The organism is Ruegeria sp. YTSA135, from assembly GCF_059610165.1.
In genome coordinates this window covers 1-57,462 of record NZ_JBXWNC010000019.1, presented here as the reverse complement: position 1 = coordinate 57,462, position 57,462 = coordinate 1, and the positions used below count along the sequence as shown (strand labels likewise).

Annotated in this window: 49 protein-coding genes and 1 pseudogene (1 of these 50 only partly in view); 31 read left to right on the top strand and 19 right to left on the bottom strand. The window is 55.9% G+C overall.

Annotated elements, in window-relative coordinates; all coding sequences use genetic code 11:
* Both AC2FIT_RS19735 and AC2FIT_RS19730 read left to right on the top strand, forming a co-directional pair.
* Positions 1–739 carry the 3' portion of a dihydrolipoamide acetyltransferase family protein gene (locus tag AC2FIT_RS19735; protein WP_496831765.1) on the top strand. 428 nt of this gene lie to the left of the window's left edge, so 739 of the gene's 1,167 nt are visible here — the last part of the coding sequence; the start codon falls outside the window, past its left edge; its stop codon occupies positions 737–739.
* Positions 736–981 carry an acyl carrier protein gene (locus AC2FIT_RS19730; protein ID WP_496831764.1) on the top strand — a complete coding sequence of 82 codons (246 nt, stop codon included), beginning with the start codon at positions 736–738 and terminating at the stop codon, positions 979–981. Before AC2FIT_RS19735 ends, AC2FIT_RS19730 begins: the two co-directional genes overlap by 4 nt.
* A 160-nt stretch (positions 982–1,141) precedes the next feature.
* On the opposite strand, the gene AC2FIT_RS19725 is transcribed toward AC2FIT_RS19730, so the two are convergent.
* Positions 1,142–2,395, bottom strand: a complete 1,254-nt coding sequence (locus AC2FIT_RS19725) for a hypothetical protein (protein ID WP_496831762.1) — start codon at positions 2,393–2,395, stop codon at positions 1,142–1,144.
* A 296-nt stretch (positions 2,396–2,691) separates the two neighbouring features.
* Here AC2FIT_RS19725 and AC2FIT_RS19720 point away from each other — a divergent pair, with 296 nt between their 5' ends.
* The 4 genes from AC2FIT_RS19720 (at position 2,692) to AC2FIT_RS19705 (ending at position 7,090) form a co-directional block, all read left to right on the top strand.
* The gene (locus tag AC2FIT_RS19720) at positions 2,692–3,720 is read left to right on the top strand and encodes an AraC family transcriptional regulator (protein WP_496831761.1); all 1,029 of its coding nucleotides are present in this window, start codon (positions 2,692–2,694) and stop codon (positions 3,718–3,720) included.
* A 184-nt stretch (positions 3,721–3,904) separates the two neighbouring features.
* Positions 3,905–5,119 carry an acyl-CoA dehydrogenase family protein gene (locus AC2FIT_RS19715; protein ID WP_496831760.1) on the top strand — a complete coding sequence of 405 codons (1,215 nt, stop codon included), beginning with the start codon at positions 3,905–3,907 and terminating at the stop codon, positions 5,117–5,119.
* A 564-nt stretch (positions 5,120–5,683) separates the two neighbouring features.
* Positions 5,684–6,055 (top strand): hypothetical protein, encoded by a 372-nt coding sequence (locus tag AC2FIT_RS19710; protein ID WP_496831759.1) that lies wholly within the window; start codon positions 5,684–5,686, stop codon positions 6,053–6,055.
* 81 nt (positions 6,056–6,136) lie between these two features.
* Positions 6,137–7,090, top strand: a complete 954-nt coding sequence (locus AC2FIT_RS19705) for a 1-phosphofructokinase family hexose kinase (RefSeq protein WP_496831757.1) — start codon at positions 6,137–6,139, stop codon at positions 7,088–7,090.
* A 1-nt stretch (position 7,091) separates the two neighbouring features.
* On the opposite strand, the gene ppsA is transcribed toward AC2FIT_RS19705, so the two are convergent.
* Positions 7,092–9,470: a phosphoenolpyruvate synthase gene (ppsA, locus tag AC2FIT_RS19700; RefSeq protein WP_496831755.1), complete on the bottom strand. Its 2,379-nt coding sequence runs from the start codon at positions 9,468–9,470 to the stop codon at positions 7,092–7,094.
* 211 nt (positions 9,471–9,681) lie between these two features.
* On the opposite strand from ppsA, the gene AC2FIT_RS19695 reads away from it, so the two are divergent.
* Positions 9,682–10,152: a baeRF12 domain-containing protein gene (locus tag AC2FIT_RS19695; RefSeq protein WP_496831753.1), complete on the top strand. Its 471-nt coding sequence runs from the start codon at positions 9,682–9,684 to the stop codon at positions 10,150–10,152.
* 262 nt (positions 10,153–10,414) lie between these two features.
* Here the strand turns inward: AC2FIT_RS19695 and AC2FIT_RS19690 are convergent, their stop codons facing one another.
* Positions 10,415–11,608: a pyridoxal phosphate-dependent aminotransferase gene (locus AC2FIT_RS19690; RefSeq protein ID WP_496831751.1), complete on the bottom strand. Its 1,194-nt coding sequence runs from the start codon at positions 11,606–11,608 to the stop codon at positions 10,415–10,417.
* Between the two features lie 462 nt (positions 11,609–12,070).
* Here AC2FIT_RS19690 and AC2FIT_RS19685 point away from each other — a divergent pair, with 462 nt between their 5' ends.
* Positions 12,071–14,731: a cation-translocating P-type ATPase gene (locus AC2FIT_RS19685; RefSeq protein WP_496831749.1), complete on the top strand. Its 2,661-nt coding sequence runs from the start codon at positions 12,071–12,073 to the stop codon at positions 14,729–14,731.
* Here AC2FIT_RS19685 and AC2FIT_RS19680 read toward each other — a convergent pair.
* The 4 genes from AC2FIT_RS19680 to pdhA are packed head-to-tail and all read right to left on the bottom strand — an operon-like array spanning position 14,728 to position 18,964.
* The gene (locus AC2FIT_RS19680) at positions 14,728–15,840 is read right to left on the bottom strand and encodes a Glu/Leu/Phe/Val family dehydrogenase (RefSeq protein ID WP_496831748.1); all 1,113 of its coding nucleotides are present in this window, start codon (positions 15,838–15,840) and stop codon (positions 14,728–14,730) included. The two genes, AC2FIT_RS19685 and AC2FIT_RS19680, sit on opposite strands and share 4 nt — an antisense overlap.
* A gap of 4 nt (positions 15,841–15,844) precedes the next feature.
* Positions 15,845–16,930: a dihydrolipoamide acetyltransferase family protein gene (locus tag AC2FIT_RS19675; protein ID WP_496831746.1), complete on the bottom strand. Its 1,086-nt coding sequence runs from the start codon at positions 16,928–16,930 to the stop codon at positions 15,845–15,847.
* Entirely contained in the window at positions 16,927–17,907 is a 981-nt protein-coding gene (locus tag AC2FIT_RS19670) for an alpha-ketoacid dehydrogenase subunit beta (protein ID WP_496831744.1), read from the bottom strand. Before AC2FIT_RS19670 ends, AC2FIT_RS19675 begins: the two co-directional genes overlap by 4 nt.
* The gene (gene pdhA / locus AC2FIT_RS19665) at positions 17,900–18,964 is read right to left on the bottom strand and encodes a pyruvate dehydrogenase (acetyl-transferring) E1 component subunit alpha (RefSeq protein WP_496831743.1); all 1,065 of its coding nucleotides are present in this window, start codon (positions 18,962–18,964) and stop codon (positions 17,900–17,902) included. Before pdhA ends, AC2FIT_RS19670 begins: the two co-directional genes overlap by 8 nt.
* A gap of 824 nt (positions 18,965–19,788) precedes the next feature.
* On the opposite strand from pdhA, the gene AC2FIT_RS19660 reads away from it, so the two are divergent.
* Positions 19,789–22,446, top strand: coding sequence for an erythromycin esterase family protein (locus AC2FIT_RS19660; protein ID WP_496831741.1), 2,658 nt, complete (start codon positions 19,789–19,791; stop codon positions 22,444–22,446).
* A gap of 589 nt (positions 22,447–23,035) precedes the next feature.
* Here AC2FIT_RS19660 and AC2FIT_RS19655 read toward each other — a convergent pair.
* The 6 genes from AC2FIT_RS19655 to AC2FIT_RS19630 all read right to left on the bottom strand — a co-directional run bounded on the left by AC2FIT_RS19655 (position 23,036) and on the right by AC2FIT_RS19630 (position 29,637).
* Positions 23,036–24,184, bottom strand: a complete 1,149-nt coding sequence (locus AC2FIT_RS19655; RefSeq protein WP_496831739.1) for an alpha-hydroxy acid oxidase — start codon at positions 24,182–24,184, stop codon at positions 23,036–23,038.
* Complete coding sequence (locus AC2FIT_RS19650; protein ID WP_496831737.1) at positions 24,184–24,921, bottom strand: SDR family oxidoreductase; 738 nt, start codon at positions 24,919–24,921, stop codon at positions 24,184–24,186. Before AC2FIT_RS19650 ends, AC2FIT_RS19655 begins: the two co-directional genes overlap by 1 nt.
* Before the next feature lie 10 nt (positions 24,922–24,931).
* Positions 24,932–25,696, bottom strand: a complete 765-nt coding sequence (locus tag AC2FIT_RS19645; RefSeq protein WP_496831735.1) for an SDR family oxidoreductase — start codon at positions 25,694–25,696, stop codon at positions 24,932–24,934.
* Positions 25,697–25,699: 3 nt separating this feature from the next.
* A complete protein-coding gene (locus AC2FIT_RS19640) occupies positions 25,700–26,998 on the bottom strand; it encodes a M24 family metallopeptidase (RefSeq protein WP_224889784.1) in 1,299 nt (432 codons plus the stop codon).
* Between the two features lie 62 nt (positions 26,999–27,060).
* On the bottom strand, positions 27,061–27,870 hold the full coding sequence (locus AC2FIT_RS19635) for an SDR family NAD(P)-dependent oxidoreductase (RefSeq protein ID WP_496831733.1): 810 nt from the start codon (positions 27,868–27,870) through the stop codon (positions 27,061–27,063).
* An 18-nt stretch (positions 27,871–27,888) separates the two neighbouring features.
* Positions 27,889–29,637: an extracellular solute-binding protein gene (locus AC2FIT_RS19630; protein ID WP_496831731.1), complete on the bottom strand. Its 1,749-nt coding sequence runs from the start codon at positions 29,635–29,637 to the stop codon at positions 27,889–27,891.
* A 305-nt stretch (positions 29,638–29,942) separates the two neighbouring features.
* On the opposite strand from AC2FIT_RS19630, the gene AC2FIT_RS19625 reads away from it, so the two are divergent.
* The 7 genes from AC2FIT_RS19625 (at position 29,943) to AC2FIT_RS19595 (ending at position 37,874) form a co-directional block, all read left to right on the top strand.
* Positions 29,943–30,893 carry a sugar ABC transporter substrate-binding protein gene (locus tag AC2FIT_RS19625; protein ID WP_224889787.1) on the top strand — a complete coding sequence of 317 codons (951 nt, stop codon included), beginning with the start codon at positions 29,943–29,945 and terminating at the stop codon, positions 30,891–30,893.
* 79 nt (positions 30,894–30,972) lie between these two features.
* Positions 30,973–31,770: an SDR family NAD(P)-dependent oxidoreductase gene (locus AC2FIT_RS19620; RefSeq protein ID WP_496831729.1), complete on the top strand. Its 798-nt coding sequence runs from the start codon at positions 30,973–30,975 to the stop codon at positions 31,768–31,770.
* 65 nt (positions 31,771–31,835) lie between these two features.
* Entirely contained in the window at positions 31,836–32,810 is a 975-nt protein-coding gene (locus AC2FIT_RS19615; protein ID WP_224889789.1) for an ABC transporter permease, read from the top strand.
* Positions 32,811–32,823: 13 nt separating this feature from the next.
* On the top strand, positions 32,824–33,825 hold the full coding sequence (locus tag AC2FIT_RS19610) for an ABC transporter permease (protein ID WP_224889790.1): 1,002 nt from the start codon (positions 32,824–32,826) through the stop codon (positions 33,823–33,825).
* Positions 33,822–35,333 (top strand): sugar ABC transporter ATP-binding protein, encoded by a 1,512-nt coding sequence (locus AC2FIT_RS19605; protein WP_496831727.1) that lies wholly within the window; start codon positions 33,822–33,824, stop codon positions 35,331–35,333. The genes AC2FIT_RS19610 and AC2FIT_RS19605 overlap by 4 nt, the downstream gene beginning before the upstream one ends.
* Positions 35,334–35,376: 43 nt before the next feature.
* Positions 35,377–36,237, top strand: a complete 861-nt coding sequence (locus AC2FIT_RS19600) for a fumarylacetoacetate hydrolase family protein (protein WP_496831725.1) — start codon at positions 35,377–35,379, stop codon at positions 36,235–36,237.
* A 710-nt stretch (positions 36,238–36,947) separates the two neighbouring features.
* Complete coding sequence (locus AC2FIT_RS19595) at positions 36,948–37,874, top strand: DMT family transporter (RefSeq protein WP_496831724.1); 927 nt, start codon at positions 36,948–36,950, stop codon at positions 37,872–37,874.
* Positions 37,875–37,934: 60 nt separating this feature from the next.
* Here AC2FIT_RS19595 and AC2FIT_RS19590 read toward each other — a convergent pair whose 3' ends face one another.
* On the bottom strand, positions 37,935–39,167 hold the full coding sequence (locus AC2FIT_RS19590; RefSeq protein WP_496831722.1) for a Tm-1-like ATP-binding domain-containing protein: 1,233 nt from the start codon (positions 39,165–39,167) through the stop codon (positions 37,935–37,937).
* A 197-nt stretch (positions 39,168–39,364) separates the two neighbouring features.
* On the bottom strand, positions 39,365–40,882 hold the full coding sequence (locus AC2FIT_RS19585; protein ID WP_496831720.1) for an aldehyde dehydrogenase: 1,518 nt from the start codon (positions 40,880–40,882) through the stop codon (positions 39,365–39,367).
* 143 nt (positions 40,883–41,025) lie between these two features.
* Between AC2FIT_RS19585 and AC2FIT_RS19580 the strand changes: the two genes are divergently transcribed.
* Genes AC2FIT_RS19580 through AC2FIT_RS19545 form a run of 8 tightly spaced genes read left to right on the top strand, consistent with a single transcriptional unit; the run spans position 41,026 to position 48,375 of the window.
* A complete protein-coding gene (locus AC2FIT_RS19580) occupies positions 41,026–41,964 on the top strand; it encodes a tripartite tricarboxylate transporter substrate-binding protein (protein ID WP_496831718.1) in 939 nt (312 codons plus the stop codon).
* Positions 41,965–42,023: 59 nt separating this feature from the next.
* Positions 42,024–42,557, top strand: coding sequence for a tripartite tricarboxylate transporter TctB family protein (locus AC2FIT_RS19575; RefSeq protein WP_496831717.1), 534 nt, complete (start codon positions 42,024–42,026; stop codon positions 42,555–42,557).
* Positions 42,557–44,161, top strand: coding sequence for a tripartite tricarboxylate transporter permease (locus tag AC2FIT_RS19570; protein ID WP_496831716.1), 1,605 nt, complete (start codon positions 42,557–42,559; stop codon positions 44,159–44,161). Before AC2FIT_RS19575 ends, AC2FIT_RS19570 begins: the two co-directional genes overlap by 1 nt.
* The gene (locus tag AC2FIT_RS19565) at positions 44,142–44,369 is read left to right on the top strand and encodes a hypothetical protein (protein WP_496831714.1); all 228 of its coding nucleotides are present in this window, start codon (positions 44,142–44,144) and stop codon (positions 44,367–44,369) included. Before AC2FIT_RS19570 ends, AC2FIT_RS19565 begins: the two co-directional genes overlap by 20 nt.
* A 7-nt stretch (positions 44,370–44,376) precedes the next feature.
* Positions 44,377–45,669, top strand: a complete 1,293-nt coding sequence (locus tag AC2FIT_RS19560) for a type I glutamate--ammonia ligase (RefSeq protein WP_496831713.1) — start codon at positions 44,377–44,379, stop codon at positions 45,667–45,669.
* A gap of 1 nt (position 45,670) precedes the next feature.
* Positions 45,671–46,210: a type 1 glutamine amidotransferase gene (locus tag AC2FIT_RS19555; protein ID WP_496831711.1), complete on the top strand. Its 540-nt coding sequence runs from the start codon at positions 45,671–45,673 to the stop codon at positions 46,208–46,210.
* Positions 46,211–47,011 carry an IclR family transcriptional regulator gene (locus AC2FIT_RS19550; protein ID WP_496831709.1) on the top strand — a complete coding sequence of 267 codons (801 nt, stop codon included), beginning with the start codon at positions 46,211–46,213 and terminating at the stop codon, positions 47,009–47,011.
* Positions 47,012–47,022: 11 nt separating this feature from the next.
* Positions 47,023–48,375: an aminotransferase class III-fold pyridoxal phosphate-dependent enzyme gene (locus AC2FIT_RS19545; RefSeq protein ID WP_496831707.1), complete on the top strand. Its 1,353-nt coding sequence runs from the start codon at positions 47,023–47,025 to the stop codon at positions 48,373–48,375.
* A gap of 4 nt (positions 48,376–48,379) precedes the next feature.
* On the opposite strand, the gene hpaR is transcribed toward AC2FIT_RS19545, so the two are convergent.
* On the bottom strand, positions 48,380–48,832 hold the full coding sequence (gene hpaR / locus AC2FIT_RS19540) for a homoprotocatechuate degradation operon regulator HpaR (protein ID WP_496831705.1): 453 nt from the start codon (positions 48,830–48,832) through the stop codon (positions 48,380–48,382).
* A 130-nt stretch (positions 48,833–48,962) separates the two neighbouring features.
* Here hpaR and AC2FIT_RS19535 point away from each other — a divergent pair, with 130 nt between their 5' ends.
* From AC2FIT_RS19535 to hpaH, 6 genes are all read left to right on the top strand, one after another.
* On the top strand, positions 48,963–49,352 hold the full coding sequence (locus tag AC2FIT_RS19535) for a 5-carboxymethyl-2-hydroxymuconate Delta-isomerase (RefSeq protein WP_496831703.1): 390 nt from the start codon (positions 48,963–48,965) through the stop codon (positions 49,350–49,352).
* Positions 49,349–50,857 carry a 5-carboxymethyl-2-hydroxymuconate semialdehyde dehydrogenase gene (gene hpaE, locus AC2FIT_RS19530; RefSeq protein WP_496831701.1) on the top strand — a complete coding sequence of 503 codons (1,509 nt, stop codon included), beginning with the start codon at positions 49,349–49,351 and terminating at the stop codon, positions 50,855–50,857. Before AC2FIT_RS19535 ends, hpaE begins: the two co-directional genes overlap by 4 nt.
* Positions 50,858–51,018: 161 nt before the next feature.
* Positions 51,019–51,861, top strand: coding sequence for a 3,4-dihydroxyphenylacetate 2,3-dioxygenase (gene hpaD / locus AC2FIT_RS19525; RefSeq protein ID WP_496831699.1), 843 nt, complete (start codon positions 51,019–51,021; stop codon positions 51,859–51,861).
* 87 nt (positions 51,862–51,948) lie between these two features.
* Complete coding sequence (locus AC2FIT_RS19520) at positions 51,949–53,346, top strand: pyridoxal phosphate-dependent decarboxylase family protein (protein ID WP_496831697.1); 1,398 nt, start codon at positions 51,949–51,951, stop codon at positions 53,344–53,346.
* Positions 53,343–54,197, top strand: a complete 855-nt coding sequence (locus tag AC2FIT_RS19515; protein ID WP_496831695.1) for a fumarylacetoacetate hydrolase family protein — start codon at positions 53,343–53,345, stop codon at positions 54,195–54,197. The genes AC2FIT_RS19520 and AC2FIT_RS19515 overlap by 4 nt, the downstream gene beginning before the upstream one ends.
* A complete protein-coding gene (gene hpaH, locus AC2FIT_RS19510; RefSeq protein ID WP_496831693.1) occupies positions 54,194–54,994 on the top strand; it encodes a 2-oxo-hept-4-ene-1,7-dioate hydratase in 801 nt (266 codons plus the stop codon). The genes AC2FIT_RS19515 and hpaH overlap by 4 nt, the downstream gene beginning before the upstream one ends.
* 97 nt (positions 54,995–55,091) lie before the next feature.
* Here hpaH and AC2FIT_RS19505 read toward each other — a convergent pair whose 3' ends face one another.
* Complete coding sequence (locus AC2FIT_RS19505; RefSeq protein WP_496831691.1) at positions 55,092–55,532, bottom strand: MarR family winged helix-turn-helix transcriptional regulator; 441 nt, start codon at positions 55,530–55,532, stop codon at positions 55,092–55,094.
* 66 nt (positions 55,533–55,598) lie between these two features.
* Between AC2FIT_RS19505 and AC2FIT_RS19500 the strand changes: the two genes are divergently transcribed.
* Positions 55,599–56,339 (top strand): glutathione S-transferase family protein, encoded by a 741-nt coding sequence (locus tag AC2FIT_RS19500; protein WP_496831689.1) that lies wholly within the window; start codon positions 55,599–55,601, stop codon positions 56,337–56,339.
* Positions 56,340–56,528: 189 nt separating this feature from the next.
* On the opposite strand, the gene AC2FIT_RS19495 is transcribed toward AC2FIT_RS19500, so the two are convergent.
* Positions 56,529–56,831, bottom strand: coding sequence for a TFIIB-type zinc ribbon-containing protein (locus tag AC2FIT_RS19495; protein ID WP_496831688.1), 303 nt, complete (start codon positions 56,829–56,831; stop codon positions 56,529–56,531).
* 408 nt (positions 56,832–57,239) lie between these two features.
* Positions 57,240–57,462: pseudogene (locus AC2FIT_RS19490) on the bottom strand (hypothetical protein); the annotation flags it as partial.

Sequence of the window (57,462 nt, the reverse complement as noted above, 5' to 3'; positions counted from 1 at the left end):
GGGTGGCGGCATCGTTCTGGCCGATGTCGAGGCGGTATCGGCAAGTGGGTCCGCGATATCCTCCAAGCCCTCGCCAATGGCGGAAATGCGCAAGGCGATTGGTGCCTCAATGGCGCGATCCAAACAAACGATCCCGCATTTCTATTTGTCGCACATGGTCGACGTTCAACCCGCGATGGACTGGCTAGCGGAACACAACAAAGCAGTTTCGCCAGCAGAGCGGCTTCTCAGTGGTGCGCTGTTTGTGCGCTGTGCTGTTCTGGCGGTAGAAAAGGTGCAGGAATTGAACGGTCACTATGTGAGTGGTGCATTTCAGCCTTCTGAAAGCGTTAACGCGGCCATTGCCGTTGCCTTGCGCGGAGGTGGCCTTGTTGCACCTGCTCTGATGGACGCAAACCGCCTGAACCTCAGCGAAACGATGGACGGAATGCGAGACCTGGTTAACCGCGCGCGTGCCGGGCGGTTACGCAATTCCGAGATCACAGAAGGAACGATAACTATTTCAAGCTTGGGCGAGACGGGCGCCGAAGCGATGGCTGGTGTCATCTTCCCTCCGCAGGTGGCACTCCTGTGTATTGGCGCGCCGCAAATCCGGCCATGGGTAGTGGATGGCGACATCGTGCCCCGCCGCGTGGTCACTTTGACACTGTCAGTTGACCATAGAGTGAGCGATGGCCGTCAGGCGGCGCGGTTTATCACCGAATTTGAGACCCGGATTAAGGATCCAGATAGCCTATGACCGAAGAAGACATCCGCGCGGTTTTCATTAATGAGTTGGTGAAAATCGCACCTGATCTCGATGCCGAAGATATTGGCGAAGATGAGCGCCTGCAGGACGATCTTGGGCTGGATTCGATGGATATTCTGAACCTCGTGGCTGCGCTCCACAAAGCTTTTGGTGTCAGTATCCCCGAACCGGATTACCCCAAAATTGCGACCACGCGTTTGGCCGTGTCGTATCTGCGGGACATGCAGGCCTAGCGTAATAGGCGGACTGCATGATCCTATACGGGGCATTCCGATGGCGGAGGCAGAGGACAATTTCTAAGCTGCTCTGGAAACTGAGGATGCTGCCGCGTAAGTGACTGAAATCAGCCTCCGGCAAACCCAGTGCCGTTCAATCTGGCTTGGCGCTTTGGAACTAGCCGAGCAAGTCCGGCCTGAGCACCATGACCGCACCCAGAACAAGTAGTACGACGCCACCGATTAGGTGCGAGATTCGTGAAAAACGCCCTGTTGCCGCAACCGAGCGCAGTGTTACCATCGCGATCACGAAGATGAGTATGTCGTCCAACAGGAAGACCGAAATATAAATGAGCAGATATCCGTAATGGGTTAGTGACGGGAGTTCGTGCATGGCCAAAACCTGGGTGTAAACAGCTGGTACGCCCGCCGAGCAAACCAGCTCAATCAAATTCACGCTGATCGCCAGTAAACCGATGGAAAGCGACGCTATGAGAAGGCTGGGCTCCTGTACAACCCGACGAAATGATGCCGTTACCGACCGCTTTCGGTCGAGACTGGTTACTTTGCAGATCCCCTCTGGGTTCGTCCAATACTCGCGCAGGTAATACAGGCCTGCCGTTATAGCCAGCACACCGATGACCAGCCGCAACCAAGACACTGCACCAATCCAAAGCATGACGTTCAGCCAGGCCGAGAGTACGGCAAAATACATCAGGGCAGTCGCCGCCAAAAACACGAGGCCCAGAGTCCACATGCGCCGGCTGTCTTCGACGCCCAACAACATTCCTATCAGAAGTGCCAACACCCACATTGCACAAGGATTGAAGCCGTCGATGGCTGCCAGTACCAAAGTCAGAACAGGAAGTGACAGATTGGAAAGACTTGTCTCACCAAGAAAGGGAAGAGCGACTGTTTCCGCATCATTCTCTGGCGTCGCATCCATTTGGACCTTACCGCTGGTCTCTTCGCCTAACCGCAGTTTTGCGACAATGTCTGGACAGCGTTCAGACCGACAGGCTTCAATCATTCTTAGGTAGCCATTTTCGCTGCGCCCAGCAGCATAGCCCAGCTGATACCTTGAGCCGACGACCACCAATGGTACTGCTGGGCGCTCGACTCCAAGTGTATCTATAACCGTCTGAAAAAGTGTATTGCCTTCGGTGGACGCCCCGAGCTCGATACGTTCCACTACCAGTTCCGGGTCCGTCTCGGCCATCTCAGTGATCGCGGTGATTGCCTTGCTGCAGTACGGGCAACCCTCCTGCCAGAAAACATAAACCGTCACCTCTTGCGCTGCTGCGGACGACCCTAGAAGAACGACCCAAAGCAACACCAGAAATTTGCAAAAATACGGCCTAATCACATTTGACACTCTACCCTGCACCGTATGCTCCTTGTCGGCGGCAGATAAAAAAGCACGCGAGGCCAACGGGCGTCAATGATCTGGCGCAAGCGCTTTTTGCAAACATTGTATGTCGGGTTCAGCACCCGTAATTTGGCAGGGTGTCTATCCGCCGGGGTTAGGGTCTTGTCGAAAAACCCTTTTTGTTTCGGGCAGGGGGCTTTCGTAGTTAAAATCCGTGAACCGACCTGGTTGTGGAAGGACTGATCGCCGAATGAAGCGCAGCGCATTCGACGAAGTCGAGCACTCTTCGATGTCAGTGCCAGAAAGCATTATTCAGCTTCTTTTTTGCAGCCTAATTCGGTGCTACCCACTAAAACAGCATGACCAATACCTCACCGACGATCCTTTCTACTGTTTCACGCCAGTTTATCGATGACTGGTTAAGTGCGCTGGAGGCTCTTTGTTCGGAAGCGCAAATGTCGTCGCTTATCAGCAGATCCGGTTTGGTTGCAGATCAAGCTCAACCTCATGCTCGGGTGACGCTGGATCAAATCGTCTGCCTTTATCAACTTGCTGCCGTGGAAACCGGTGATGAAATGATGGGACTCTGGAGCCGGCCCATCCGTCCCAGGGCCTTGCAACACCTTTTGACGTGCGTACGAGAAGCCACGTCTCTTCCCTCCGCGCTCTATCGGTTTTCGACATTCTGGAATTTACTATTGGATGATTATCAGTTTGAGCTGGATGATTCCGCAGGCACCTTGAAGCTGACCCTGAAGCCGCAAGGCGATGTCCCGGTTCAACGATTCGGGCACATGTTGATCCTCAAACTCGCGCACGGTCTCATGTCATGGCTGGCGGGTCACGAGGTGCCGGTCAAAGGTGTTGGTTTCGTGTTTGAACGACCGGAATTCAATCAAGACTACGCAACTATCTTTCCTGCGCCTGTGCAGTTTGGCATGGCGGAGACTTCAATCTCCTTCGATGAGGCGCGGCTCTCTCCAGTGAAGCCGCGCAGCCCTTCAGATCTTGATGAGTTTCTTCAAAACGCACCACGAGATTGGATTTTCACAAGCTCCCGTGAACACACGCAATCGCTGCGCGTGCGAACCTATTTGACCCAGACACCATGGGAAACGGCTAATTTGACCGAAGCAGCGCGAGCGATGCACATGACGCCGCGTACGCTGATAAGGAGGCTGGAGGCCGATGGGACTTCTTTTCAGGCCATCAAGGATGCGCTGAGGCGCGACATTGCTATTCGTGATCTACATGCCGGGCGCAAGAGCGTCGAAGCAATCGCGCTTGATGTCGGTTTTTCCTCCGCTGCGAATTTTCACCGCGCCTTCCAGCGCTGGACCGGCAGCACGCCTAGCACTTACCGACGACATCATTCGAAATATCCTTAGTTTTGTCACTTTCGGACAATGCATTGTCACCCAATGAGATAGAGCTCGGAGGGCAGTTTCGCTAATCCTCCGTTAATACAGTCGTTCTCAACTGCATTCAGTATACAGTCCAATCTTGTTCGCCATCGTTGCTAAGCTTGGAATGGCGTTATTCGAGAATGCGCTGCCGTGAAAGGATTCTCAGATGACAGATAAACTCGCCACAATACTGCATGCTGCCCGCGATCACGCAGAACAGGTCATTTTGCCCAATGTTGATACATGGAACGCCACAAAAAGATGGCCCCGCGATGCGTCAGACAAGGCCGGTGAAGTAGGCCTGACCGGTCTCTACGCACCAGAAGAGTTCGGCGGCCAAGGCTTGGCACTATCTGATGGCATTCAGGTTTATGAACAACTCGGACTCGGCGACGGTGCCTACGCCTTTGCCTTGTCGATGCACAACATCTGTACGTTTGCTGGGTGTGGTTATGGCACGGAGGCGTTCAAGGAAAAATGGGCACGTGACCTGACTTCTGGTCGCAAACTGGCGAACTTCGCACTGACCGAACCACAGTCGGGTTCTGATCCGATGAAGATGTACACTCGCGCTACAATAAATGGAGATGGCACATGGACCATCAACGGGTCCAAGGCCTGGGTCAGCCTGGCGACTGAGGCGGATATCTATTTTACCGTGGTTAAAACCAGTGACACACCTGGGCACCAGGACATGGCAATGATCGCTATTCCGGCCGATGCACCGGGGATCAGCTTTGGGCCACTGTACGATACACCCTCTTATAATTTCCTACCTATGTCCGAAATGTATCTGAACCAGGTAGTCGTCAGTGAAGACAATATCATCCTGCCAGTAGGTCAGGGCCTGCAAGGTTCGCTCATGGCCATTGATATAGCACGCGTGTCGATCGCCTCTGGTTGCTGCGGATTGATGCAATCCGCGCTAGACACCGCGTTGTCCTATTCTAAGAACCGCAAGATGTTTGGCGGCAAGAATCTGGAGTTGGATGGCATTCAGTGGATGCTGGGCGAAGTCGCGACAGAGCTTGAAGCATCTCGACTGTTGTATCGCAAAGCGGCAGAGGCGCTTGGAACTCCCGAAGGGCCGCTGATGGCAGCGCATGCGAAGCGCTTTGTCCCTGACGCTGCGGTCAAAGCTGCGAACACTTGCACCCAAGTGCTGGGCGGTATGGGATTGTTGCAATCATATGGTCTGGACCGTTTGTCCCGCCTTGCGCAGATGCTTCGGATTGTTGACGGGACAACGGAGATCAGCCGCGTTGTCATTGGGCGGGCTTTGCTAAAGCGTGCAGCGACTTTACCCGATCTGCCTGTTCCAAAAGGTTTTGGTGAAGAAGATGCAACATCTGAACTCCGGACTGCACACGAGATGGCCTGAGTTAACCTTATCTAGCAAACCGGCCGCGAAAGTGCGGCCGGTAGAGACTACCCGATCTTCGATCCGAATGTTTTTTTCGGGTTTTGAGCGGTTACCATTGGTTGGGAAGGTTTTTCAACCTGTGTCCCCCCGTGTCGAGATCGTCCAGCATGGCGGCAATCCGGGGACGATTTGAGCGATCGCAGGGCAGGGCGCGGAATGATCCGTCCTGCACTTCGATCTTGATTTCAAGGCTAAAGTCGTCGGTCTCGATGGTTGTGCCGATCCCGATGACCCGTGCGCCACATTCGGCCAGTACCCAGTTGATTGCCCCACCAACTCCACGGCCGGAGCCGGTGACAAACCCCGTCTTGCCGCTCAGATCAATGGTGCGCTGTTCCGGAAGCTATTCCTCTAATAATCTCCTCTGAGACATCGGCCAATGATCCGTATCATTTGCGTTTGATCAAAGAGCTGCTAGCCGCGTCCTGCTAAAAGGAACCATACTTTGCCGCTGAGTTTCTAGTGAGAGGGACCTTCTTAACAGGTATTTGAAACGACTGCCCAAGAAAAGGAGCGACACACATGAAAGATCCGGAGCTTACGATCCTGATCGAAGAGCTTGAGACCAGATCAGATTTGTCTGTAGGTGACCTTGATGGCGTTGCCCACGGTTTGACCTTCTTATTTTCGGACCGAGAAAGTCTTGCAGACCTTTCCGCGCAGGACGTCTCTGGCGCAGAGCAGGCATTGCATATTGCGGATGTGGCATTTCCCAACTGGTCTGTGAATATCCACGGCCGAGCCAACGAAAAAGATGGACATTGGAGGTGTTCGTTGCGCGAAAGCGATGTCAGGGATAATGACGCGGTGATCGGTATAGGTAGTTCCCCCGTCTTGTCCCAAGCCATACTTGCCGCGACCATGCGGCTTGCAATGTCACTACAGCCAGATTGACCGCCTTTGTGCGTCGGCCGGGCTTGAGCAAGGAGATGAGTGCGCGGGTTAAAAACTGGCTAATATCGCGTTATTTCGTGTGTGCATTTGGATGAAATTCTTACCATAACTCTAAACCCGGCGGTGGACTATGCCACCTCTATTGAGGCTGTTGTTCCGGGTCCGAAGTTGTACTGTAAATCACCCCGAGTCGATCCGGGGGGTGGTGGCGTCAATGTTGCCAGAGCCATCTGCATGCTCGGCGGACGGGCAAAGGCGCTTGTTGCGACAGGCGGCGCGAGCGGTCAGAAGCTGTGCGCGATGCTTGAAGCCGAGAGGGTTCCCATTCATGCCGTGGACGTCGGCGGCGAAACCCGACTGAGTTTTGCCGTGACGGACGAGAGTAGCGGTGATCAATACCGGTTCAGCCTTCCCGGAGACACGCTGACGAAAGATATCGGCGAGCTTCTGATAGAGGGAATCGTTTCGCAAGCCCCGCGCAATGGGCTGGTGGTATTGAGCGGTGGCGTCGCGCCCGGTCTCAGCGATCGTTTTCCCGAGAAAATCCGGACCGCCCTTGAAGGAATTACGGACAGGCTTGTCGTGGATACCTCCAAGGGCGCGCTGCATCGGTTGATTTCCGAACCTGTTGCTCCTCTCCATGTTCTGCGGTTCGACCATGGAGAGGCTGAACGCGCCGCAGGGCGGCCGCTTGCAGAATTGCAGGAAAGTATCAGTTTTCTGACCAGTATGATTTCGCGGGGCGTGGCGGAAACGATGGTGATGGGCCTTGGTGCCGAGGGATCGCTGCTGGTGACATCAGCGGCGCGATACTTATGCCGGACCCCAAAGGTTCCGGTTGTCAGTAAAATCGGGGCAGGCGACGCCTTCATCGGGGGGTTCACCCTGTCATTGCAGCGAGGAGAGGGTTTGCAAGATGCGTTGCGGTGGGGGGTTTCTGCCTCTTCTGCAACAATGGCGACAGAGGGTACGGGCCTTTGCAGGGAAAAAGATGTTCTAGCGCTTCTTCCAATGTGCGAAGTCGAAGTCCTTTGACTCAACTATTCTCGGCATTTGCGACATTGTGGAGTACCTTTGTGAAACTATCCGGTGTCACTGAGATACTGTCGATTCCCAACTTCACCAAAAGACGCGCGTAGGCTGGGTCATTGCTGGGCGCTTGCCCGCAAAAGCCTACCTTCACACCTGCATCATGTGCTTTGCGAATAACGGTTTCGATCATCCAGAGGACCGCAGGGTCATCTTCACGGAAGAGCTCGGACAAGTCTTCGGAGTCTCTGTCGATGCCGAGGGTAAGCTGTGTCAGATCGTTCGACCCGATCGAAAACCCATCGAAGCGCTCTGCGAATTCTGCAGCGCACACAACGTTTGAGGGGATTTCGCACATCACGTAGATTTCCAGACCGTCAATGCCGCGTTTCAGTCCGTTGTCAGCCATGACCTCAAGAACCCGGTCGGCTTCGGTCGGAGTTCGGCAGAAGGGGATCATGACAATCACGTTTTGAAACCCGATCTTGCGCCGCAAACGGTCGATTGCCCGGCATTCTAGCGCAAACCCCTCCCTGTAGTGATCAGAGTAGTACCGCGACGCGCCCCGAAAGCCGATCATTGGATTAGCCTCGCTGGGCTCGAAGGAGCGCCCACCTAATAGATCTGCGTATTCATTCGTCTTGAAATCGCTCATACGCACTATGACCGGTTTCGGATGGCAGAAGGCGGCGATCCGAGACAATCCGCGTGAGAGCCGTTCGACAAAGAATTCCTCTTTGCTGTCATATGCGTGTGTAAGCCGTTCAATCTCGTCCAGCGCGTCGCTGTCCGCCACCCGTTCCGGATGGACAAGCGCCATCGGGTGTACATGGACGATTGAGTTTATCACGAACTCCATGCGCGCAAGTCCAACACCCCGCACGGGCAAGCGCCACCACCTGAATGCAGCAGACGGGTTTGCCAAGTTCATCATCACATCGGTCCGCGTGTCCGGCAGATTGTCCAAGGGTTCCTCGGTCACGGTGATCTTCGACAGCCCTTCTGTGATTGTGCCGGTCTCTCCGCCTGCACATGAAACAGTCACTTCCTGTGCATTGTGCAACACGTGGGTTGCGTTGCCGCATCCGACCACGGCGGGTAGTCCAAGTTCGCGGCTGATAATCGCGGCATGTGACGTCCTACCCCCATGATCGGTGACGATCGCTGCCGCGCGTTTCATAATCGGCACCCAGTCCGGATCTGTCGTTGATGTCACAAGTATGGAACCATCGACAAAGTTCGCGATGTCACTGGCGCTTTGGATGATATTGATCCGTCCGCTTACTGCGGCATCGCCAACGCTCAGCCCAGTCGTCAGCGTCTTGCCGGGGGCTTGGACCTCATAGGTGCGAAGTGCAGGCAATTTGCGGCGGGATTGGACTGTCTCCGGTCTGGCCTGCACGATGTACAACTCGCCGGTATCGCCGTCGCGGGCCCATTCCATGTCCATCGGCTGGCCGTAATGTTCTTCGATAATGCATGCCTGGCGGGCCAGTGTTAGAATTTCGCTGTCGCTGAGAACGTATTGTTCCCGTTCTGCGGCGGATGTGTTTACTGTCCGCGCATCCCCGCTGGCGTCGAGGATCATCTTGATTTCTTTTCGCCCGTATTTTTTTTCAAGAATTGGGCAAAGCGCCGGATCGGTCAGAAACGGCTTGAATACCTGGTATTCATCCGGGTCGACCGCGCCCTGAACGACGGTTTCGCCAAGACCCCACGCCGCATTAATCAGCACAGCATTTGGGAAACCTGTTTCTGTGTCGATGGAAAACATCACCCCCGATCCGCCTTGTCCGGCGTTGACCATGAGTTGGACGCCAACAGACAGAGCCACTTTCTGATGCTCGAAACCTTTGGCCTGCCTGTAAGAGATTGCGCGGTCCGTATACAGCGAAGCGTAACAATTGCGACAGGCTTCAAGCAAAGCGTTTTCTCCGCAAACGTTTAGGAACGTTTCCTGCTGACCGGCAAAGCTTGCGTCGGGCAAGTCTTCTGCAGTGGCGCTGGAACGCACGGCAACTGCGACGTTTTTTTGCCCAAGTACATTTCCGAGACGTCGATAGTGCGAGCGGATTTCCTGTGCAATTTCGTCCGGCCAGTCGCCGTTTCTTATCGCATTCCGAATGGATTTTCCGGCGTCGCTTAACGAGATTTTACCTGTCGCAAGTCGTTGCAGGTCGCTTGCGATTTGGACCTCCAGTTCATTGCGTTCTATGAAGTCCCGGAACGCGTCTGCCGTCGTCGCAAAGCCGGGCGGTACTTGTATACCCTTCTGGCCCAAGCTGCGAACCATTTCCCCTAATGAGGCATTCTTTCCCCCGACGATATCGGTGTCAGTGTGCGTCACGTCTTCAAAGCCGATAACGTACCGTTCCCGGTTGGGCATGACCTCCTCCTTCTCGAAACGAAAGTAACTGTAACATCTCAGTCCAAACGTTTTTTGATCCATGTCAGCGTCCGAGAAATGCAATCGGATACCTGGAAGGTGGCCTTGTGTACGAACCTGACCTGACGTGGATCAATGCAACGTCTTGCAGATGGTTTAAACAATACTTCGTCTGATGCGGTCGGAAGGCCCAAGATGATGGAGGTTTGCCTTGTCGAGAATTGTCCGAGTACCCGAAGACGTCGTTGTTCTGGTTTGCGATTCAAAGAAAGCACTGCTTCTCAGAAATATTGGGGCGGTCGCGCACCCGGAATTCCATATCGAAGAAAGCATTGAGCGACCCCAAGACGAAGATGAGGCTGGCAACTCCGCCCGTCCTGGCCGAAGGTTCGATGGTGGCGCTGCAGCAGCCTCCGGCAGCTCCCGCAGTGCTATGGAAGCAACCGACGCCGAAGCAAAGCATGCAGAAGCATTCGCAGTAGATGTCGTTTCGGCTTTGGGTGAACGACACCAGAAAAAGCCGATGGGAGGGCTGATAATTGCTGCACCTCCGTCATTTCTTGGAATTCTGCGACAGAAGATGGATCACAATCTACAGAAACTTATCCGCGATGAAGTGGCTAAAGAACTTGCCGAAATGCCAATGTCAGAAATTCAGAAGGTCTTACTGAATAGCCTGTGAAAATGCGCTTTAACTGCTCGTCTGCTGGCAAATCCCCTGCAAAAACGGGTTATTGGGACGTTTTTGTTGGATTAAACCGTTCCGCAACGGTTTATGGGGTGGGATTTTCGGTTTGCAACAACAAGGTACGATCCAGCTAGATGGAACATGATGGGTATTAAGGGTAGTTTGCGCTCAGACATCTGTCAGGCAATCCGAATTGTGCGTTCCGAAATGGCAGAGCCATAAACTGGAACATCTGCCACCAATTCGATCAGTATTTTCAAGAATGGCCATAACGTTTCTCGATACGATCAAAGGCGAGGTTGATAACATCCTCGGCTACGCAATACGCCATCCTCACATGACCTGAACCCGAAGGACCAAATGCACTGCCTGGCGTCACGGTGACCTTCGCGTCACGCAGCAGCTCATGTGCAAACCTTACATCTTCCACTTGCGACCCGCGAAGACGAGGGAAGACGTAGTACGCCCCTTCAGGCCGCGCGTATTCGAATATGTGGGACACCGCATCCAGCCTATCACAGATCAGTTCCCGACGACGATTTAGCCGTGCCTCAAAGTCTTGCAGGTGGGTTGGCTCCGATGACAAGGCCGCCAACGCGCCAACCTGAGAAATCCGTGGTGTACAAATCATCGTAAGATCATGCACCTTGGCGACCTCACCGCAGATCACTTCGGGGGCGATCATGTAGCCCACTCTCCATCCGCTCATCGCATAGGCTTTGGAAAAAGTGAAGAGATACACAAGGTTGTCAGCATGTTCTGGTGCCGAGGCAAGGTTGAAGAAAATCGTTTTGTTTTCGTAAGTGAATAGGCTGTAAGGATCGTCGAGAATAATCAATACACCGTGCTGGGCGGCAATCTTTGCAGTGCGGCGCAAAGTGTCTTCACTGAAGATACGGCCCGTTGGATTAGAAGGGGATACCAGTACTATGGCTTTGGTTCGGGGGCCAATAAGTGTTTCAAGCGCATCGACGTCCAGTTCCCAGCCTTTATCCTCATTCATAGACCAGAACACAGGCGTTCCGCCGCAAAACTCAACCTGGCTTATGTGAGATACAAAACCCGGGTCTGTCACAATCACTTCGTCTCCGGCTTCGACAAGAACATGTAGAATGCTATTCAACGCCTCCATATTGCCAGAGGTGATCGTCACATTTCGCTCTGGATCGACGCGTATGCCGGTTCGACGCTCGTGTTCTTGCGCAACGGCGGTGCGCAGTTCCGGTAAACCGGCAGGCAAACTGTACATTCCGATCGTGGCATCCCGTTCCAGTTCCCGCGCTACGCTCTCGCGAATGTAGGAAGGTGTGCGAAACGAGGGCAATCCCCAAGCAAGCGATGCTGCCCCAGAGACTTTGGCGCTCAGGATGGACATTTCCTTGATCGCCGACATCGCGAGGCGGCGCGATCTGCTTGAGATCAGTTCAATCTGTTTGTTTTGTGTATTCATGAACTTTTACCGTAGATCATAAAAAGGATCTCTGTCTTGATTGCAGCATTGAACTCAAGCGTCAGTCTTCGGGTTCAATGGCATGGCTGAGCCTGGTTCGGCTTCGTTTGTGAGCCGTTATTGAACGCCGGAACGTCCGCTCAGCATACGCCAAAGACTAAGGCATGCTTGCCGGATCAGCATTGAAAAACGTATCCGTCTGCAGCACCCGTCAATGGGCGCCGAAGGCTTAATTACGTGGCACTGATTTGAGAGAAGCATGACGTCAGGTGATCTCTGGCGCAACCCTTTTACCAGCTCCTGAGGTAGGCGCTCTTTTCGGGTTGCGTGGAAGTCCCAGCAGTGGGAACCTGAAGATGCCGGTCTTTTTATGTGTGCAGCGAAATTGCGTTGCATCCTCCTCTGGCCGGATCGGGCCCGAACCCAGCTAGCCAAACGGTCGCTTTCAGTAAGGAGCCGCTGATGCATGTAGACCCGCGGACACGGGGACAGGTTCACGCTCAAGACAGTGCGAGCGCGTTGGCGTTGCTGGACGTGGATGCGAAGCTCGGGCTGAGTGCGGAAGAGGCAGCGCGCCGCCAGAAGGTCTATGGCGTAAACCAACTGGAACGAGCGAAACGTACTTCGGTCCTGACGTTGCTACTTGATCAGTTCCGCAGCGTGATTGTCTGGCTTCTGACTGCTGCCGCGGTGCTGTCTCTGATGGTGTCCGATTACCCTGAAGCGATTGCGATTTTCTGCGTATTGGCTATCAACACCGCAATCGGCTTTTTCACTAGCTGGAATGCGCTGCGGTCTATGGAGGCGCTGTTTCGCCTGACTGCAGTCACCACCCGGGTGCGTCGGGACGGAAGTTCGGTTTTGCTGCCGGTAGCCGAGATTACCCCGGGCGACGTAGTGATCCTCGAAGCTGGAGACGTGGTGCCAGCCGACTTGCGGCTGATCCAGGTCGAGAGTTTGCAATGCGATGAAAGCGCTTTAACTGGAGAGTCAGCGCCCGTTACCAAAACGTCGCAGCTGCTGGCCGCCGATACCTTGGTGGCAGATCGCACGAACATCGCCTTTAAAGGCACGGCGGTGACCCGTGGAGCCGGCATAGGGATTGTCGCCCTTGTCGGTGCCGAGACGGAAATTGGCCGTATCGCCACCCTTGCACAAACCGCAGAAGCAGCGGCCAACCCGCTGGAGAAACGTCTGGACAAGCTGGGTCAGGCGCTGGTCCTGATTACCATCGCACTATCAGGGCTGATTGGCATAATTGGATTCATGCGCGGCCTCGGGATAGTCGAAATGGCTGAGACCGCGATCGCGCTGGCTGTTGCGGCAGTGCCTGAGGGTCTGCCTGTTGTCGCCACTCTGGCGCTGGCGCGCGGCATGCTGCGAATGGCCCGGCGCAACACATTGATAGAACGGCTTTCTGCGGTCGAGACCTTAGGCGCGACCACACTGATCCTGACAGACAAGACCGGTACCTTGACCGAAAACCGGATGACCGTCGCGGGCTTTGTCTTGGAAGATCGCGATCTCTCTAGCGAGAGCTTGGTACAAAACGCAGCCGATGCGGCGGACTTGCGGATGGCGCTGGAGATCGGTGCGCTTTGCAACACTGCGGAACTTAGCCATAGCGGCGAGAAGGGTATCGGAGATCCACTGGAACTGGCGCTGTTGGAAATCGCTACGTTGTTGGATGTGCGCCCGGATCTTGACCCCGACGACCGGCCCGAGGTCGGCAAGCATCCATACGACCCGGCCTTTAAAATGATGGCGACGCAGCACAGCGCTGAAGGTCGCTATTTCGTCGCGGTCAAGGGGGCACCAGAAGCAGTGCTTGAAAGCGCGATTGAGGTGCTGGGCGCAACCGGTCCTCAGCCTTTAACCGAGGCCCAGCGGCAGCAATGGCTGGACCGGATCGAGGCGGCGGCTGGGTCGGGCTATCGCCTCATCGGCCTTGCGTACAAATATACCGACAGCACAGAGGAGCCGCTGCTTGAGCGCTTGACGCTTGTTGGCCTTGTTAAACTGCTGGACCCTTTGCGCTCGGATGTGCCGGAGGCGATTGCGGAGTGCCTGAGCGCCGGAGTGCGAGTTGTCATGATGACTGGCGACCATATAGCCACTGCAACCGAGATCGCAGCCCAAGCAGGGCTGGGTGTGGGTGGAGGCATCGTCGCAATGTCCGAGGCCTCGCTGCAAGAACTGAAATCCGGCCGCGTCGACAGCGAGTTGGGTAGGCAACTGGCTGAGACGAATGTATTCGCAAGGGTGGCACCTGAAACCAAGCTGCGGCTTGTCGAATATTACCAGGATCAGGGCCATGTGGTCGCTATGACTGGTGATGGAGTGAACGATGCTCCGGCGCTTAAGAAATCCGATATCGGCATCGCCATGGGTCAACGTGGAACCCAGGTGGCACGCGATGCAGCGGATGTGGTGCTGAAGGACGACGCATTCACCTCGATTGTCGCAGCGATGTGGCAGGGACGTGTGATCTTTGGCAATATTCGCCGCTTTGTCGTCTATCTGATGTCCTGCAACTTCAGTGAAATCCTGATAGTCGGGCTGGCTATAGCCGCTGGTCTTCCCGCGCCGTTGGTACCTTTGCAAATTCTGTTTCTCAATATCGTCACCGATGTGTTTCCCGCATTTGCCTTGGGTCTGGGCGAGGGGGACCGCAACGTCATGAAGCGGCCGCCGCGCGATCCGCAGGAACCAATTGTTGGCCGTCCGCAATGGATCGATATCGCGGTATTTGGCCTTCTTATTACCGTTGCCACTCTGGGTGCGTATTGGCTGGCACTGATCCATCTGATGCTGCCGGTGCATGAGGCGGTGACAGTCGCCTTTCTAACACTGGCGCTGGGGCAACTTTGGCACGTTTTCAATATGCGGGAACGCGGAGAGGGACTGCTGATCAATTCCGTGTCGAAAAATCCCTGGGTCTTCGCAGCACTGCTTTTGTGTCTGGCGCTGCTGGTGGCTGCATATAAATTGCCTTCGGTGGCAGCGGTACTGCAACTTTCCCCACTCTCGGCCGAAGAGTTTGTTTTAGCCGCAGGTGCGAGTATGTTTCCGCTGGTCGGCGGCTCGCTGTGGCTTGGGCTGACTCGCAACCGAAGCGTTTAGACGAAACTGCGGCGCATTGCCATCGCATCACACACCCTTGTTTGCGCAAGATCGACGGCAGCTTGTCGTGGCGGAACTTGTCTGTTGCGCATATCCTCAAGTATCGCCCTCGTGTTGTGTCGGATCTTGCTGGCGATGGTTTGCATGGCTTGTGCCTCGGACCCGCCGTGATGTTCAGTCGAGGCGCAAATTACCCCGCCGGCATTGGCGATGAAGTCCGGTACTACGAGCACTCGCCGTGAATGAAGCTGCGCTTCTATGTCTGGACTTGCCGGGATGTTCGCGCCTTCAAGGATAAGCTTGGCTCTTATGCTGTCGACGTTGCCGACATGTATGGCGCCAGGGCGCGCGGCCGGAACCAAAATATCGCAGTCGACTCCGATAACCGAGGTCGAATCTGGCATTGCTTTCCCGCCGGTCAGCGCAGTTACGCTTTTTCCTGCGCTTTTCAAGGCTATCAATTCGCCCAGCGGCAAACCGTCCGGGTCCATGAGGCTGCCGAGACTGTCAGAGACAGCGACCAGTATTGCACCTTTGTCGGCGAGGAAGCGCGCCGCGTTTTGGCCGACCGCGCCGAAACCCTGGATCGACACCCGCGCCCCTTCAAGGCCCATGTCGCAATAGTCCACAGCCACTTCGGCGGCAGCAGCCAGCCCGAAACCTGTTGCACCGATTTCATCCAAAGGGATGCCGCCCAGTACCCGTGGCAGTCCGACAGCGCGGTCAATCTCGTCGGTGACCCAACCCATGCAGGTTTCGTTGGTGCCCATGTCAGGGCCAGGGATATAATCCTCAATCTGTTTGATCGCTTTGGCAAAGGCGCGCATCAGCCCTTGTTTTGCGGCAGTCGACATGGTTGGGTCCGCAGAAATCACCGCCTTTCCACCGCCATGTGGCAAACCAGCGGCGGCGTTCTTCAGCGTCATCGCTCGGGCCAGTCCGGCGCATTCCGCTAGTGTTACGTCAGGCGCCATCCGAACCCCGCCCATCGAGGGTCCGGCAGCAGTGTTGTCAACAACCACGATTGCCTGCAAGCCAGCTCTGGAATTATGCAGGTGAATGACCTTTTCTGGACCTAACTCGTCGCACATTGCGAAGATCTTGCTCATTGCATCATCCCTTTTCCGAGGGTGTTTCCAATCGGGCGCGCACCGCTGCAAGGAAACGTGCCGCCTCGCCACCGGTAACGGCGCGGTGGTCGAAGCTCAGTGACAAGGGAAGCACCCGCTGTTCTTGTGGCCTGCCATCCTTTAGTGTGATGCGAGTACCGATCCGACCGGCGCCAAGGATAGCAACCTGCGGTGGAACGACCACCAGCACCGCATGTTCACCGCCGATCATACCAAAATTCGAAAGGGTTATCGTTGCATCGCGCATCGCCTCTGGGGTGATGGTCCGGTTGCGGACCGAAGCTTTGAGCGCTGCCAATTCGGACGCCAGATCGCGCGGGGTCTCGACGCCGCGCAGCACCGGGGCGAATAAACCATCAGGCGTATCCATAGCTATCGCCAAGTCCACATGCGCATGCAATTGACGTCGTTTACCGTCGAACCAAGCGTTCAGCGCGGGTTCTGCAACGCATGCAGCAGCAATGGCACAAACAAGGTTCAGCGTCGGATTTTCATCCGTTGCCCAGGCGGAGATGTCGGCATGATCCATAACGGTCGCTGGCACTACGCTGGTGCCCGAGCGCTCCATCGTCCGAGCCATGACTCGGCGCGGCCCGTGCAACGCTTCGCCCAAGCCGACGGCGGCTGTCAGCACATCTGCAGATTGGATCGTACCGTCGGGACCGCTACCGGCTACAATCGTCAGATCAACCCCGCGCTCGGCTGCCAACTTGCGCACTGCCGGGCTGGCCTTGACCCGGGTCACTGTTTCCGCAGGGGGGGCCGCCAGTGTATCTTTGGGGTTCGGTGCCGCAACATTTATCTCGCCCACGACAGAGCCTTTGTCCGTAGCCCGGTCGCTGTCGAACACTACCAAAGCTCCACCCACGGGAACGATCTCACCCGGTTTCGCCATGAGCCGGGAAATGGTGCCGCTAAAGGGCGAGGGCACCTCGACCACCGCTTTGTCGGTCTCGACCGATACCAGCGGCTGGTCAGCGATCACATGATCGCCGGCGGTCACATGCCAGGCGACGATTTCCGCTTCATTCAGACCTTCTCCAAGATCGGGTAGGTGAAATATGCTCATGCAAACTCCATGGTTTCCCGGGCCGCGGTCATTATGCGGGCGACGTCCGGAAAGAAATGATTTTCGAGCCGTGAATAGGGAGTTACGGTGTCATACCCGGTGACCCGTCGAACCGGCGCCAGAAGGCTGGTCAGGCGGTTATTGGCCAGATCGGCGGCTACCTCGGCGCCAAACCCGCCAGTCATCGGTGCTTCGTGAACGATCACACAGCGCCCTGTCTTTTCTACTGAGGTGTGTACCGCAGCGCGGTCATAAGGTTTCAAGGTCGCCAGGTCGATCACCTCGGCGTCGACCCCTTCACTGGAGAGTTGATTGGCGGCTTCTAGTACTTCCTTGCAACATGCGCCCCATGTGATCAGGGTCACATCGCCGCCGGCGCGCAAAGTAAAGGCAGTGTCGAGCGGCAGTGCCTTTCCGTCATCCTCGACCGGTTCCGAAAACGCGCGGTAGAGCCGTTTCGGTTCTAAAAATACAACTGGATCAGGGTCTTGGATCGCAGCCAGCAACAGACCATAGGCTCGAGCGGGTGAACTAGGGATCACGACCCGCAGCCCCGGTATATGCGCGAGCATTGCCTCCATGCTTTCAGAATGGTGCTCGGGTGCCTTGATGCCGCCGCCATAAGGCGCACGCAACACCATCGGGCAACTCAATCGCCCCCTGGTGCGATTGCGCAGTCTGGCGGCATGATTGGCTAACTGGTCTATGGCAGAATAGATAAAGCCCATAAACTGGATTTCGGCCACTGGCCTCAGCCCCTGCGCTGCCGCGCCTACCGCGACCCCAGCGATCACAGTTTCGGACAGGGGGGTGTCGCGCACCCGTGAAGCACCGTGACGCTGGATCAGTCCGTCGGTGGCTCGAAAAACACCGCCATCGATGCCCACATCCTCGCCAAATATGATCACCTCGGGGTCGTCTCGCAGTGCACGGTCAAGGGCCAGCCGTATTGCCTCGATCATCGAAAGTTCAGCCATCTGCGACCTCTTCGGCTTGGAAAGCCAGATTGACGGGCAGCTCTGCGAAAAGGTGATCGAACATGGCCCGAGCTGGCTCTGGTTCAATGGTCAGGTAGGCTTCGGCCGCCGCATTCACACAGGTATCGGATTCGTGCAGGAGAGCCTTTTCTTCCTCTCTGCTCCAGCCATGATGCGCCACAAGATGGTTTCGCAGCCTTGCAATGGGTTCTTCCCGCCAATGCGGGCTGACCTCTTCGTCATCGCGATAACGGCTGGCGTCGTCCGCAGTCGTGTGGTCGCCCAGCCGATAGGTCTGGCATTCGATCAAGCTGCCGCCTTTTCCGACCCGCGCGTTATACAGCGCTTCAGCGACTGCGGTTCGAACTGCGATCACATCGTTGCCATCGACAATTTTCCCCGGTACCCCTGCCGCCACCGCCTTTTGCGCCAGCGTCTGAGCCGCGCTCTGATCGCTACGTCTGACGGAAATGGCCCATTGGTTGTTGTTGATCACGAACACTGCCGGCAAAAGCCAGACTCCAACAAGGTTTAGGGCCTCGTAGAAATCTCCTTTGGACGTGGCGCCGTCGCCAGCCACTGCCACCGCCACCCGTGCCTCGCTGCGCTGCGCCATTGCCAGTGCGACCCCGGCGGCATGGGGAAAATGTGAGGCTACCGGGATACAAACCGGAAAATCTTGCGCCTGCTCGGCAAAAGCATTGCCACGCTCGTCACCAGCCCAGAACAGAAACAGTTCCTCTAAGGAAACGCCGCGCAGCATCTGCGCGCCGTGCTCTCGGAAAGAGGGCAGGAAAACGTCCTCGTCCCGCATCGCAAGCGCTGTGCCAATGCTGATCGCCTCTTGCCCTAAACTGGAGCCATAGGTGCCCAGCCGCCCTGTGCGTTGCAGTGCAATCGCCTTGGTATCGAAGGTCCGGGTCAGCATCATCGCTCGATACATACTCACCAAGCAATCACGGTCTTGGGCAAAATCGGGTGGGTCGCCCACGACTTCTCCTTCGGGCGTAATGAACCGTAGGGGTTCTGGTACCGTGATTTGTACGCTATCAACCATGGCCTATTCCCTTTTTACGCTTGCAAGGTCCCGCTCAATTTGCTCGCGCATCACGTTTTTCTGCACCTTGCCAGCTATCGTCCTTCGGACGCTATCGGCAAACTTGACGTGACGCGGGACCTTGAAATGCGCGATTTGCCCTTGCAGAACTCGCGGCTGCCCTCGGTGTTGTCGTAATGGCCTTTACTTGGCTTGATACAGGCGCAGACCTCTTCGCCGGATTTCTCATTCGGGCACCCACCGCTTCGACCTGATCAATGAGCGGGTGGGTATAGAGGAATTCCCGTGCTCGTAGCTCTTCGACGAGTGAACGTTATGGTAAACCTCTTGCATTCAGAGCCTCCCACTCTGTCCGTAAGGCGGTCGACTCCGGTTTTTTGGGTCCCGGCGTTGCATTGAAATAGCATACCGCCAGACCCGCGATCAGGGATTGATGGAAATCAAATGCTGATGACAGTTCCACCCGCAACAGGGCAACTTGTGAGATTTCGATGAAGCAATGCAGCGCAGCCGGGATACCTAAAGGCTGATCCTACGCCTATGAGCGGTCATTCTGAGGTGTATTATTACATCTTTATATTCCCGTTTTAAATCAAATAGTTTTTTCGTTTCTAATGCCTGCCGAAAGTGCGTTTGTAACAGACTGCGTGCCAATCTTTCTGGAAAGGACACGCAGCAGGAGCGTCAGGAATAACCAGGGCAACATGACCGAAATCAAAGTGAACTTGACTGGTCCTTGTCACACTACAGTTCGAGCTAACACTCCTGACCGACCCCGATGGTCAGTTCCTGTGTCGGTCAGGGCTGTAGGGGAGTGACGAGAAATGAACCAACTTGGTCTGAGGTTCTCGGATCGCGCCGAAGCTGGGCGCCAATTGGGAAATCGTTTGGCAGGCATGACATTGGATAGTCCTGTTGTCTATGCTTTGCCGCGCGGTGGTGTGCCTGTGGCCGTTGAAGTTGCGCGCGCACTAAAAGCACCGCTTGATCTGATATTCGTTCGCAAAATAGGTGCGCCGGGATCGCCAGAGGTTGCGCTTGGAGCGATCGTTGACGGTGAAAACCCTCAAATCGTTGTTAATGAAGAGATTCAGAGACGATCACACGCTGGTGCCGATTATCTTGAGAAAGCGCGCGCAAGGGAATTGCACGAATTAGAAAGACGTCGATCGCGATACCTTGGTGAGCGAGCGCAAGTATCTGCGAAAGGCAAAACCGCGGTTATTGTAGATGATGGACTAGCGACCGGAGCGACGATGAAAGCGGCTCTTATCGCGATGCAGCAGCAAGGCGCAAAGAAAGTGTGCATTGCGGTTCCCGTCGCCCCGGCTGAAGTCGCAATAGAATTCCAAAATTTAGCCGACGAAGTTGTTTGCCTGAACCCGGCGCAGCAGTTCTTTGGCGTCGGTGCTTTTTTCGACGACTTTCATCAACTCAGCGATGAGGAAACCATAGGTCTCTTGCGGGAAGGGTGGTCGGAAACCAATAATGAGCAGTTATCGTCCGGGTTTTCATCCCGGCAAGTTGCGGTGCCACCTTTAGCGCTTTCCGGAGAAATCATTGTCCCGCCTGATCCCCGTGGACTGGTAATCTTCGCGCATGGTAGCGGGTCGAGCAGGTTGAGTCCCCGCAACAAGGCCGTGGCCAATACGCTGAACACCCGCGGCTTTGCAACATTGCTCTTTGATCTGCTGACACCGGATGAGGCGCAGGATCGACGAAATGTCTTCGACATACCTCTATTGGCCGACCGGATTGTAGAGACTGTTCTTTACGCCAGCGGTGAGCCGGACATAGCTAACTTGCCGATTGGGCTGTTCGGTTCCAGCACCGGCGCAGGTGCATCGCTGGTTGCTGCGGCGGAATTAAAAGACCGTATCGGCGCTGTTGTTTCCCGAGGCGGACGTCCTGATCTTGCCGGTGAAAAACTCAATAACGTCACCGCACCGACACTGCTAATTGTTGGCGGCGACGACCATCATGTGATTACCCTGAACAGGCAAGCCCTCAGCGCGCTGAGTTGTGAAAAGCTCCTCAAGATCGTTCCTAATGCTGGCCACTTGTTTGAAGAGGCAGGCGCGCTCGAGATGGTTACTGAATTGGCCTGCAATTGGTTTCAACACCATCTAACTGTGCCGGAGACTGCAGTACATCCAGAACCAGAGTTTCATTTGAAAAGCTCGGAAGACATTGCGAAGGTGCTGCGCAAGAAAGTAATTTCACTGCCGGAACCAGAAGATCCGTCCTTTGCTGAAGCATTTGACAGGTTTGGCACGGCAAAAGTGGTTCTGTTGGGCGAAGCCTCACATGGAACTTCGGAATTCTATCGTGCAAGGGCTGCGATTACTAACCGGTTAATAGATCAACACGGCTTCAATTTGATAGCAGTAGAAGCCGACTGGCCCGATGCCGCCGCGATTGACCGTTACATTCGCCATAAACCGGGCAGACCGATGCGCAGCCCGCCATTTTCTCGGTTTCCAACGTGGATGTGGCGGAACCGTGAAGTCGACGACTTTATCGCTGGCCTACGTAGACGCAATTCGGGAATCTCACCTGAAAATCAGGTGAAGTTTACAGGTTTAGATATTTACAGCATGCACACGTCTATAGGGGCAGTGCTGGACTATCTTGACCGGGTGGACCCGACAGCAGCTGCCGAAGCCCGTCAGCGCTATGCCTGTTTCGATCCCTGGTCGCATGAACTGGCATCATACGGCCGAGCCTCGCTAAGCCGTGGCTACGCGTTGTGTGAGGCTCCGGTAATGCGCACATTGCTCGACTTGCTACAGGGCGAACTGCAATATGCTGCGAAAGATGGCGATGACTTCTTCGATGCTGTTCAAAACGCGCGGCTTGTCGCGAATTCCGAGCGCTACTATCGCGTCATGTACTACGGGTCACATGAGTCTTGGAACTTACGGGACAGCCATATGTTCAAGACATTAAAGCAGAGTTTGGACCATGCCGGACCTAATGCAAAAGCCGTCGTTTGGGCACACAATTCGCACATCGGAGATGCCCGTTTTACTGATATGGGCACCGCGCGTGGCGAATTGAACATCGGTCAGCTGTGTAGAGCGGAGTTTGGCGACGACGCTGTGCTAATTGGCTTTAGCACAAACACAGGGACGGTTGCGGCCGCCTCGGAATGGGATGCACCAATGGAAATAAAGTCCGTGCGACATTCCCGATCCGATAGCTACGAGGCAATTTGCCATGAGGTGGGTGTGCCTCGGTTCCTGCTCAACCTCGGAAACGAGCTGGATACTCCACTTCGCACGGCGCTCTCAGAGCCGCGTCTAGAGCGATATATTGGAGTGATCTACCGCCCCGAAACCGAACGATGGAGCCACTACTCCCATGCATCGCTGCCCGATCAGTATGATGCGTTCGTGTGGTTTGATGAGACCTGCGCGGTAACCCCAATACCAACGCGTGTGTCGGCTGGTGAGGACGAGACCTACCCGTTTGGGCTCTGAATCTTTTGTGGTGTGAGTAGGCTGATTTGGTTCGAGCGTTGCCATCATATGTGTCCGTTTTCAGATAATTCGGGCCAAATTGCGGTGTTGGCTAACGGAGAGTTCCGGCCCTCGTGTTTCTGACTGCCCTCGCATTTCGACGTAACAAGGTGGTCAGCGGATGCGCGACTGTTTAGCCGCAATCGGTGTGGAGCCGGACTGGTATGGCGCTCATTCGCTGCGACGAACCAAAGCGACCGAAATATTCCGTAAGGTCGGAAAAATCAGGGCAGTTCGGCTGTTGCCTGCACATATCAAGGTGCCATAGCGCTTTGCGCGACCACGGCGTCGAGTTGGAGGATGCGCTCAGCATCGCTGAAGGATTTGATACCTGAACCCTCTGGCGGGCGGTATGGACCTCCCGCCAGTCCAGACCAATTGCAGCTTGCCCCCACCAAAAGAATGTGTGGATTTTCGTTGAGGCTGATCGCACTTGGGTCACGTCCTCGAAACTAAAAGTTTTGGACTGAAGCTTTGCAATTAAATCCGGCTGTTGCCGTTCAAAGCCAGATGGGGGTATTCCATGATCGGACGCAGGGTTGAGCCTTTTTCAATGGGTTTGATGGGTTTTAGAATGGGCGGAAGGCGCTACCGAGCTAAAAGACGTGGCACCAAGCTGACCCAGGGCACGGACTAGCTCCAGCTTAAGGATTTCCATTGCGCGCGCTGCGCCCTTGGCGCCGCCCGCCCCGACGCCATAAGCCAGCGCCCGGCCTGTCAGGACGAAATCCGCCCCAAGTGCTTTGGCACGCAGGATGTCAGCGCCCCGGCGAATGCCGCTGTCGAGGATGATCTTCAGTTTTCCGTCGATTGCCTCGGCGATGGCGGGCAGGGCCTCGATGGTTGGTGGTCCGAAGGCGACCTGCCGCCCGCCGTGGTTGGAGATCACGATGCCATCCGCGCCCAGCTCTGCGCACTTGATCGCGTCCTTCGGGTGCAGAATACCCTTGACCAGAAATATGCCTTTCCAGCGATCACGCAATTGCCGAAGTTGGTGCCACGTCAGGCCGGGGGTGATCAGCGTTTTTTGAACATCAGCATAAGATGTGGCGCTTCGCAGAAGGTCGGCGTAATTGGCGATGTTGGGTTTGCCGTGCCGCAGGCTGGCCAGCGACCAGACCGGATTGGCGGCTAGTTGCAGCATGACCTCGGGCGTGAACTTGAACGGCACAGACAGTTGATTGCGAATGTCACGGTCGCGTTTGCCTGCCGCCGGAACATCGACGGTGACCATCATCACGTCATAACCCGCAGCCTCGGCCCGGGAGATCAGGCCCTCGGTCACGGTATGGTCGCCGGAAACATAGAGCTGGAACCAGCCATTGCCGTCTGCTGCCTCGGCGAGCTCCTCCAGCGCGGTGGAGGCGGCAGAGCTGGCGACGTAAGGTACGTTTTCGCCTTTGCAAAGGCGCGCCAGCGTCAGGTCGGCCCCAGGCCAGAAGGCATTCAGCATACCGATAGGGGCCTGCCCGAAAGGCAGATCGAATGTCTGGCCAAAGAGTTCAGCCTTGGTGTCTATCATGGACACATCCACCATGTAGCGCGGGACCAGTTCGACCTCTTCGAAGGCCTCGGTGTTGCGCCGCATATTGCGTTCTCCCTCTGCACCTCCATCGACCAGATCGAAGGCGAAACGCGGAATGCGGCGCTTGGCACGCGCGCGCAGATCATCAATGGATGCAGCGCGGTCTAAGCCCATCAGATCGACCAGCCCCCGTCGACGGCGAAGGCCTGGCCCGTGGTGAAGGCCGCCAGATCACCGGCGAGGTAACAGACCATCTCGGCGATCTCCTCGGGACGGCCGAGGCGGCCCATTGGCTGGCGACTTTTGAAGGCGGCCAGTGCCTTGTCGAAATCCCCTGTGGCGTGCAGGCGGTCCTCGAGCGAGGGGCTCTGAACCGTGCCGGGGCAGATCGCATTGCAGCGGATGCCGTCCTTCACGAAATCGGCGGCAATCGCCTTGGTCATGCCGATGATGGCGGCCTTGGACGCACCATAGGCAAAGCGGCGCGGCGCGCCCTTTTCGCTGGAGACGATGGAGGCGATGTTGATGATGGAACCGGCTCTCTTTTCCAGCATGCCGGGCAAAACCGCCTTGGTCAGCCGGAAAAGAGCCTTGGCATTCAGATCAAAAGACCGGTCCCAGACCGCTTCGTCACAATCAAGAATGGTTCCATCATGCACCCAGCCTGCGCAGTTCACAAGGATGTCAGCAGGCGGGATCTCTGCGATCAGAGCCTCGACTGCCTCAGCGTCCAGCACGTCCAGCCGATGTGTCGTAATCTGGTCTGAGGCCAGCGAGGCAAGCCCTTTGCCGTTAATATCCGTGGCTATCACTGCCGCACCGCGCGCCGCCAAAACTTCAGCCGAGGCGCGCCCGATGCCGTTTGCGGCAGCGGTGATCAGGGCAGTTTTCCCGTTAAGTTCAAGTGTCATTTCAGTCCTTTCATCTAGCCATCCAGCCGCCGTCCACTGTGACCACGCTGCCGTGGCAGTATGCGGCGGCGTTGGAAGCCAGGAAAACGGCAGCCCCTGCGATTTCGGATGGCTCCGCGAACCGCCCGGCGGGAATGCGGTCCAGTAGCGCTTTGGACCGCTCAGGATCATCCCGCAGTGCCTGGGTGTTGTCGGTGGCCGTGTAACCCGGTGCGATGGCGTTCACGTTCACACCCCTTGCGGCCCATTCGTTGCAAAGCGCGCGGGTCAGGCCGTTCACTGCATGTTTGCTTGCGGCATATGCGGGCACACGCAACCCGCCCTGTGAGCCGAGAACGGAAGACACGATGACGATTTTGCCCGCCCCTTGGTCCACCATCCGCCGCCCTGCCGCCTGGCTTAGCAGCCAGACGCTGTCGAGGTTGACCGCCAGCACCCGGCGCCAATCTTCCAGCGGCATATCCGTGCTGTCCTCGCGGTGGATGATACCCGCGTTGTTGATCAGGATGTCGATCCCGTCCAGCGCCTTGGCCGCGAAATCCACGATGGCGGTGGCCGCGGCCTCGTCCATGTCCAAAAAATCGGCCTTCACGGCAGCGGCTTTTCGCCCTAGGGCTTCGATTTCGGCAATCGTGTCTTCGGGTTGGTGGCTGCGGTAGGTCAGGGCGATATCAGCCCCGGCGGCGGCTAGGCCAAGGGCGATACCCTTGCCAATGCCAGTCGCGCCGCCGGTAACCAGTGCCTTCCGGCCTGTCAGGTCGAACGGATGTGCCATCGCTCAGTACCGGTTCGCAATTGGCAGATCTTCGGCAGGGAAGAGGCTAATCACCTCGCAGCCGGTCTCTGTCACCACGACCTCTTCCTCGATCCGCGCGGCGGAGTATCCGTCGGCGGCCGGGCAGTAGGTCTCCAGCGCAAAGACCATGCCGGTCTGGATTTCCATCGGATGATCCAGCGACACGGCACGTGAAATGATCGGGCGTTCATGCAGCGCCAGACCCAGCCCGTGACCGAATTGCAGGCCAAAGGCCGCGTCCTCATTCGGGAAGCCGAACTCCTCGGCCTTGGGCCAGAGCTCTGCGACCTTGTCGGTGGAAACGCCCGGCTTGATCGCCTCGATGGAGGCGTCGATCCATTCGCGCGCCTTCACATAGGCGTCATTCTGCGCAGGCGTCGCCCGACCGATGTTGAAGGTCCGGTAATAACAGGTGCGATAGCCCTGATAAGACTGGAGGATGTCAAAAAACGCCTGATCGCCGGGTCGGAACAGCCGGTCGGTGAAGTTGTGTGGATGCGGGTTGCAGCGTTCGCCCGAAATGGCGTTGATGGCCTCGACGTCGTCCGACCCCATTTCGTAGAGCATCTTGTTCGATAGGGCGACGATATCGTTCTCGCGCACACCCGGCTTCAGCTCTTCGTAGATCATGTGATAGACGCCATCGACCATCGACGCGGCTTGCGTCAAAAGCTGGATTTCATCCCAGTTCTTGATCTCGCGTGCCGCCAGCATGATCTGCTGGCCGTCTACGACATGCAGGCCCTCTTCCTGAAGGGCATGGAACATGGCGGTTTCGGCATAGTCCACGCCAACAGGCATGTCAGCCATGCCCGCGTCGCGGATCAGGCCCGCGATCTGTTTGGCGTATTTCTTCATCAAACCGAACTCGGGCGGGATGGTGCCGCGCATTCCGACAACGCCGGCAAGGCAGTGATCGGGCTCAAGCCAGTCTGAATATCGCTTGTGATGCTGTGCGGCAGAGCCGAAATCCCAGACATAAGGCGAATCGTCACCGGTCAGCAGGCAAAAGCGGCACATCTTATCCCGTTCCCATTCGCCGATCTTGGTGGCGCTGACGTAACGGATGTTGTTCACATCGAACAACAGAAGCGTACCTGCGGGCGAGTTCTGTAACGCCTGCCGGGTTCGGGCCAGGCGGTAGCGGCGCAGTCGGTCATGGTCGATCCGGCGTTCGAAGTCGACGGACAAATGCCCCCAGGCAGGTAGCTTGTCGCGCCACTCCCAGTTGGGTTCAAGGTCTTGCGGGGTTAGCATGTTCGGCAACAATGCTCGTGACATATTAAACTCCTTTCAGGAGGGGCGTCCTCCGGGTTTTGTAAGAAAGACTTGGAGGGGTGGCGTTACTTGGTGACCCAGCCCCCATCGATTGAGATCATCTGGCCGGTCATGTAGTCGCTGTCGTCCGATGCGAGGAACGAAGCGGTCCCGGTGATATCATCGGGGTAGGACACCCGCTTGATCACCAGGTTGTTGTCGACGATATCGTCGTAAGCCTGCCCCGCACGTTCCTTGAAGCCGATTTCGACCAAGTCCTTGTCCAGCTGCTCCCACAACGGAGTGACAACTACGCCGGGGGCGTAGCCGTTTACGGTGATGTTGTGCTCGGCCAATCCGAGCGCGCCGCATTCGGTTAGTGCCAGGCAGCCGTATTTCGAGGTGCAATAAACGGTCACGTCAACCAGGGGTTTGCGTGACGCGATCGAACCCACATTGATCAGCTTGTAGGGGTGTTTTTCCATCGGGCCCTGGGCGATCATCTGCTTGGCCGTTTCCTGCATGCCTAACCACATCGCCTTGGTGTTGACGTTCATGATCATGTCCCAGTTGTCTTCGTCGATATCCATGAAGAACCGGGGCTTGTTTAAACCAGCGTTGAAAAGGCCAACGTTTATGGATCCGAAAGCTTCGACTGTGGCGGCAACGGCGGCGGCGTTGTCTTCGCGCTTGGTCACATCCATCCTTACGGCAATCGCCTTGCCATTGCCCGCCGCGTTTATGCGGTCGGCAACTTGTTGTGCCTCATCAAGATCAAGGTCCCCAAGGCAGACGTTGGCGCCCTGTGCGGCGAAGGCTTCGGCATTGGCCGCGCCCATGCCGCGCGCGGCACCGGTGATCAGAATGTTCTTACCTTTCAGGCGATTGGGGTCCATGATTTTTCCTCCTTGAATCTACAGTGTCCCGTTTGGTCCCATCAGCGCGTCGGCCCTTGCCTGAGCCTTGCGCAGAGCGTCTCGCGGTGGGGTGATCCCGCGAAGCATGTCGTGAAATTCCTCGCCGCAGATGCGGATGATATCGACGATTTCGGGGACCGGCGGGCGCGGCCAGAACTGCAGTTCGTCGCGCCATGACATTGCGTCCACCGCCTCGAATATCGGCGAAGCACGTCGCACTTCGGGGTCAGACGCGACTGAATAGCGCGGGTTGGTACGGCTACCGTTCTGGACGTACAGCTTCTGTGCCTCGGGCGAGGTGAAAACGGTCAGCGCTTCGACAGCGGCCAGCACGCGCTCGGGCGGCAGGTTGGCCGGAATCCCCATCACGTAGCCACCGACCGGAGCGACCGGATGCGCACCAGGCCCCGCGGGATGCGGAAGGTAACCGGTCTGGCCGTAGGCGGGGGAACTTTCATCAAGCTCGAAATACGGGGCAAGAAGTGTGTAGCCATAGGCCATTGCGATCTTGCCCTCAGCATAGGGGCGTACCCGCTCATACCAGGACATCGACAGGATATCAGGCGGCGAGAAGTCCAGAAGCTCCCGCAGGAACTCTGCCGCGTGCAGTCCGGCTTCGGTATCAATCGTGGGACGATATGTACCGAACGCAAGGTTTCGAGCGTCAAACCCCCCTGCGAATTCAGGAAGGTTCAGTACCGGCTGTCCGAAATCGGCCATCGTCATCAGAACCGTGTGCCCCAGCGCCGTGCCCCGTGCCGCGTTCCAGGCGATCCCGTGGAACCCGCGCCGGGGATTGTGAAGCGTGCGTGCGGCTTTGAGCAAATCGTCTGTTGTTGCGGGCGGCTCTAGCCCCGCCTCGACGAAAAGGTCGCGGCGGTAGAACAGTAATTCCGGCGTCGTCTGCGCCGGCACACCGTAGGCGCGGCCGCCCCAATGCGCCGCCTGCCATCCGGCCGTATGGAAATCCGCCGGGTCCAGCCGGGCGATGTCCATTACCTTATCCAGCGGCATCAGGACGTTCTTTTCCGCAAATTCCCCGATCCAGGGTAGATCGACTGCAATGATGTCGTAGCGGCTTGTCGAGCGTTCTGCGTTCCGCAACGCCTCTTCGCGCAGACGGTCTATAGAAAAGGCGCGTTGGCTGATCTGTGTTCCGATCACCTGTTCGAACTGGCGCTTGAGCGTATCCATTACCAAGAAGGTCGGATCGCCATGCACGAGCACCCGGATACCCCCCGGCACCTTCAGCGGCTCAGGTAGGACGCTCAACGGCGGTATGGACTGCGCCGCAATATAGCTTCCGCCGAAGTAGTAATCCTTGGATCTCTGGCCACGCCCACGCCCGCCGAATTGCGCCTCGGCCAGTCGGCGCATGCGCCCCGACACCTGCATCCATTGATCCAGAAGCTGGTTGCTGGGATGCATCGAAAAACTCTTGCCGCTTTTGGTACGTGGCCGCTGCTCGATCAGCCCCGTCTCAATCATCTCTTTCAGCTTGCGGTTGGCCGTGGCGTAGGGCACGCGGCTGGCCCCGATCAGCGCCGTCGGGGTTATGGTCTTTCCTGAAAAATGTCCGTTTAAAAGATGCACCACCATCCGCAGGTGCGGATTGGGTGCGACCAGATCGAACAAACCTTCCATCTCATCGCTGAAATCATCCAAGAAGGACAGGATATCCAATGCATCAGTCTTCGCTTGTGGCGAAACCTGGCTTGCAAAGCTATGTCCTTCCATGGCATTCATCTGTTTTCGTGACCTTTTTCGCCTTTGGCTTTTAAGCATGGCCGCTGATTTGTTCGATTTGGATGAAATCTTGTCGCCCACTTTGGTTCCTCCGAAATTGACCAATCTGGCCAGATCAGCGTATCGGGAAAAAGTCCAAAATGAATGTAAAAATATTCATTTTGGATAAAATTCAGGCATTCTCGATCACTTGAAAGCGGCAGATTGCGTAGCAGTCGTCCGGCGTGCCGGGAGATAGGGCGGCCGCTGCCAGAGGTGGCCGACAGACACGCAAAAAAGCATGAAATTTCCGGGAGGAGACCGAAATGAAAATTGTTACTATGCTTGCCGCAACCACTGCAACGTTTGCCTTGGCGGGCATGGCATCCGCCGAGTCGATGAAGATCGGCATTACCCAGAACAACGTTGGCGTCGACAGCTACCAAACGACCTATGAAAAGGCGTTCATCGCCGCAGCTGAGGCAAATGCCAATGTTGAAACGGTCGTACTGGACGCTGGTGGCGACGTGGCGCGCCAGATTGCCCAGATGGAAGACCTGATCCAGCAGGAAGTCGACGCCATCATTATTTGGCCAACTAACGGTGAGGCGGTAATCCCCGCCGTCCGCAAGGCGCATCAGGCCGGTATCCCGGTCATCGTCACCAACTCCAACATCGCCGAAGCCGGCTTTGACTTCATCAAGTCATTCTCGGGCCCCGACAACATCACCCAAGGCGCGCGTTCGGCCGAAATTATGTGCGACAAGTTCAAGGACATGGGCATCGAGAACGAAGCTCAGGTCGTGCACATCACCGGCCAGCCGGGCTATACCACCGCTATCGAGCGCGCCAAGGGCTTTGAGGACCGTCTGCCCGAAGTTTGCCCGAATGTGACCGTGGTCGACACCCAACCGGGTGACTGGAACCGCGAAAAGTCGCAGCAGGTCATGGAGGCCTTCCTTGTCAAGTATGACGACATTGACGGTGTCTATGCTGGTGACGACAATATGGGCGTGGGTGCCTTAAACGCTGCCAAGGCTGCGGGCCGCGATGGGATCATCTTTGTCGGTGCTACCAACTTTGCCGTTGGTTACGAAGCAATGGGTGCAGGCGAGTACTGGGGCTCGATCTACCAGTCGCCGGTTGATGATGCCGAGGCTGCACTGAAGACGGCCATTGATGTGTTGAGTGGTGAGGACGTGCCGTTCCTGAACTACTTCGACACCCCGAAGATCACCCAGGACAACATGGGCGACTTCACCAAGCCGGTGTTTTAAGCGAACGCCGATCCGGGGCGCGGCAGGTTCGCGCCCCTGACTGCTTTTCAAACCACCGGGTTTTTAGGGGGGACACGCCATGGGACGTGTAACCAACCGCGTCTGCATCGTGACAGGTGCAGCTCAGGGTATCGGACGCGCCATTGGAGAAGCGCTGCTCGACGAAGGCGCCAGAGTCTGTTTTGCCGACATCGACGGCGAGAAGGTGTCAGAAGTCGCCGAAGCGAACCGCAGCCGCACCAATGGCGGAAAAAGCCGGGTAACCGCGTCACAGGTGGATGTTACCAATCGCGAGCAGGTTCGCGCCATGATCGCACACACGGTTGAAACCTTTGGCCGCCTCGATGTGAAGTTCAACAATGCAGGCGTGAACAAGCCGATGAACTTCATGGATGTGACCGAGGACAACTGGAATTTCATCATGGGAGTGAACGGGCTGGGCTGCATGATCGGCATGCAGGAGGCTGCCCGACAGATGATCACGCAAGGGCATGGCGGCAAAATCATCAACACCGCCAGTATTGCCAGCCGCCAGGGTTTTGACAATGTCGCCCCGTACTGCGCGTCTAAATGGGCCGTGGTCTCATTGACGCAATCCGGTGCGCGCGATTTGGCGAAACATGATATCACGGTGACAGGCTTTGCGCCCGGCGTGGTGGCGACCGAGATGTGGGAGCAGGTCGACAAGGACCTGATGGAAATCGGCGCCGCCGAACGTCCCGGGCAGGCGATGGAGGAATTCTCGGCCGAGATCCTAAAGGGCCGCGTGGCGCGGCCCAAGGACATTACCGGCACGACCACGTATCTTGCTTCGAAGGACAGCGACTACATGACCGGCCAGATTGTCATGATTGACGGCGGCATGACGCTGGTCTGACCGGCAACGAAGAACACTACGATTGTCGGTCGATATCTGGTGCCGACAACCCGAAGGAGGGAAAGATGGCGACACTGACCAAAGACCGGCTTGGCAGCCTGATTGCAAGCCAGGGCATCCTGCTTGCCTTCGTGCTGTTTATGATCGCTTTTACCATTGCCAATCCTAAATTTCTTTCAGTCGACAATGTGCTGAGCGTAATCCGATCTTCTGCTATCCTCGGAGTGATCGCACTGGGTGTGACTTTCGTGGTGATAAGTGGAAACCTCGATCTGTCGGTCGGATCGATGATGTCGTTCTCGACCATTGTGGTTCTGGACCTGCATGACAAGATCGGACCACTTGCGGCCATCCCCGCCATGTTTGGAATGACGCTTTGCCTAGGCGCCTTCATCGGTTTTCTTGTCGGATACCTCAGGCTCAACTCGCTCATTGTGACACTGGGCATGTTGTCGGCCATCCACGGGTTGACGCTGACCTATTCCGGTGGACAGAACATGGATATTGCCGACAAGGAAGGTACCTGGTTCAGTGTTTTTGGCCAAGGCGAGGCGCTGGGTATTCCGGTGCCAATCTTGATCTTCGTACTGCTTGCGGCCGTGCTGGGCATGGTGCTGGCCAAAACACCCTTCGGGCGCAAAGTCTATGCGGTGGGCGGAAATGGGACGGCAGCCACCTTTTCCGGCATCCCGCGCGCACGCACGGTCTTTTACTGCTACCTGATTTCGGCGTTCTGCGTAGCGACCGCCGGGCTCATTCAGGCAAGTCGGTCACTGGGCAGCCAGAACACGGTTGGACAAGGGCTGGAGCTTGAAGTCCTGGCCGCAGTTATCCTTGGTGGCGCCTCGCTTTTGGGTGGGTCCGGCACGATCTTCAAGACCGTGATCGGGGTACTGATCCTGGGTTTCATCCAGAACGGCCTGCTGCTGGTGGGTTTGCAGTTCTATGTCCAATTCGTCGTAACCTGGATCATCATAATTCTTGCTGTCTGGCTTGATATCGCGGCCAAGCGCGGCAAGCTTTGGTCACCGATCGCGTAAGGGAGGGGAAGCCATGCAACCGGGTGCATTGTCCAAAGCGTTGAAAAGCGGCGCGATCTGGGGGTTCATCGTTCTCGAGCTGATCTTCTTCAGCGTGGCGGGCGAGTTCATGTCGCTCTCCGACAAAGCCTTCATGGATTGGGAGAACATGCTGCTGCTGCTCAAGCAGTCCGCGCCAATTGGGATCATTGCGATGGGCATGACCATCGTCATGGTCAACGGCAATATCGACCTTTCGGTTGGTGCGACCTTTGCCATCGCCGCAATTATCCTGCTTGACAGCATGACATGGCCGATCTTCGCCGGCCTGGGAGACTGGGTGATCCCCGTTGCGTGGCTTCTGGCCTTGTCGGTGGGTACTCTGCTCGGTGCGCTCAACGGTCTGATTGTCTGGAAGACCGGTGTGGACGCCTTTATCGTAACGCTTGGGTCGATGCTGGGCTATCGCGGCATCGTCTTCATGTTCAACGGGGAAAACCCGACCAGCCACCTGAATTGGACGCTGGTGGACTTTGCCGAAGCCCGATTCCTTGGGCTGGCTACGGCCTCGTGGTTCCTGATCGCGGTAACATCAGCGATATGGTTCCTGATGAACAAGACGGTACATGGCCGCAACGCCTATGCCATTGGCGACAACCGTGAGGCTGCGGTAAATGCAGGTATCCGCGTCGGCCCACATATGATGATCAACTTCTCGGTCATCGGTTTTTTGGCGGCACTCTCGGCTGTGGTCTTCTACTCTGAGTCGGGGTCGGTAAACCCCAATGACGGGCAACTTTATGAGCTTTGGATCATCACGGCCGTCGTTCTTGGCGGCACCAAGATCACCGGCGGTGCGGGATCTGTAATCGGCACATTCGGCGGTGTGATCGCGATCCAGCTTCTGCGCAAGGGATTGGGTCATATCGGGGCTGACACATCCACCGTTAATCTGGTGATTGGTCTCATTCTGATCGCAGTGCTGTTCCTGGATCGTCAGCTCAATATCAAGGGCAAAGAGGAGTTGAAGGTATGACCGACAAAGAACCCGTTCTCCACCTCGACAACATCGTCAAAACCTTTCCCGGCGTTCGCGCGCTGGATGGTGTGTCTTTTTCCGTTATGCCCGGTGAGGTTCACGCGTTGATGGGCGAAAATGGCGCCGGAAAATCGACACTGATGAAGGTTCTGGGCGGCATCTATCAGCCTGACGGAGGCGAAATCTATATGGGCGAAGACAAAGTGATCATGAGCGGACCACTGGAGGCTAAGGCCAAGGGGATCGTCTTTATCCACCAAGAGCTTAGCTTGGCCGAGGAGCTGACAGTGGCTGAGAACATCTATCTTGGCGAACTGCCCCGCAAAAGCTTTGGCCGTGTCGATTGGGGCAAGCTGGCCGATCAGACGAACACGATCCTGGAAAAGCTGAATGTGGGTTTCGATGCCAAGACACGTGTGGGCGATCTGTCTATCGCCAACCAGCAGATGGTCGAAATTGCCCGTGCCCTGACCGTCGATGCCAAGGCGGTTATTTTCGACGAACCAACAGCATCGCTGACTGATGCCGAGAAGGTTGTGCTGTTCGATGTCATCGCCGATCTGAAACGCGAAGGTGTGGGCATCATCTACATCTCTCACCGCATGGAAGAGATATTCAAGATCACCGACCGCATCTCGGTTCTGCGCGATGGCCAGTATCAGGGCACGGTTGCGACGGCGGACAGCACCGAAGAGTCCGTCACGCAGATGATGATCGGGCGCAAGCTCGACCTCAGCAGAAACCTTTCGCACCACGATCTGGGTACCGTGGCACTTGAGGTGCGCGGGCTAAGTTGCGGCAAGCTATACCAGGATGTAAGTTTCGAAATCCGCCGGGGCGAAGTTGTCGGATTCTATGGTCTTGTGGGCGCTGGTCGGACTGAGATAGCCGAAACCCTATTTGGCCTGCGTGACCCGTCCAATGGGCAAATCCTGCTGGACGGCGAAGAAATCCGTATTCACTCCCCAGCGGATGCCATTGCTCGTGGCATCAGCCTGGTGCCGGAGGACCGGAAAGGTCAGGGCCTTGTCCTTGGCATGAATTGCCGAGACAACATGACCCTGCCTCAGGTCGATGACCTCAAAGCCGGGCCTTTTGTTGCCGAAGGCGCCGAGATCGCAATTTTCGATCAGTACCGCGACCGACTGGACATCCGCACACCGGGCTGGAAGGCGCGGGTGGGCAACCTGTCAGGTGGCAATCAGCAGAAGATCGTGATCGGCAAGTGGCTGTCGATGCATCCCAATGTCTTGATCGTGGATGAACCTACCCGGGGCATTGATGTGGGCTCCAAGTCGGAAATACACAAGCTTCTTCGCGAATTGGCGGCTCAGGGCTATGCAGTGATGGTGATCAGTTCCGAAATGCCAGAGGTGCTGCATGTTTCCGACAGGATCATCGCCATGTATTCAGGCCGGGTGATGCGAACCTTCACGTCTGATGAGGTGTCCGAGGACAACCTAATTCAGGCGATCTCAGGCCTTGGCGGCGATCAGGCAGCCTGAATCCGGCGCGCCCGACCGCTGTGAAATTTGAAAAGGAAGACAGATGAAACTTCTCCGCTATGGCCAGCCCGGTGCCGAAAAACCTGGCCTTCTTGATGCCTCTGGCCGTGTCCGTGACCTGTCGGGCGTCGTGCCCGACATCGCCGGAGAGGCGCTGAGCCCCGACAGCCTGAGCAAGATCGCCAAGCTTGATCCAGAAAGCCTGCCGCGGGTCGAAGGTATCCCTCAGCAGGACCTGCGGCTGGGGGCCTGCGTCGGCAATATTGGCAAATATGTCTGCATCGGCCTCAACTACGCCGATCATGCGGAAGAGGCTGGGATGCCGATCCCAGAAGAGCCGATCATCTTCAACAAATGGACCTCAGCCGTGGTGGGCCCCAACGACGACATTCAAGTGCCGCGTGGTTCGGTCAAGACCGATTGGGAAATCGAACTGGGCGTCGTGATTGGCGCACCGGGTACCTACATCGACGAAGCCGACGCCATGAACCACGTAGCCGGATTCTGCGTGATCAACGATGTGTCCGAACGCGACTTCCAACTCAACCGTGCAGGCACCTGGGACAAGGGCAAGGGGTGCGACACCTTTGGACCAACCGGCCCATGGCTGGTCACACAAGACGAAATCACCGATATAAACAACCTCGACATGTGGCTCGATGTGGACGGTGAACGCATGCAATCAGGCTCGACAGCCACACTCATTTTTAAGGTACCTTATCTGGTGTCATACTGCAGCCAGTTCATGAGCCTGCAGCCTGGCGACGTGATCTCTACCGGTACCCCCCCGGGCGTGGGCATGGGGCAAAAGCCACCACGCTACCTGCACGGTGGAGAAACTGTCACGCTTGGCATCGCCGGACTTGGTGAGCAGCAATCTTTGGTCAGACCTGCGATCACATAGCACCTGACACGTCCGATCGGCGATACTCCAAGTCAAACTGTCGGCACTCAACGACAACTTGGGGCAAAACCGCATTGGTATCGTTGGAGCTTTCGCCGCAGTGCCGCGCACAAGATCAGTTGCTGGGAACGTGAGGACGCCGGTCAGTAAGCCCATAGCAGTCGTTCAGTCGGGCTTTTGAGGCCGTGTTGCTAAGGATGACTGTTCAGAACACAGTGTAAGGAAGCCGCGCAAACCCTGTTATCCTTCTTCGGCGACCGTAAACTTCAGGGGTTTGCGGCGAAGTTGGCACAGGAGGCGCCTGCCGTTTAAGGCCGCAGATTGACCGAAGGTCTCTCAAGAAATCTGCAGTGTACTTGGGCACTGCGGCAAAGGGCCTGATTATATGGGAAGATCGGTATGCGAACGCGGGCGGCTAGGTTCCGCCAAGGAAGGTTTGCGGCTTTTTTGACAATTGACTGTATGCCTACAACGGAGACATTCGGGACGACTGAACAAGTGACCGGGTCGAATCCCATGCGGACCTGATCCAGTACCTTCGCAGATGCGGTATAGAATCGACAGAAGTTGACAGCTGCGATGCAGCAAGAAAAGCGTTCCTTTATGGCAACCGAAGCGAGTTCTCGGTGAATGATGTCCGCGTTCGAGGCAAAGCAGCCTTTCGCCAATTCTCTTTAGACGAAACAGAAAATGCGTGATAGCTCCGAACTATGGCAACCATATCCGCGCAAAATCGACCGTCCATCCCTTACGGGCTTGCGGTTGTTGGTGTCCTTTTCGCCTCAATCTGTTTTGGGTTGGTCCCTTACTTTAGTCGCAGCCTGACCGAGCAGGGCGTCGCACCCTATGCGGTTGCATTCTATCGGTACATTGTCGCGGCAGTTCTCCTGCTTCCTGTTCTCGTCTTGCACCGAAAAGAATGGCGAGCGATCATTTGGGGCCTTTCAGCCGGTGCCGTAATGGGGCTTGGTTGGATCGGATATGTAACGGCGCTAGAGGCGTTGCCTGCATCGACAGTGGGTGTACTTTACATGACCTACCCAGTGTTCACCCTGGTCATCGCATGGGCTGTGTTTGCCGATGCACCTACGCCGCGCGCATTGTTGGCCGCTGGCCTGATTGTAGTCGCGGCTGTCATTGCTGGATCGCCCGCTTCAATCCCTGCGGAGCATCTACCAACACTTTTCATATCCCTTGCCGCGCCATTCGGGTTTGGTTTTGGAATTTGCGTGCTGGTGCACAGGTTGTCACGGATTGCGCCGTTGGCACGTATCGCGTCAGTGTCTTTGGGGTCTGTTCTGGGGCTTGCGCCGCTCATTCTTGGTGCGGACGTCGCAGAGCTTTTCCCAACGGAGAAATCTGATTGGCTTTTGATTGTTGGTATTGGGCTTGTCACCGCGCTTGTGCCCCAGCTCATCTACACGATCTGCTCACCGGTTATCGGGGCGTCCCAAACTGCGGTAGCCGGAAGCATCGAATTGCCCACGATGTTTGCCGTCGGTTTTCTGGCCTTTGGTGAGGCCATCACTGTTTCTCAGGCTTTGGCATGCGCATTGGTGCTGGGCGCAATCGCGATCACAAGAAGCCGAAAGACACGCACCGTATCGACCGTGCTTGCAAAATCACCCAAGCGGTAGCGTTGGGTTCAATGCGGTCGGGTTCACCGCCCGACTTTCCCTGATCGGAGTGACCTTCAATTACGTCGAGATTGTCCCGTCCTGAACCCAAACATCAAACTGCGCCAATACGGCGTCACTGAAGGCCTTGTCGTTGATATGTGCATCCAGTTCGGTGGTCGGAATTCGATCAGATATCGCTTTTCTTACTTCGTCAACCATGTCGCTTAGGGCTTCCGGGTCGTATGCCTCTTCACCTTCCTTGTCCCAAGCTTCGACCCCCTGAGTAGGCATAAAAAAGTGCACCGGCCCCGTCGCAGCTTCAAGGCGGTTGGCGAGTTCACGTATCCACGCACGGCGTTCTTCGCCTGTAAAAACCGAACTCTTGATCAGGCGATTATGTTCGTGAAAGGGGCGATCAGCGTATTGCTCTGGAATGTCCTGCCAGCCTGCAAAGTCCAACAAATCCAGTGCGCCGGGGGCCACCATTTGCGGTGTACCCACGCGCCCGGCATTTGTAACGCGGTCCTCGCCGCTGGAGACCACGGAACCTGCCATCAGATTTCCGAATTCCTGCATGCAGAAGTCCATCACGCAAACAAATGCACCCTCACCGGCAAGTTTCTCGAAGGCCATACCGCCCATGCCGGTAGAATGGAAAACGGCGACTTCGAAACCACGCTCTTCCAGGGCTGGTTTCAAGGTTTTCATGTAGCGCAGGCAGGATGATCCCAGGCTGGTCATTCCGATCAAGGGCTTGCTGCGATCCAGTTCGATTGCAGCTTTGGTAGCCCCGACAACTGCTCCGGCGGCCTGACTTAAAGAGGATCTGCAAATCGAGTTCATTCCATACAGACCGCCGGCCCATAGGATCATTTGAATGTCAGGGGCCAGACGATGAGGAGGGATCAAAGGCGAGAAGCTCACCGTTGAAACGATGTATTTTGGAACCCCCATTGGCAGCGACTGTGCGCAATCCAGCGCCAGATCGGTGCCCATTGTCCCCCCAATTGCGAGCATTCCGTGAAATCTGCCTTCGGCATATGCCTGCGCGACAACAGTGGCGGCACCAGCGGACATCACGCGGAAGGCTTTGTTTTCGTCCCCTTGCGCGATGACATCTTCAATGGTCATTCCGGCAGCGGCGGCGACGTCGTGTTTGCTGATGTCTGTTGCGCTCTCAGGTTCCCCCAGAACCGAGACGTCCATTGTCAGAACGCTGGCACCTTGCGCCTTGACCACGTCCTCGATGAAACGCATCTCGGGTTCCTTGGTGTCGTAGGTGCCGATCAGCAGAACTGTTTTTTGGGTCATGGGTTCCTCTCCTGCCTGCGCATTGGTCCAGATATTTTGTCAACAGCTGCGTGGTTTTTTGAAGAAACCAAGACTCGCGTACTGAAGTCTCTTTTGTCCACATTGCGGTGAAATCCACACGGCGAAAGACGTCGTGTTTTAAGTTTCGCGGGCAATTTCCGCCCTGATCCCCCAAGTGTCACGCGGCCTTCCTTAATTCAGAGTTTTATCCAGGCCGTTTTTAGATCTAGGTACTTGTCAAATGCGTGCAGCGACTTGTCATGTCCATTTCCGGATTGCTTTACGCCCCCAAGCGGCACTGTGATATCCGCCCCGCCATACGTGTTAACATGCACCACACCAGCCCTGATTTTTGATATCATACGGTGTGCGCGGGATAGGTTCGAAGTCCACACGCCCGCGGCAAGACCAAATTCAGTCGCGTTGGCAAGGGCGATGGCTTCTTCTTCTGTGTCAAAGGCTTGAACTGTAAGAACCGGTCCAAACACCTCTTGGCAGACAACGCGGTCGTCAGGGTTGACGCCGGTTATGACTGTCGGTGCCATATACGTCCCCCCGGTGTCGTGCAGAATCCGCGTTCCACCTGTGGCAATAGTGCGACCAGCGGCGCGAGCCTCTTCAACGAATTGAAGGTTTTGCGCCAGTTGGTTTTCCGAGTTTACGGCACCTGCTTGTGTCCTTGGGTCCAGTGGGTCGCCGACCTGCATGGCCTCGGCGTTCGAAACCAACCTCTCCACGAATTTGTCGTGGATTTCCCGCTGGACCAGCAGCCGTGAACCGGCAACGCAGACTTGGCCGGAATTGCGAAAGATGCCAGCGGCCGAGACCTTCGCGGCTTCGGCCAGATCGGGGGCGTCCGCAAACACGATATTTGGGGATTTTCCGCCAAGCTCCAGATAAACGCGTTTGAGGTTTGATCTTGCCGAGGCTTCAAGCAACCGACGGCCTGTCGCGCCGGAACCTGTGAAAACAAGAGCATCAACGTCGTGGGATTCAGCGATTTCTGCCCCAACAACTATGCCTTCGCCAGTCACCACGCTTAGAACCCCCGGTGGAAGACCAGCCTCCAGCGCAAGTTCGGCCAACCGGATAAGAGTTAACGATGCCGTTTCTGCGGGTTTCAAGACAACGGTGCATCCTGCGGCAAGCGCGGGGCCCAGTTTCCAACTGCCGATCATCAGTGGAAAATTCCATGGCACGATTGCGCCTACTACTCCAACCGGTTGCTTGTGAATTAACCCCAGTGCATCGGGCGCAGTAGGGGCAATCTCGCCATAAATCTTGTCGATCGCCTCTGCAAAATAGCGGATCGTCCCGGCAGCGCTGAGGGGCTCGGCCTTGTAGGCCATGCCAATTTCGGTTCCATTGTCGCGTACGCCCAATACAGCCAGTTCTTCGGCCTCTGCTTCGATAAGGTCTGCCCATTTCAGCATGATTTTTTTGCGAGCAGCGGGGGCAAGGTCAGACCATCGCCCATCGTCGAAAGCACGTCGCGCTGAACGGATTGCCAATTGAGCGTCCTCACGGGTTCCCTTGGGTATGGTTGTCAGGATCGATCCGTCGATAGGCGATATGACGCCCATTGTCGCGCCATCCGACGCGTCACGGCTTGTACCATCGATCAGGTGACGTGCCGGTGGAACCGCGCGGTGCCGGAGTTTCTCTATCCTTATTTTGTCCAAATCGAGCCTCAATAGGTTTGAATAATGAACCATTGGTGTCAAAAAAAGTGTCAAACTTTAAACCTGCATTTGTCAATAATGATTTTTTAGTTGACAGGTGAAGAAACAAATTCAGAATAAATGATACTAAAGGTTCAAATAATAAACCGATCAGTGACTCGTCGCAGGGAGATATCATGTCCAACAAAGCCAAGGCCGCATTGGCCGCACTTGCAATTGGTCTGGCCAGTTCGGCCTTGGCCGAATATCCCGAAAAACCCGTGAGCTTTATCGTTCCTTGGCCTCCGGGCGATTTGGAAGACGTACTGACCCGTATGATCGCCGAAGATTTTCAGGCCGAATACGGTGTTCCGGCAGCAGTGGTGAACAAGCCTGGCGGCGGCGGTGGCCCGTTTCCGGGGGCCGTAGAGGTGGCAACAGCCCCGGCAGATGGGTACACAATCGGATCATTTGTTCCAGCGGTTTCATTGATCGGGCACGAGATCGACATCCCGGAGCTTACACCTGAGAAATTCGATCCGATCGGTATTTTCCTGACCTATCCGTTCGTGATCGCGACTTCGGGCAATGCACCTTATTCGTCGATGCAGGAACTGGCCGATTACGCCAAGGAAAACGAGGTGTTCCTCGGGCATTTCGGGGATGTTCTGACGCCAACCCAAGTCACCAAGGCTTTGTCTTCGACAATGGGTTTTGAATGGGCAGGGGATGCGGCATTTGACGCCTTGGATTGTAACACGCTGGCCTCTGGCGATGCAGACGTGATCAACACGACGCTACAGCTTATCCTGCCTTGCCTTGACGATGTGAAGGTTTTGGTCTCGATCACCGGTGAGAGGATCAGCAAGGTTCCTGACACGCCTGCGATTGGCGAGGTTGAGCCGAGCTTAGATATCTCGCTGTGGAACGGTCTGTTCGTGACCAAGGATACCCCGGCGGATGTGCGCGAGAAGATCGCGGCCGTTGCCGAGAAAACTGTGAACAGTGAGCGTGCTCAACAGCTTGCAGAGGAAACAGGTGCGCTGGTCTACTGGCTGAATGCAGACGAAAGCGCCGCCGTGATTGCAGAGGATAAGGCAACTCTGGGCACGATCTCAGAAGCGCTGGGTCAATAACCGCGATCTTTTGAGAGGGTGTCGGCGCGCCCTCTCGCCGCTGCTAAGGACCACTTCGAATGGATAACTCCGAGCTTTTACAGGTCAAAACAAAGTCGTCCGGCCAGGTTGTTTTTGTTGTTGCAGGTTTGATTGTCACATTGGTTCTGCTGTCCCAAATTGGCAACCAGACCGAATGGACCGACAAGGCGCGCAACATTGGCAGCCAGCCCCGTTTATGGCCTGCTATCGCGCTGATCACCATGCTTGCAGGTTTTGCGATCCATTACCGGTTGATGCGACGCAGAAAGCCGAATGCGTTGGATTGGGTCGAAGCCCGGCGTTGGGCGGAGCCATTGGAATACCTCGTTTGGTTTCTTGTCTATGTCCTGGCCGTCCCGCGATTGGGTTTCATGCCCATGAGCATAGTTTTCGCCTGTGCTTTGACCTACCGCCTGGGATACCGGACGCGATTGGCAGTTGGAATTGCTGCTCTGTTCGCGATTGCGATGGTCGTGTTGTTCAAGGGAATGCTGGGTGTGAGTATTCCGGGCGCGCAAGTCTATGAGTTTCTGCCAGATTCGATCCGAACGATTTTTCTGGTGTATCTCTGATGGACCTGGTTTTTTCAGCCATTGACGTTCTGGCACGCTGGCACGTGATGCTTGCCCTTCTGGTGGGGGCGGTGGGCGGGGTCGCCATCGGCGCCATTCCGGGGGTGGGGCCAGCTGTTGCCATTGCCATCCTTTTACCCGCGACGTTTTCGATGGACCCGATTGTGGGGCTGACCTTGCTGTTGGGCATCTACGGGTCGTCAATGTATGGCGGGTCAATTCCTGCAATCCTGATCAATACGCCCGGTACAGCCGTGAACGCGCTGACCACCTATGACGGATTTCCAATGACGCTGCGGGGCGAAGGCCGCCGGGCTTTGTCTCTGGCCTATTCAGCAAGTTTCCTGGGTGGGTTATTTTCAGTCATATGCCTGATCTTCCTGTCGCCCGTTCTGGCAAAGATCGCACCAATGTTTGGATCGCGTGAGATATTCCTTGCGGCTCTGCTTGGCCTTGTACTGGTCGTCGTTGCACATAAAGGCCAGATGGCCATCGCGGCCGCGCTTGCGGGGTTTGGTATTTTGATCGGCACAGTTGGTCTGGAACCTGCTGCCTATACCCGCCGCTTTACCTTTGGTCAGAGTTGGTTGGCGGGTGGTCTTGATCTGATCGTGGTGGTGCTGGGCCTTTTTGCGCTGTCACAGGCGTTTTTGCTGCTGACCATGGATGATGAGAAAATCAGGCTACCTCGGTCGCGCGGTTCTTTGTTTCAAGGTTTTCGTGAGCTTGCGCGTCATCCGCGCGTTGCAGCGATCTCGGCCAGTTTCGGTGTTGTCATGGGTATGATTCCGGGGGTCGGTGAATTTACGGCGCAGTTCATGTCCTACACATCGGCGCGCAAGCTGTCCAAGAACCCCAAAGCGTTCGGGCATGGCTCGTCCGAGGGGCTGATCGCATCAGAAGCTGCCAACAACGCCGTGCCGGCAGCGGCCATGATCCCACTGCTTGCGCTTGGTATTCCGGGCGAGGCGCTGACCGCGATGATGCTGTCGGTGTTTTATGTCCACAACGTGGTTCCTGGCCCTGGTCTGTTCCAGAATGACATGGATTTTGTTGTCGCGCTCTACATCGCGCTGCTGGTCTTGAATGTCATTGTTGTTGGCTTCTTGCTGGTTTCAACCGGCTGGCTGGTGCACCTGACGCGCATTCCCAATCGCTTTCTAGGAATGTGCATCCTTTTGCTGAGTTTCGTTGGCGTGTATTCGATCCGCAATTCGACTATGGACTGCATAATTGCGGCGGTGTTCGGCCTGCTGGGGTTTGTCCTCAAACGCCTGAACATGCCCATCGTCCCGATCATCCTTGGCATGGTCCTGGGGGGGATTATGGAAGTTAAGCTGCGCGCGTCCTTGGCGCGGGTCAAAACCCCGTTGGACTTTATTGATCGCCCCATCGCCTTTCTCCTGTTCTGCGTCATCCTGATCATCCTCGGCTCGACCATCTGGCGGGTCTGGCGGGAATGGCGACCGGTTGATCGCCGCTCAATGCAGAAAAAGGCATCAAACACCTTTGCCAAACGGATTTCAGGTCGCTCGCACCGGCATTTCGAAAACCGTAAGAAACAACAAAGACGGAGGCGTTTCTATGACCATGTGGGTTCCTGAAGGCGATGGGTATGCTGATCTGGGCTCGCATGACAGTTTCGCTAACGGTGCGCCTTACAATTCGTTTGCCCGGCTGGAGGTGCGAGTGCTGTTCGAGGAATTGGTCAAGCGGATCAAAACTATCGAACCCGATGGACCCGAGGCGTTCGTCCGGTCCAATTTTGTAAACGGCATCAAGCGGATGTCTGTTCGCGTCACTTTGCAATAGGTTTTCAATGTCTAACCGTTTACGCGCCCTTTTCATCGATCACCTGTCGATCCCGCGTGGGAAGTACATGCCCGCCAGTAAGATCGGTGATGCCTCGACGCGTTTTGCACGCGCAACGTTCGGGGTGCATTACGATCGCGATCTACTGTTGGACGCGCCGCACGCAAAAGTACGCGAAGGTGCCCCGGACATGGAGTTGCGCTGGCGCGGTGATGACGTGCGCACGGGGTGGGAGCCAAACACTTCAATCGTTTTGGGCGACCTTTACGACGCTGATGGATCGCCCTTGTCCTTGTGTCCGCGAGGTGCCTTGAATCGCGCAGTTGCTGACTGGGAAAAGCACGGCTTAAAGCCAATGCTTGGGATCGAACTGGAAGCCTATGCTTTGCAGGGCGGCGAGGACGGTCGGTTGCGGCCCTATGATGCGCCCGGAGGTGGCGTGTACGGAACCGGGCCGTTCGCCGATCCGATGAGGATCAATGATGTGATCTGGAATAAGGCGCTGGAAATGGGATTCCGGCTTGACCTGATCACGGCCGAATATGACAGCCCCCAGTTTGAGTACACTCTGACCTTTGATCATGCACTATCCGCAGTGGATGACATTGTCCTCTTTCGCCAAATGGCCCGCGAGGTTGCATTGGATCACGGGATCATCCTGACATTTCTGCCCAAGCCGCTGTCCGAGCTTGGCGGGTCTGGAATGCATATCAACTTTTCGTTTCAGGACGCCGAGGGAAAAAACGCGCTTGCGACCGGCGGGGTTGGCGGCCCGGATCACCTTAATGATCTGTCGCGTGGTTGCCTTGCCGGTTTGGTGCACCATCACGAAGGCCTGGCTGGCTTGATTGCCCCCACAGCCGGGTCATACCGTCGCCTTCAACCTGCGTCGCTGTCAGGCTATTGGAAAAACTGGGGTGGCGATCACCGCAGCGTCACCACGCGCGTATCTGGCGAAGGTGGTGCGAAAGCCCGTTTGGAACACCGCATGGCCGACGCCAGTGCCAACCCGTACACAGCCTGTGCCGCGGTCCTTCAGGCCGCCCGTCTTGGGTATGAGTCCGGCATGAACCTGCCGCCCATCGAAACCGGAGACGGGTTCGACAAAGTTGACGCGCGCACCGGAACGGCCCCCAACTTGCGCAAAGCAATTCACGACCTGCAGGCCGACACCGCGTTAGTGGATGCTGTTGGTCGGGAACTGGTTGAAAATCATGCCTTCATGAAAGAGCGCGAATTCCGTAAGACGCGCGAACTGGAGCCTGATGCTCTGCTCGACTTTTATGTGTGGTTTATCTGATATGCGACTTGCAACCCTTGTCACCAACACCGACGTCAGCGCTTTTGCAAAAGCGCGACCGTTGGATGACGAAAAATTCGCGACATTGATTGCCGAGGTTCGCCCCGACTGGGTGGTCACAGCCTTTTGGGTCTGTAAGGGAGAGTTCCCCGAAGATATTTCGGCATTTGATGGCGTTGTGATAACTGGAAGCCCAGCATCCGTGACCGAAAATGCACCTTGGATGCAGCAGCTTGAGGTGCTGATCAAAAATATCATCGAACGCAAGATCCCTGTTTTTGGTGCGTGTTTCGGGCATCAGATCATTGCGAAGACCCTCGGTGCGCCAATTGTGCGGACTCCGGATGGGTGGGCGCATGGTCTGATCGAAAACAACTGCGCGGCCTCCCGGCTGTCGTCGGACCATGAGAATCGATGGAATCTCTACGGTTCGCATACTGAGCAAGTGGGCGCTTTGCCCGATGGTACGCGCCAATCACTAGAAACAGGCCCGGCGGATCGCACAGAATTTGCGACGTTCTTCGAGTATGGAGGGCGATAGATGGGAACGATCACTAAGGCACTGGACCTGCTGACGTTATTCGCCCGTGATCGGGCTGAAATCGGGTTGGGAGAATTCGTACGCCTGACAGGTCGAGATAAGGCGACGATACATCGGCATCTGACTGAGCTGACCGAAAACGGCTATCTTGAACAACATCCTGATACACGCGCTTATCGCCTTGGACCTGCACTCCTGCGCCTTTCGGCCCTGCGCGAGACGTTGTTTCCAGTGCGCAAGCTGTTACAGCCCATCGTTTTTGAATTGTCGGAAACCGTGGGTGAGCTGGCCCATGCCAGCCTTCTGCAAGGCGATGCGTTGTCGCCGGTCGCTCATTCCGATCCGGCTTTGCATGGCATTCAGGTGAATTTCGACATTGCCGAGATGTTGCCCCTACACGCGACGTCATCCGGCATAGCAGCATTGGCCTTCTGTCCGGACGACTGGCAAGCCCGCGTCCTGAGCAGACCGTTGTCGCGCTTTACGGATCAGACAATTTCGGACCCAGCGGACCTGAAGGCCGAAATTGACATGGTGCGCCGGTATGGCGTCGCTTCGGTCGCAGGTGCATTCGACGAGGGCGTCAGCTCAGTCGGTGCGCCGTTATTTGGTGAAGGAGGCCGGGTTCTCGGCTCATTGGCTGTCGCTGTTCCCAGCGTACGCGCCAAGCCGGAGAAACTACGCGATATTGCACTGATGGTATTGAAAGAGGCGGAACGCGCCTCAACCGCTTTGGGTGGTACGGTCCCCCGGAATTTCGAGGACCTGCCGCCGCACTGGGGTGATGAAACTACGACATAACAGGTGATCTCATGAAGGACAGCAATTTCCTTAAAGAAAACAATGCACGCCACCTGTGGCATCCGATGGCTCACCCTGCTGACAGCCTTGCACACCCGCCCGAGATAATTGTTGGCGGCGAAGACGTCAGCATCACTGATGTAGATGGGCGCACAGTTGTGGACGGGGTCGGCGGCCTTTGGAACGTAAACCTCGGCTATTCCTGCCAGCCGGTTAAAGACGCCATTTCGGAACAGCTGGACCGACTGCCCTATTACTCAATTTTCAGGGGAACGACGAACGATCTGGTGATCGAGCTCAGCTATATGCTGCGTGAGTTTTTCGCGCCCGATGGTCTGTCGCGTGCGTTCTTTACGTCAGGCGGATCGGATGGAGTAGAGATCGCCCTGCGCTTTGCGCGGCAATACCACAAAGTGCGTGGGGAAGCCGGACGCGTTAAGTTCCTGAGCCTCAAGAAAGGCTATCACGGAACGCATACATTGGGCGCGTCAGTCAACGGAAACCCGAATTTCCGAACCCAATACGAGCCACTTATGCCGGGCTGCCATCACATTCCCTCGCCCTACACCTATCGCAATCCGTTTGGCGAAACCGACCCGGAGAAACTGGCGCAGTTGTGCCTTGCAGCCCTTGAGGATGAGATCAAGTTCCAGGATCCCTCGACCATTGCGGCGATGATCATGGAGCCTGTTCTTGGGGCAGGTGGGGTTATCCCCCCGCACGAGAGCTTTATGCCTGGTGTGCGTGAGATATGTTCAAAACACGGAATTCTGGTGATCGCGGATGAAGTAATAACAGCCTATGGCCGAACGGGCGCGTGGAGCGGATCGCGCCGCTTTGCTGTGAAACCCGATATGGCGGTCACGGCCAAGGCCATCACAAACGGATACTTCCCTTTCGGCGCTGTAATGATCAGCGACGCCATCTCCGAGGTCTTTGAAAATGATACCTCTGGAAAAGCCACGATTGGATCAGGCTATACCTATTCCGGACATCCGGTTGGCGCGGCTGCTGCAATCGCATGCCTGAAGGAAACCGAACGTTTGAACGTCAAGGACAATGCCGCAAAGCGGGGTGAGCAACTGCATGCTGGTCTCAAACAACTTGGTGAGACATACGATCTGATCGGCGATGTGCGCGGTGGATATGGTTTGATGTGTGCTTTGGAGCTTGTTTCAGACCGGGGTACGAAAGCGCCAATCGACAAAGCCTCAATCGGCAAGGTTCAGAAAACAGCCTACGACGCCGGAGCCATGGTGCGCGTGTCCGGTAACAACATCATTCTGTCGCCGCCACTTATCCTGAGCGAAGATGACGTGAACACAATACTCACTGCTTTGGACAAGGGTTTGGGAGCGGTCTGAGCGCTCAGGCGTCCTGTTCGTCTTCGTTAAGGCGCCGGGTAAATTTCTTTAGCAGCGTCACAAGAGTATCGTGATCTTTTTCCCCAAGGATGTCGCGGTAGTAGGTCGCGATATCCGACACTTCGGTCATATGATTGTTGATGATCGCTTGCCCCGCGTCGGTAATGGCGATGTGCTGGCGGCGACGATCATTGGGGTCAGCCTCGCGCGAAACGAGTCCGGCGTTTTCCATGGAGTGAACAATCCGGCTCAGGCTGGGGGACATCAAGGCAGCGCGATTGGCCAGCGTTCCGGTTTCCATTTTTCCGCTTTCGCTCAAAACGCGCAAGACGCGCCATTGCTGCTCGGTAATGCCGGCTTTTTGCAGCATTTTGCGGATAGGCGCCATGACCGCCTCGCGTGCGCGGGTAAGCGATACGGGCAAAGACTGAGAGGTCGGAGGCAGTAAAGAGTTCACTTGATTTGTCAGCGTGTCTTGCAATGATCTGATCCTATTTATTTCACGTGTTAACTAAATTGATTGACTCGCGGTTGCAATTTCTAGTACACAAGAATTTAATTAACATGATAAGTAAATCGGTGAACTCATGCCGCATATCCACATTGAGTATTCCGGAAACCTTGAACGGGTCGTTGATATGGCCGGTTTGTGCGACGCGCTCCGGCAAACAGCGGTCGGGATACCTGCTTTGCCCATGCCCGGAGTACGCGTCCGCGCGATACGCGTCGATCACTGTTCCATCGCGGATGGCGATCAAAAACATGGGTTTGTTGATATATCGGTCCGTTTGCGCGAGGGGCGACCGGAAGACGTCAAGCAAGACGTCATCGCTAAACTTTTCGAAGCCGCGCAGGCGTTTCTTACACCCGCAATGAAAACGCACTCGATCGCGCTTTCTTCCGAACTGCGCGAGATCGATGCAAAGCTTTCCCCGAAATGCGGCACAATCCGCGACCATCTGGAGGACCCGAAATGAGCCCCTTGGAGCTGAACCTTGAAAAGCTGCGCGCGTTGTTGGGACGTTTCCAGGCAGAAGGGATAAAGAACCGCATTGCGGGCGAGGATCGGGACGGCTCGGCTGGGACGTTTCAAAACACGTCTCCCGTAGACAAGAGCGTGATTTGCAATGTTGCCCAAGGCAATCGTGATGACATCGATGCCGCAGCGAATGCCGCAGCCGACGCCTTTCCCGAGTGGCGCGACATACCCGCAACCGAACGGCGCAAGATACTGATCCGTGTGGCCGAGGCTATCGAAGAACGTGCTGAAGAAATCGCATTGTGTGAATGCTGGGATACAGGCCAGACCCTGAAATTCATGTCCAAGGCAGCGCTGCGTGGAGCCGAGAACTTTCGCTATTTTGCTGATCAAGTCGTTCAGGCACGGGATGGCCAGCATCTGAAATCCCCGGCCCTGATGAATATCACAACACGCGTACCTATTGGGCCTGTTGGTGTCATTACTCCTTGGAACACGCCATTTATGCTGTCCACGTGGAAAATAGCCCCTGCGCTGGCGGCCGGATGTACGGTGGTTCATAAACCGGCGGAAGCAAGTCCGCTTACGGCGCGATTTCTGGTGGAAATCGCTGAAGAGGCCGGTCTGCCAAAAGGTGTGTTGAACACAGTGAACGGTTTTGGCGATGAGGCGGGCAAAGCGCTGTGTGAACATCCAAAAATCCGCGCTATTGCCTTTGTCGGCGAAAGCCGCACGGGCAGTTTGATCACAAAGCAGGGGGCAGATACGCTGAAGCGCAACCACCTTGAACTGGGCGGAAAAAACCCGGTCATCGTGTTTGACGACGCCGATCTTGAGCGTGCATTGGATGCGGTGATCTTCATGATCTACTCGATCAACGGTGAACGCTGCACCTCTTCCTCGCGCCTGTTGATTCAAGACACGATCAAAGAAGAGTTTGAGGCAAAACTCGTCGAACGTGTAAGCAAGATCAAGGTTGGACATCCATTAGACCCGACCACCGAGATCGGCCCGCTGGTTACCGAAGAGCACTACAACAAGGTCACTAGCTATTTTGACATTGCAAAAGAAGACGGTGCGACCGTAGCAGCAGGTGGTACGAAGGTCGGAGACGAAGGGTACTTTGTGCGACCAACGTTGTTTACCAATGCGAACAACCAGATGCGTATCGCGCGCGAAGAGATTTTTGGCCCGGTTCTGACCGCGATCCCGTTCTCGACAGAAGAGGAGGCGCTGCAAATCGCCAATGACACACCTTATGGTCTGACCGGATATGTCTGGACGAACGACCTGACACGCGCATTACGTTTCACGGATCGGCTAGAGGCGGGGATGATCTGGGTGAACTCGGAAAACGTGCGCCATCTGCCCACGCCGTTTGGTGGTGTCAAAGCCTCTGGCATCGGTCGTGACGGTGGGGATTGGAGTTTTGAGTTTTACATGGAGCAAAAGCACATCGGTTTTGCGACTGGGCAGCACAAGATTACGCAACTTGGGATGTAATGTGACTGAAATCGGTGCCTATCTTGGGCTGATATCTTATATTTGGGTTTAGGCGCGTGATCGGAATTTGGGTTCGAAATTCCCAATTTCGATAGGGATCAGAAAACGTCTCCCTCGGGCGAAAAGCTTGAGAGAAACGAACTGACAAAGGAGGAACTGTCATGGGAAAGATCGTGCAGGCTGCGAAGATTACGCATGTGCCGAGCATCTGGATGTCCCACACGATGCCAAAGTACAAAGGCATCCGGCAACCTGCCATCGATGGATATGCGCGCCTGCGTCAGGACGCGATTGATCGCGGGGTCGATACGTTTGTCGTGTTTGACACGCATTGGATTACCAATCAGGGTTTCCATTTGAACACTAAAGAGCACCACAAAGGCCGTTTCATCAGCCACGAACTGCCGCATATGCTGGCGGATATGGAATTCGATTACAGGGGTGATCACGAACTGGGAGAAACCATTCTTGAAGTGCTGCGAGAGCGTGGGGAGCGGGCCCTTGGCCATTCGAACCCCGATATGGGAATGGAATACGGCACGCTTCTACCGATGCACTTCATCAATGAAGGTGTGAATGCACGGGTGTTGCCGGTTGCGGTCAACCAGTTCTCGTCGATCCAGGAAAACCGGGTCTGGGGCGAGGCTATTGCGGAAGGAATTCGCCGCTCGGATCGCAATGTGTCCGTTTTGGCCTCGGGTTCGCTCAGCCATGACTTCACGCCGAACGAACGCTCGGTTGACGGTTTGAACTCTGTCAATGGTGAGTTTAACCGCCAGATGGATCTAAGAGTGATTGAGCTTTGGGGGCAGGGCCGGTTCGAAGAATTCCTTGAGCTTCTTCCTGACTACGCCAAGAAATGTACCGGAGAATGCGCGATGAACGATACGGCGCTTTTGTTTGGTGCGCTTGGTTGGGGCAGCTACAAAGGTAAGATCGATATCTACACACCTTATTTCGGCAGCTCTGGAACGGGTCAGGCAAACATCAGCTTTTCAGTCTAAAAATCTGTACCACAAGGAAAAAGCCAAAAATACCCAATCCGCGATGGCCAATCTCGGTCGGCTGTTGCGGCATAAGAAAGCGAACGGATGAACTGGGACGAATTTGCACATTGGGGGCAGCAGATATCGAAATGGGCTGCCGACTACCATCAAACCCTGTCAAATCGCCCGGTCAGGGCGCAAACGGCACCAGGGGCTATTTCTGCCCAGCTTGAACCGGCGCCGCCAGAAACTGGTCAGCCGATGGAAACCATCATGGCCGACTTTGAACGGATCGTGATGCCGGGGATAACCCATTGGCAGCACCCGCGCTTTTTTGCGTATTTTCCGGCCAATGCCGCGCCGCCATCCATGCTGGCTGAGATGCTGGTGACCACGATCGCTGCGCAGTGCATGTTGTGGCAGACCTCGCCCGCTGGCACCGAAGTCGAAAGTGTGATGGTGGATTGGCTGCGACAAGCGCTTGGTCTGCCCGATGGCATGACAGGCGTCATTCAGGATAGCGCCTCCTCGGCCACACTGTCAGCGGTCCTGACAATGCGCGAACGCGCCACAGGTTTTACCGGTAACCGAGAGGGCTTGAATGCAAAGGGCGCCCTTAGGATTTACTGTTCTGATCAAGTGCATTCTTCGATTGACCGGGCCTGCTGGGTCGCCGGGATTGGTCAGGACAATCTGGTCAAGCTACCCACGCAAGGGCCGACCTTTGCAGTTGATCCCGATGCGCTTGAGGCCGCGATCCAGCGCGACATCGCCGCCGGGCATGTGCCTGCAGGGATCATCGCAATTACCGGTGGCACGGGTGTGGGTGCCTGTGATGATCTAGTGGCCGTGGCGGATATCGCCCAAAGGCATGATCTTTACACGCATCTTGATGCTGCATGGGCTGGGTCGGCCATGATCTGCCCCGAGTTTCGGAGTCCAATATGGGCCGGGGCGGAGCGCTATGACAGCATCGTGTTCAATCCGCATAAATGGCTGGGGGCCCAATTCGACTGTGCGATCCAGTTTCTGAAAGACGCGACACCGCAGCTCAACACGCTAAAAATCGAACCGGAGTACCTCAAGACCACAGGGGCAGAGGTTACGAATTATTCGGAATGGACAATCCCGCTGGGTCGTCGGTTCCGGGCGCTGAAAATCTGGTTCTTGCTACGCTCATACGGGCTTGACGGGTTGCGGGCGCGTATCCGCAATCACGTTGCCTGGGCCAACGAGCTTGCCGAAGAAATCGCTGCGATAGAGGGTTTTGAGATCACGACTGGCCCGATCCTCAGCCTGTTTTCCTTTCGCTGTCCGGGTGACGATGACATGCAGCAGCGACTGGTAGACGCGCTGAACGATGATGGCAGGATTTACCTTACGCAGGGTATGTTCGACGGTCGAAAGATTATCCGCTTTCAAGTCGGGCAATTCGATACAACGCGGGATGACGTGCTAATGGCCGCTGATGTCATTCGCGAGGTTTGGGAAACTCTTGCATGAAATTTGCCACCTTCACCGCCGATGGAGACACATTTTTTGGCGTGATCACCGATAGTGGTGCAATCGCGCTGAACGAAGCATTTCCCGACTACGCCAGCCTCTATGAAGTGATCGCCGCCGGTGCGTTTGATCAGTTGAGTGGTGCAGCCGAAGGCAAACCGGTCACACATACGGATTTTAAGTATGAAATGGTCATGCCGGATACCCGTCGGATCCTCTGTGTCGGCGTGAATTTCCCAGACCGGAATGCTGAATATAACGACGGCAGTGAACAGCCAGAATATATGTCACTGTTCCCACGCTTCGCCAGCGGGTTCACGGGGCATGATCGCCCGTTGATCCGCCCACCGGAAAACCACACGCTGGATTATGAAGGCGAGGTGGCCGTTGTTATTGGAAAGGGCGGTCGCAGAATTTCAAAGCAGGACGCTTATGACCACATCGCGGCCCTGACACTTTGCAACGAAGGCACGATCCGCGATTGGGTACGGCACGCCAAGTTCAACGTTACCCAGGGCAAGAACTGGGACAATTCGGGGGCCATGGGTCCGTGGTTGGTGCCTTTCACAGATCCCGCGCAACTGGATGATGCGCGCATCCAGACCCATGTGAATGGTGAGTTACGTCAGGACGATACTCTGAACCGAATGATGTTCCCGATCTGCCGCGAAATCGAATATATCTCGACTTTTATGACATTGCAGCCGGGGGATATTATCGTCACCGGCACGCCAACCGGGGCAGGCGCGCGGTTTGATCCGCCGAAGTATCTGGTTCCGGGCGATGTCGTAGAGGTCTCGGTCGAAGGCATCGGTACTTTGCGCAACACGGTCAAGGATGAACAGCCATGACGCCGGATGACCACGCCCGCGCCGCCGCTGATTTGCTGCAGGCGGAACGTACCGGCAAGCAGATCGGGCTGCTGACCCTGCGCCATCCCGATATGGGGATGGATGATGCTTACGCGGTACAAAATGCCATCTGTCGCCAGAAGTTAGCGGAGGGGCGAAAGGTAATCGGGTGGAAAATCGGCCTGACCTCAAAAGCCATGCAGCATGCGCTGAACATCGACATTCCCGACAGCGGAATCCTGTTTGATGATATGGCATTCGACAATGGCGGCAGGGTTCCTGCTGGTTGGTTTATTCAACCACGTATCGAAGCCGAGATCGCCTTTGTTATGAAGTCTTCTGTCGGCGGTAAAAACGTGGCTCGTGAGGATGTTATCGCTGCCACGGACTACGTGGCACCCTCAATCGAAATCCTCGACACCCGCATTCAACGCGCAGACCCAAAGACGGGCAAGTCGCGCACCGTCTATGATACAATCAGCGACAATGCCGCCAATGCGGGAATTGTGCTGGGCGCAGAACGCCATGCGATTGATGCTTTCGACTTGCGCTGGGTCGGCGCGTTGACTTTTCGCAATGGCGAGATTGAGGAAACCGGCCTGGGGGCCGGGGTACTGAACGACCCAATCGAAAGCGTGGTCTGGTTAGCCCGTCGTATGGCGCAATATGGTCAGAGCATTGAGCCGGGCCAAATCGTCCTTTCCGGAAGTTTTATCCGCCCTATCGAGTGTCCAACAGGCGCGGAAATCCGCGCAGATTTCGGGGCTTTTGGTTCGGTCGATATCACTTTTGCCTGACAGTAACGCCGCAGATGCCAGCGCCCAGACAGTTAAGATCGCCCACCTAAAGGTCATTATCGCAACCGTCGCTCTTACAACAACAGTCAGCTAGGGGTTATGATCCTGACCCTAATTTTCTAAGTATTCGCTCCAACTCAGCAGCCTCAGATTTGCTGAGCTTGTCCTGAATGGAATTGACCAGCATTTCAGCGTAAACCGGCCACATCGCCTTTCTGATCGCTAGCCCCTTGGGTGTAAGCTTGATCGTCTGACCTCTTCCATCATTTTCAACTTCCTCCCGAGTGATAAGACCTGCTTCAGCAATACGGCCCAACATGCGGGATAATCCGTACTGTGGAAGCAATAACCTTTCCTTCAACTCGTAGGGGCGGATACCGTCCGGCCCAGCCTTTTCGATTTCAAGCAATACGTCATACCAGCCAAGCCTTGGTAGGTTGTTGTTCTTCAACTCAGACTCGATGCCGTCAAGCAATGCTTGGCCCGTATTCAGCAAAGAAGTCCAAATTCTCGTTGTTTGTGGGTCTGGGGTGATCATGCCCAAGTTCTCGCAGAAAGATGCAATTGCATCAACCTTGACGTTTGCGCATTGAAGCCAATATAGATGCATATGCATCCACCTTGGAGATACCAGATGACCCTTCACCTGATGAGCCACGTTCTGTGCCCCTATGTTCAACGTGCGGCCATTTCGATGTTCGAAAAAGAAGTGCCTTTTGATCGAACTGATATCGACCTTGGGAACAAGCCAGATTGGTTTCTGGAAATATCACCGCTGGGAAAAACGCCGGTTTTAACCTTCGACGGCCATGCCATTTTCGAATCTGCTGCCATTCTGGAGTTTCTGGAGGAAACGCAAAAACGTCCACTTCATCCAAATGACCCCATTTCGCGTGCTCAGCATCGAGGATGGATTGAGTTCGGCTCGACAATCCTGAACGATATTGCTGGGTTCTATAGTGCTAAAAGCGAAGACATGCTTGACCAGAAGATCACCACTCTGGCCGCAAAATTTTCGCAGCTAGAGCTGCAATTAGATGACGGGCCGTATTTTTCAGGCAGCAAATTTACCTTGGTGGATGCCGTTTTTGCGCCGATATTCCGGTATTTCGACACGTTCGATGAAATTGCAGATTTCGGTATTCTGGTGGGAAAGAAGAAAGTTCTTACGTGGCGAAAGGCGTTGGCTGCGCGACCTTCGGTCGTCAACGCGGTCTCGGCCGATTATCCCCGACTTCTCTGGGAGTTTCTGCTAAAACGCGACTCTTACCTGTCTAATTTGATGAAGCAGCCAATTGGCGGGGATCAATATCGTCTGCCGCACGAAACAGCCACGAAAGTTTAATTCGGGCCGCTGTGCCTGCAGAGCGGACCTTCAAGGTATTGATGATGGCGGTTCCAATCCCAAGGCAGCTACGTACTATCGAGCAGGAAGACGCGTGCTGACCGAACGAGGGCACCGTCTTCAAGCTGCGTTGTAAATCTCGGTTGCTGAGGTCTTGGATCGGTTGTCGACCCCGGTTCTGCAGGGTGACTAAATGTCGAAGATGTCCATCAGGCTTTCAAACATGCTTTCACGTTTTCGCCGTTGGGGGCGACGCTGTCCGGTCTGGGGTTGCTGTTTATAAGACTGTTCATCGTCAAAAGACCGCTCGACGGAAACACTCTGCGCACCAGCGTCCTGAAGGGCTTCTTCGCGGATCATCAAGATGATCTTTTCAAGTTCGCCTTTGTCCAGCCAGATGCCGCCTGACGTTTGGCAGATATCGATCTTCACACCATAACGCTCAACCTCTTTCATCGGGGAGCCGTCAATTGGAGAACTGAGTAAGGGCATATTGTTTTACCTTTGCTGAAAGGATGTACGACACTCACATTTAACGCTTTTCCGTCCTCGTGATATGATGATTTGGATGTGTTGATACAAGGGTATGAAGTCCCGGAGTTCTGCGACACAACTGCCAGGGCCGAGAGTAAAAGATCGAACTGCGCCACTTGTCAGGACAACGTCGGGCCTATGGATAAAACATCTACTACGGGCACCGTTTCGGTGTGAGCCCAGGTGCTGGTATCGCCTTCAGCGTAAAAACTCTCACCTTCTAAAATATGGGGTCTTCCCAGCAAGTCTCTTTTGTATTCTGAGAATTCGCGCGACTCCCCCAGCCGAAGGCTGGGTTTGGTACTGCCAGCCAATCGCCCCATCGGTTTTATGACCTTGGCTGTGCGGCTGTAACTTGAGCAGCCCTTATGTCAGAATATCTGCCTGCGGTGGGATATTTACCAGTCGGGCGACCGCGTGATTGCAGCAGCTAACCTCGGTCCAGATTACTCTAGTTGCCGACACGAAAAGGATTGTCAGTTGCAGCGTATAATGGGCGAGGTCGGCTGCATGATCGCCGCCCCAATCGGGGGCGGAGTCCACTTCTACCTCGTGGCTGTTTTTGAACTGAACCCTGTGCGCGTTGGAG

Excerpts from the sequence above, each read along its gene's own strand:
- AC2FIT_RS19730 (WP_496831764.1), top strand. The coding sequence starts at position 736 with ATGACCGAAGAAGACATCCGCGCGGTTTTCATTAATGAGTTGGTGAAA.
- AC2FIT_RS19715 (WP_496831760.1), top strand. The coding sequence starts at position 3,905 with ATGACAGATAAACTCGCCACAATACTGCATGCTGCCCGCGATCACGCA.
- hpaD (WP_496831699.1), top strand. The coding sequence starts at position 51,019 with ATGGGAAAGATCGTGCAGGCTGCGAAGATTACGCATGTGCCGAGCATC.
- AC2FIT_RS19560 (WP_496831713.1), top strand. The coding sequence starts at position 44,377 with ATGTCTAACCGTTTACGCGCCCTTTTCATCGATCACCTGTCGATCCCG.
- AC2FIT_RS19650 (WP_496831737.1), bottom strand. The coding sequence starts at position 24,921 with ATGACACTTGAACTTAACGGGAAAACTGCCCTGATCACCGCTGCCGCA.
- AC2FIT_RS19495 (WP_496831688.1), bottom strand. The coding sequence starts at position 56,831 with ATGCCCTTACTCAGTTCTCCAATTGACGGCTCCCCGATGAAAGAGGTT.
- AC2FIT_RS19515 (WP_496831695.1), top strand. The coding sequence starts at position 53,343 with ATGAAATTTGCCACCTTCACCGCCGATGGAGACACATTTTTTGGCGTG.
- pdhA (WP_496831743.1), bottom strand. The coding sequence starts at position 18,964 with ATGGTTGATAGCGTACAAATCACGGTACCAGAACCCCTACGGTTCATT.
- AC2FIT_RS19600 (WP_496831725.1), top strand. The coding sequence starts at position 35,377 with ATGAAACTTCTCCGCTATGGCCAGCCCGGTGCCGAAAAACCTGGCCTT.
- AC2FIT_RS19655 (WP_496831739.1), bottom strand. The coding sequence starts at position 24,184 with ATGGGCTTAGACCGCGCTGCATCCATTGATGATCTGCGCGCGCGTGCC.
- AC2FIT_RS19575 (WP_496831717.1), top strand. The coding sequence starts at position 42,024 with ATGGATAACTCCGAGCTTTTACAGGTCAAAACAAAGTCGTCCGGCCAG.
- AC2FIT_RS19670 (WP_496831744.1), bottom strand. The coding sequence starts at position 17,907 with ATGGCTGAACTTTCGATGATCGAGGCAATACGGCTGGCCCTTGACCGT.
- AC2FIT_RS19605 (WP_496831727.1), top strand. The coding sequence starts at position 33,822 with ATGACCGACAAAGAACCCGTTCTCCACCTCGACAACATCGTCAAAACC.
- AC2FIT_RS19710 (WP_496831759.1), top strand. The coding sequence starts at position 5,684 with ATGAAAGATCCGGAGCTTACGATCCTGATCGAAGAGCTTGAGACCAGA.
- AC2FIT_RS19565 (WP_496831714.1), top strand. The coding sequence starts at position 44,142 with ATGACCATGTGGGTTCCTGAAGGCGATGGGTATGCTGATCTGGGCTCG.
- AC2FIT_RS19550 (WP_496831709.1), top strand. The coding sequence starts at position 46,211 with ATGGGAACGATCACTAAGGCACTGGACCTGCTGACGTTATTCGCCCGT.
- AC2FIT_RS19645 (WP_496831735.1), bottom strand. The coding sequence starts at position 25,696 with ATGGCACATCCGTTCGACCTGACAGGCCGGAAGGCACTGGTTACCGGC.
- hpaH (WP_496831693.1), top strand. The coding sequence starts at position 54,194 with ATGACGCCGGATGACCACGCCCGCGCCGCCGCTGATTTGCTGCAGGCG.
- AC2FIT_RS19555 (WP_496831711.1), top strand. The coding sequence starts at position 45,671 with ATGCGACTTGCAACCCTTGTCACCAACACCGACGTCAGCGCTTTTGCA.
- AC2FIT_RS19660 (WP_496831741.1), top strand. The coding sequence starts at position 19,789 with ATGAACCAACTTGGTCTGAGGTTCTCGGATCGCGCCGAAGCTGGGCGC.
- AC2FIT_RS19635 (WP_496831733.1), bottom strand. The coding sequence starts at position 27,870 with ATGGACCCCAATCGCCTGAAAGGTAAGAACATTCTGATCACCGGTGCC.
- AC2FIT_RS19580 (WP_496831718.1), top strand. The coding sequence starts at position 41,026 with ATGTCCAACAAAGCCAAGGCCGCATTGGCCGCACTTGCAATTGGTCTG.
- AC2FIT_RS19610 (WP_224889790.1), top strand. The coding sequence starts at position 32,824 with ATGCAACCGGGTGCATTGTCCAAAGCGTTGAAAAGCGGCGCGATCTGG.
- AC2FIT_RS19620 (WP_496831729.1), top strand. The coding sequence starts at position 30,973 with ATGGGACGTGTAACCAACCGCGTCTGCATCGTGACAGGTGCAGCTCAG.
- AC2FIT_RS19590 (WP_496831722.1), bottom strand. The coding sequence starts at position 39,167 with ATGACCCAAAAAACAGTTCTGCTGATCGGCACCTACGACACCAAGGAA.
- AC2FIT_RS19520 (WP_496831697.1), top strand. The coding sequence starts at position 51,949 with ATGAACTGGGACGAATTTGCACATTGGGGGCAGCAGATATCGAAATGG.
- AC2FIT_RS19630 (WP_496831731.1), bottom strand. The coding sequence starts at position 29,637 with ATGAATGCCATGGAAGGACATAGCTTTGCAAGCCAGGTTTCGCCACAA.
- AC2FIT_RS19625 (WP_224889787.1), top strand. The coding sequence starts at position 29,943 with ATGAAAATTGTTACTATGCTTGCCGCAACCACTGCAACGTTTGCCTTG.
- AC2FIT_RS19500 (WP_496831689.1), top strand. The coding sequence starts at position 55,599 with ATGCATATGCATCCACCTTGGAGATACCAGATGACCCTTCACCTGATG.
- AC2FIT_RS19675 (WP_496831746.1), bottom strand. The coding sequence starts at position 16,930 with ATGAGCATATTTCACCTACCCGATCTTGGAGAAGGTCTGAATGAAGCG.
- AC2FIT_RS19690 (WP_496831751.1), bottom strand. The coding sequence starts at position 11,608 with ATGAATACACAAAACAAACAGATTGAACTGATCTCAAGCAGATCGCGC.
- AC2FIT_RS19685 (WP_496831749.1), top strand. The coding sequence starts at position 12,071 with ATGCATGTAGACCCGCGGACACGGGGACAGGTTCACGCTCAAGACAGT.
- AC2FIT_RS19615 (WP_224889789.1), top strand. The coding sequence starts at position 31,836 with ATGGCGACACTGACCAAAGACCGGCTTGGCAGCCTGATTGCAAGCCAG.
- AC2FIT_RS19570 (WP_496831716.1), top strand. The coding sequence starts at position 42,557 with ATGGACCTGGTTTTTTCAGCCATTGACGTTCTGGCACGCTGGCACGTG.
- AC2FIT_RS19720 (WP_496831761.1), top strand. The coding sequence starts at position 2,692 with ATGACCAATACCTCACCGACGATCCTTTCTACTGTTTCACGCCAGTTT.
- AC2FIT_RS19585 (WP_496831720.1), bottom strand. The coding sequence starts at position 40,882 with ATGGTTCATTATTCAAACCTATTGAGGCTCGATTTGGACAAAATAAGG.
- ppsA (WP_496831755.1), bottom strand. The coding sequence starts at position 9,470 with ATGCCCAACCGGGAACGGTACGTTATCGGCTTTGAAGACGTGACGCAC.
- AC2FIT_RS19535 (WP_496831703.1), top strand. The coding sequence starts at position 48,963 with ATGCCGCATATCCACATTGAGTATTCCGGAAACCTTGAACGGGTCGTT.
- AC2FIT_RS19545 (WP_496831707.1), top strand. The coding sequence starts at position 47,023 with ATGAAGGACAGCAATTTCCTTAAAGAAAACAATGCACGCCACCTGTGG.
- AC2FIT_RS19680 (WP_496831748.1), bottom strand. The coding sequence starts at position 15,840 with ATGAGCAAGATCTTCGCAATGTGCGACGAGTTAGGTCCAGAAAAGGTC.
- AC2FIT_RS19505 (WP_496831691.1), bottom strand. The coding sequence starts at position 55,532 with ATGATCACCCCAGACCCACAAACAACGAGAATTTGGACTTCTTTGCTG.
- AC2FIT_RS19640 (WP_224889784.1), bottom strand. The coding sequence starts at position 26,998 with ATGTCACGAGCATTGTTGCCGAACATGCTAACCCCGCAAGACCTTGAA.
- AC2FIT_RS19595 (WP_496831724.1), top strand. The coding sequence starts at position 36,948 with ATGGCAACCATATCCGCGCAAAATCGACCGTCCATCCCTTACGGGCTT.
- hpaE (WP_496831701.1), top strand. The coding sequence starts at position 49,349 with ATGAGCCCCTTGGAGCTGAACCTTGAAAAGCTGCGCGCGTTGTTGGGA.